Origin of the sequence: Shewanella sp. P1-14-1 (genome assembly GCF_001401775.1) — a bacterium.
Classification (GTDB): domain Bacteria; phylum Pseudomonadota; class Gammaproteobacteria; order Enterobacterales; family Shewanellaceae; genus Shewanella; species Shewanella japonica.
In genome coordinates this window covers 1-57,671 of sequence record NZ_LKTL01000026.1, presented here as the reverse complement: position 1 = coordinate 57,671, position 57,671 = coordinate 1, and the positions used below count along the sequence as shown (strand labels likewise).

The window sequence follows — 57,671 nt, the reverse complement described above, 5'->3', positions numbered from 1 at the left end:
GATTTGCGGGGCTGGTTAAATAATCATGTCTAGTATTGTAATCGCAGTTATCGTGCTCACCGTATTAGCACTCATATTCGGACTCATTTTAGGTTATGCCTCCATCAAGTTTAAAGTTGAAGGCAACCCCATTGTTGAACAAGTTGAAGCGCTGCTACCGCAAACACAATGTGGCCAATGTGGCTACCCTGGCTGTCGCCCATACGCAGAAGCAATTGCCAATGGTGATAATGTCAATAAATGCCCACCAGGCGGCACTGCGACAATGGAAAAAATTGCCAGTTTGATGGGCGTTGATCCTGAGCCGTTAAATGAAGTCGCTCAAGAAAATATTAAAAAGGTCGCCTTTATTCGCGAAGACGAATGTATTGGTTGCACTAAGTGTATTCAAGCCTGTCCAGTGGATGCCATATTAGGCGCTGGTAAGTTAATGCATACCGTTATCGCTAAAGACTGTACAGGCTGTGATTTGTGTGTCGAGCCCTGCCCGGTAGATTGCATTGACATGATACCTGTTGAACAAAACCTTAAAAATTGGGATTGGAAGTTAAGCCGTATCCCAGTAACCATTGTAGAAGGTGTTCAATCGCCTAACCGTGAAGTAAAAGAGGAATCTCAGTGCTAACTTTATTAGAACAAATTGATAAAGGGACGTTATGGCACTCTCCAGGCGGGATCCATCCACCACAATTAAAAAGTGTATCCAATCAAGTTAGTAGCGCTCGACTACCGTTATCGCGTTATTATTCGGTACCTGTCCCGCAAGTGGGTGACAGCGCTCGCTTACAAGTAAAGGTTGGCGACAAAGTATTAAAAGGCCAAATGCTGACTGAAGGTGAAGGCTTTATGTACTTACCAGTGCATGCGCCAACATCAGGCATTATTGCTGATATTGCATTAAAGCCAAGTAATCATGCATCAGGCTTACCCGTATTGACATGTGTGATACAAGCCGATGGTAAAGACGACAGCATTGATTATCAGAGCAATGAATTAGCAACCCTATCTAATCAACAAATTCTAGATAAAATCATGCAAGCTGGCATTGCGGGTATGGGGGGAGCAAGTTTTCCTAGCCATATAAAATTAAACCCAGCCAGTGAAATCGATTTAGTTATCATTAATGGTGTGGAATGCGAACCTTACATTACCTCAGATGATGTAATTATGCGTGAAAACGCTACCGAGATCCTCTCAGGCATTAACATCATTAATACTTTGCTCTCTCCTCAGCGCATTATTATTGCTATTGAAGATAATAAACCAGAAGCTGTCAGTGCCATGCGTAGTGCACTTGATAACGCTACTGAATTACAAGGGATTGTCAAAGTGACAGTCATCCCTACTAAGTATCCTTCTGGTGGTGAAAAACAACTTATACAAATCATTACTGGCCGTGAAGTGCCAACAGGCAGCATTCCTGCTCAGCAAGGCATTGTTGTTCATAACGTCGGAACGGCTTACGCTATTCAAGATGCCGTGCTACATGGGAAACCGTTAATTGAGCGCCTAGTGACTTTAACTGGTGAGCAAGTCTCAACACCAGGTAACTACTGGTTACCCATAGGTTCAAGTGTTAAAGATATACTTGAACAAGTTGGTTTTGATGAGGCGCCTTTACAAAAAGTGATTATTGGTGGCCCAATGATGGGTTACGCGCTACCAGATTTTGATGTACCAGTGCTAAAAGGCACCAACTGTATATTGACCCCAAGTCAAAATGAAATAGCGCCTGATACTGAAGAAAAAGCGTGTATACGCTGCGGAGAATGCGCCATTGCATGCCCTGCACTATTATTGCCTCAGCAATTATTTTGGCATGCAAAAGCAGAAGAGTATGACAAAGCAGCCAGCTTTAATTTAAAAGACTGTATCGAATGCGGCTGTTGCAGTTACGTTTGTCCAAGCGATATACCCTTAGTTGAATATTATCGTATTGCAAAATCTGCTCTGAAAAACGAAGCAGAAGAAAAAAGACAAGCAGAACAAGCAAAAGTCCGATTTGAGGCAAGACTGCAGCGTTTAGAAGATGAAAAACGTGCACGAGAAGAAAAGTCACGCTTAGCCGCAGAAAAACGTAAAGCTGCGATGGAAAATAGTGATAAGAAAAACGCGGTTGCTGAAGCAATGGCTAGAGTGGCTGCGAAAAAGAAAATGGCAGAACAAAACACTCAAGCTGATAGTAGACCTGCCGCTTCCACAGATAAGTCATCAGCAGTTAGCGCAGCCATTGCACGTGCTAAAGCGAAAAAGCTCGCGCAACAGGCAGAAAATCAAGCATCAGTTCAGGAACCATCAGCACAGTTAGATCAAACAACAGAACAGGCTTCACCTGTTGATGACAAGAAAGCACAAATTGCTGCGGCAGTTGCACGAGCAAAAGCCAAAAAACGTGCGCAACAGAGCGATAATAAGGTTTCTGAGCAAGTACCCGATAACACCAATGAATCTGTGGCTGTTGATGATAAAAAAGCCCAGATAGCTGCAGCAGTAGCTAGAGCTAAAGCTAAAAAACTGGCTAAACAAGCTGAAACTCAATCAGAAGATCAACAGCAAACAATAGAATCGTCTTCAGTTAACGAGCAATCGTCAGTGCAAGCGTCGTTATCTCCTGCAGATGAGAAAAAAGCAAGAATTGCCGCTGCTGTCGCTAAAGCAAAAGCGAAAAAGCTCGGTCAAAGTGCTGGTCAACCGCAACAAGATGATGAACACCTTGCTCAAACACAAGCAATTGACACTCCCGTTACCGTTAAGCCTGAAACACAATCAGATTCGGTAACTGAAACAGTCACTTTGTCTCCTGCAGATGAGAAAAAAGCAAGAATTGCCGCTGCTGTCGCTAAAGTAAAAGCGAAAAAGCTCGCACAAGGCGCAACTCAGCCACTGCAAAGTGAAGCAAAAGCTGTTGAAACCGACATTAGCGACACCCAATCTGATCAAACCTCAATTGAGCCAATAAAATCGGCTGCTGAGGTAAAAAAAGCAAGAATCGCCGCTGCTGTAGCCAAAGCTAAAGCGAAAAAATTAGCGAATCAACAGAGCAGTGAAAAGGAATAAACATGGCATTTAAAATTGCTTCTTCACCCCATGTGAGTACCAATTTGCAAACCAATAAGGTGATGCAAAGAGTCGCACTATGCCTTATTCCTGGTATTACAGCGCAAGTTTACTTTTTTGGCATGGGCACCTTGGTGCAAATATTAATTGCCGTATTGGTTTCATTATCTGCTGAAGCTGCTGTAATGAAATTGAGAAACAAGTCGATAAAAAGTGCGTTATCAGATAACAGCGCTCTAGTTACCGCACTACTTATTGCTGTTGCCATTCCTCCGTTAACGCCTTGGTGGATGACCGTGATTGGCTGTTTATTTGCCATCGTGATCGTTAAACATCTATATGGCGGATTGGGCAATAATATTTTCAACCCTGCAATGGCTGCATATGTGTTGCTGCTTGTTTCATTTCCACTGCAAATGACCAATTGGGTAGCACCTGCAGAACTGACTGCCAACCATGTTGGTATAACAGCGGCTTTAAGCCAAATTTTTGAAATCAGCCCAGCGAGTTTAGATTACTTCAAAATCACTGTTGATGGACACACGATGGCCACGCCATTAGATACGTTTAAAACAGATTTATCTATGGGAATGACCAGTACAGAAAGTCTGCAGCGTAACGTATTTGACGGTATGACAGGTATCGGCTGGTTTTGGGTAAACATGGCTTACCTTCTTGGTGGCTTGGTGATGTTGAAGCTCAAGGTCATTCGCTGGCATATCAGTAGTGCAATATTACTCAGTATTTTTATTTGTTCAGGTTTTGCGTTTTTACTTAACCCTGACACCCATGCAAGCCCGATTCTGCATTTGTTTTCTGGTGGCACAATGTTATGCGCATTTTTCATCGCTACAGATCCTGTAACAGCAGCAACGAGTCCGAAAGGCAGATTACTGTTCGGCGCAATAATTGGCGTGTTAATTTTTGTGATACGCACTTATGGTGGATACCCTGATGCCGTAGCATTTGCCGTATTATTGGCCAACATGTGCGCACCATTTATTGACTATTACATTCGTCCTCGTTCATATGGCCACCGTGCGGGTAATTAACCTGCGAGCTAACTGGATTATCAATGTTAAAAATTATTTCTAAAAATGGATTATTACTCGGACTATTTGCGCTGTGTTGTACAGGCCTTGTAGCGTCGGTTAATTTTCTAACTAAAGATACGATTATCGAACAACAGCGCAAGCAACTTGTCAGTGTGTTAGAGCAAATCATTCCTAACTCAATGCACAACAATCAACTTACTGATGATTGTATCCTAGTGGCCAATGCTGAATATTTAGGCACAGATGAGCCATTACCCGTTTATATCGCTAAAATGGATCAACAAGCAGTTGCTCTTGCCATAGAAGCAGTGGCTCCAGATGGCTACAATGGGGATATAAAAATTATTCTTGGTATCAGTAATGACAACGAATTACTGGGTGTTCGTACATTAACTCATCAAGAAACACCTGGCCTTGGCGATAAAATTGAACTTAGAAAATCTGATTGGGTTCTTGGTTTTAGCGGTATGACTTATGACTCTAATTCCAAACCAATGGCAGTTAAAAAAGACGGTGGCGACATTGACCAATTTACAGGTGCGACAATTACTCCTCGTGCTTATGTAGGCGCTATCAATAAAGCACTTGAATTTGTTGAACAACATCGTGATGAGTTGTTATCAACCGTCAATCATTGTGGACGTGAACATGACTAATTATCGTGAAATAGCTTGGCAAGGCTTATGGAAAAATAACCCAGGTTTAGTACAACTATTAGGCTTATGTCCACTGCTGGCAGTCACTGCCACTGTGACAAATGCGTTAGGACTCGGTTTAGCGACGCTATTGGTATTAGTGGGCTCTAACATCTTAGTCTCGTTAGTAAGGGACTATGTACCAAAAGAAATTCGTATACCGGTATTTGTTATGATCATTGCAGCGCTCGTCACCTGCGTGCAATTACTTATCAATGCTTACGCCTATGGTTTGTACCTTTCATTAGGTATATTCTTGCCACTGATTGTCACTAACTGCGTCATTATCGGCCGTGCTGAAGCATTTGCTTCACGTAATAATGTGACCAGTGCTGCATTTGACGGACTCATGATGGGTGTGGGTTTCACAGGTATTCTAGTGGTACTTGGTGGAATGCGGGAATTACTGGGTCAAGGCACATTATTTGATGGCGCAGAACTCTTACTTGGCGATTGGGCTAGCTCATTAACCATTCAAGTATTTAATGTCGAAAGCCCTTTTCTCTTGGCGATGTTACCACCAGGTGCATTTATCGCCATGGGATTATTGATTGCATTAAAAAATGTCATCGACGCGCAAATTGAAAATAGAAAACCACAACAAGAAACAGAGACAATTGCACGTGCTCGGATAACAAAGGTTAGCTAAGTCATGAACAAACAAAAACGCCATGAAATTTTAACTCGCTTACGGGCAAACAACCCTAAGCCGGAAACAGAACTCAACTTTTCATCACCATTTGAATTGTTAGTTGCTGTGACTTTGTCGGCACAAGCAACGGATGTCAGTGTTAACAAAGCCACTGATAAACTCTTTCCCGTTGCAAATACAGCCCAACAAATTTATGACCTTGGCGTTGAAGGATTAAAGACCTACATTAAAACCATCGGTCTTTATAATAATAAAGCAATTAATGTCATTAAAGCCTGTGAAATGTTGATAAACCTTCATGGCGGTGAAGTGCCAGAGAACCGTGAAGCATTAGAAGCACTACCTGGTGTCGGTCGTAAAACCGCTAATGTTGTACTAAATACTGCTTTTGGCTGGCCTACTATCGCGGTTGATACCCATATTTTCAGAATGGCAAACCGCACTAAGTTTGCAATGGGTAAAAATGTCGACCAAGTAGAAGAAAAAATGCTTAAGGTGACACCTGCTGAGTTTAAAGTTGATGTGCATCATTGGTTTATCTTACATGGAAGATATACCTGTATCGCCCGTAAACCTCGTTGCGGCAGTTGCATTATTGAAGATTTATGCGAATTTAAAGATAAAACAGACTAAGGTTTACCAACGTTTTTCAACTATATCGCCTTTGAACAAGCAGTATTTCAAACTTTTCAAAGGCGCCTTAGCTCATAGCCTCATCTCCACTCAACGATAATTACAAACGCCCTCGATAACGCACCTGTGACTTAATATCACTTGACCATCATAATCAGTCTGTGTGTAAATTAGTAATTGTTTAAACCATCACCGAATATGTTGGCTTAATAAACAGTTACATTTTGGGTGCATAGTGGATACTCAATCAACGTGATTAGGAGGCTTCAGTGGGACATCAGCAAAGCAATTTACAGCGGCTAGCTTCATTAACTGCATTATTTACCTTAACGTTAAGCTCAACGTCGGTGTTAAGTGATGAACAAGCAACAATGGTTAACCAGCTATGCTCGAGCTGCCATGGCATTATCAATATTGATCGCAGTGCTGGGTATTCACAAGTTCATTGGCAGTCACTTATATCATCCATGGTTAAACTAGATCCTAATTCAGCCAGTCAGATTAGTGAATATCTTGCCAATAACAACCCGCCTAATGACAAACGTGCTTCGACAGTAGTCGACGGTGACATCGAGTTACAATTTACCTACTGGCAAGTCCCCACACTGGGCCAGCGAGCAAGGGACCCAATTCAAGGAAAAGATGGCATTATTTGGTGGGTCGGACAATGGGGGAATATCCTTGGGCGACTGGATCCCAAAACGGGTGAAATGAAGGAATACCCTCTACCTGAAGGCACCTTCCCCCACAGCGTATCCTTAGATAAAAATCTAACGCCTTGGTTTCTTGGAAATAAAAATGGCACTGTGGGTTATTTAGACCTCGAAACAGAAAAGTTTACCGTGTTTAACATGCCGGACAAAAACGCTCGCGATCCTCATACTGGTGTATTCGATGATAACGGCATTTTTTGGTTTACCCTTCAACACAGTAATATGATTGGCCAATTAAATCCTATAAATGGCGACATTAAGCTTGTTTCATTGCCAAGTAAAAAATCTCGCCCCTATGGCATTAAACTCGACTCGACAGGTACACCTTGGGTCTCATGTAATGGCTCAAACTGTCTGATTAAAGTAGATAAGCAATCTATGGCTTTAGATGAAATTCGCTTGCCTGGTGATCAGACTCATACGCGACGTCTCGCAATTACTCCTGATGATATGGTGTTTTATGTCAATTCAGGCATGGGAAAGCTCGGCAGGTATAACCCTAAAACAGGGGAAATAACACAATGGGATACGCCTAGTGGTCAATATAGTCATCCTTATGCAATAGAGTATGCAAATGATGCAATTTGGTTTAATGAATCCGCTAAAAGACCAGAGACACTAGTCAGATTTGATCTTAAAAATGAAACCATGCAAAGCTGGCAAATTCCTAGTAAGGATGGGGTTTATTCAGGACTTATACGGCACATGAGGATGGGAGAAAATGGTCTAATTATTCATCAAACAGCAACTAATCAATTAGCCGAAGTGACTTGGACTCAAGCTAATATAGACTAAAGTGAATAAGGCTAAAGCGAACGAGATTAATGTTAATAGCACTAAAGTTAATAGCACTAAAGTTAATAGCACTAAAGTTAATAGCACTAAAGTTAATGGTGCTAACTAGCCTTAAATAAAAGCTTCAAACCTGAAAGCTATTCTTCTTATTATTAGCAGAAAATAGCTTTAGGTTTACGCTTATTTTATGTCGTTATAGGACCATTGAGATAAACTGAGCCTTGCCGCTCCATGCACTTAAGTGACTAATTTATTTCAGCTACAATAAATTATTTAACTTCGTGTTTTAATCGCCCACCAAACTAAAGGCACTAACATCACAAGTTCTATCGCGACATTGACCCATTGCTTAGGTACAGAGCCATCAAGCACAATGCCAATAAGCCTTGCTATTAACAAACCAATGAGTAGCGAGGTGAGTGTTGCAGAAACAGTCGCTTGCCATGGCGTTAATTGAAAATGAAACTGAAGCAAAAGCCCTGCACCAATAAATAACCCCCACCAGATCCGTCGCTCAACAGCGTTAAACGTATCGTCCGGAATGGGTTTATTACTCACTAACTCTGGGTTAGCTGACAGCACTAATCCAATCAAAAGGAGTATAAAACCCAGCCCTCTGATAAGTATTCTATCTTCCATCATGACTCCTGATTAGATACAGCAAGGCATCAAACTCATTACACTATTGCCCCTTGTGGTAGCTCTGTAGCTTGGCTCCACTGTTTAGGTGATTGTCCGTACAATCGTTTAAACTCACGACTAAATTGCGAAGAACTTTGATAGCCAACAGCCATTGCTGCAACATTTACACTCATTCCTGTAGCAATTTTCATTGCAGCGGTATTTAACCGCATTGTTTTTACAAATTGAATCGGCGACATGGCAGTTGCTTGCTTAAATTTTCGATGTAACACTGCGCGGCTCATACCTACCTGCTCAGCCATCTCTTCAATCGTGACAGATTCATGTAAACGTGAAGAAAGGTATTCGATAGAACGTGCTATCTCATTTCCGACCCCGAATGCGGCTCGCGCAGCTTCGCCTGCATCGCCCTTTAGTACCGCAAAATATAATTCTCTCAGTCGGCTTGCAGCCAGAACCGCAATATCAAGTTCACTACCTTGTAGTTGTAACAGACGCAGTAACGCATCTGTAAACGTGTCATCCCAACGCGCTAAAGATAAGCCTTGAGAGCCTGTTTTATATTTCTTTTTGTGCCCCCCACTCGCTGCCATTTCAATGCTAAGTTCAGTCATCGTTTTTGTATCTAGTGATATCATCACTCCTAATAACGGATTATCAGGTGATGCTGTTGGGGTTCCTGCTTCAACTGGCATAGATATAGGGCAACACATATAACGATTTTCATCATATATAATATGTTTACCATCTAATATGGCTTGTTTAGCACCACTAATAATCGCAATGACGCAAGGTTCGTAAACAGCAGGTGCACAGCGCATAGATTCAGTCACACGAAACAGTTGCACGCCTTTTATCCCGGTCTCAATTACACCATCTTGCGTGATTTTAGCTTCTATTAATCGTTTAATTTCTGATTTACTCATAAATGTCTTCTTAGTGGCACAAGCTACAATCGCTAAGCTGCTAATTGCCACAGCTACAATAAATGAAGCCATGTTTTGCTTGTTATCATGTAACTCAAAAGTAGCACTGAAAAACAGCCAACTCAACAAGGTGATACAAATAGGCATATTTTAGAGATTATATCGCCTAGTTAGCGTCAAAAGTGAGAGTTACAGTAGTTTCACCAGTTCATTAAATAGACACCTTAATGAACAAGAAACTCATTTTACTATTCACGATGCACACGCCATCGCCTTAGGAGAAACACATGTCACACAACAATCCATTTGGTGCTATGGGCTGGACACCAACACAGTTAGGTTCACTTTTAGGTAAAACCTATCTCATCACAGGCGCTAATGCAGGAGCAGGATTTCAAGCTTCTAGAATACTATTATCTAAAGGCGCTAAAGTGATAATGCTTAATCGTAACCCAGAAAAATCCTCTGCTGCGATAGCAAAATTAAAGCAAGAATTTGGCTCAGAAGCCGATGTTAGTTTTATCAAACTTGATCTCGCTGAACTTCAATCTGTTCGAGGTGCAGCTAAAATCATCCTTGACACAGTAACAAACATAGATGCCCTCATTTGTAATGGCGCCATAGCACAGATTGCTAGACAAGAATTCACAAAAGACGGTTTTGAGAGTCAGTTGGGTGTAAATCATTACGGTCATTTTTTACTGTGCGGCTTACTGTTTAACAAAATTGAAGCATCAAAAGGACGCATTGTGGTTGTTGCAAGTGAAGGATATAAGATGGGGCTTAAAACAATTCAGTTTAATGATATGAATTGGGATAAAAACTATCATCCAAACAAAACTTATTGTCATAGTAAATTAGCGCAGATGATGTTTGCGTATGAATTACAAAATAAAATCGCCGCCGCGAATAAGCATGTTGAGGTATATGTTTGCCACCCTGGTGCGTCAAATACTTCACTGATTAACGAAAAAGTAAACCTGTTTACTCGCGCATCATGGTCGGTGATGGTCAAACTTGGCTTAGTTCAAACCGCCGAGCAAGGTGCTTATCCTGAAGTCATGTGCGCAACTGAACAATCCATTGCGCAACGTGCATACTATGGGCCTTCAGGAAGATGGAATTGGGTTGGCCCTGTTGGTGAGTGTAAGCTTGAATCCTTTGCTACAGATGCATCTGTTTTAAGCAAGCTGTGGATAGTATCAGAACAACAAACTGCTTTTAATTGGGAATTATAGCGTTAGTAAACTCTTCACAAATATTAACACTCACTTGAAATTCAGCCACAAAAAAACCGCGTTAAGCGGTTTTTTTGGCTACTTGAATAATGCTCTTAAAACATTGAAACAAAGAAAGCACTAAAACAAATTACGATTACCACTGAGGTACCAAGAGCCATTTTTATTTCTGTTGTCATTATCTTGTCTCCAAATGAATATAAATTAATTTTAGCGTGTCTAGACAGTTTTCCTACCTTTTAGAGGTAATTATGTGAACTCAAACAGTAAAATGGCACGCTAAATCAATTTTTTAACAGGCTTAAAATTTGTTACCCTAAACAAAACAACTAACAACAAAGAGTTTATTATGTCGCAATTGCTCCACACCATGATAAGAGTCGGTAATCTTGAACGCAGTATTGAGTTTTATACCCAGGTTATGGGGATGACATTACTGAGAAAATCTGAAAATGCCCAATATGAATATACCCTCGCCTTTGTCGGTTTTGGTGAAGAGTCTACTGGTCAAGCAGTGATCGAATTAACTTATAATTGGGGCACTGATAGCTATGACTTAGGTAATGGCTTTGGCCACCTTGCTATTGGTGAAGAAGATATTTATGAACGCTGTAAAGCAATTGAAGCTGCTGGCGGAAAAATTACTCGTGCACCAGGTCCCGTTGCTGGCGGCACAACAGAGATTGCATTTGTTGAAGATCCAGATGGTTATAAAATCGAACTAATTCAAAAGAAAGCGATGAGCGAAGGCTTAGGTTAATTCGATTTACAAGAAAAAACCAATAAAAAAGCCAGCATACGCTGGCTTTTTTTGATGTTAAGTTCGATTAGAACTTCATGGTAACACCAGCAAAGTATGTACGACCAATTGTGTCGTAAACCTCTGGTACTGTACCACCGTCACTACCGTTAGACACTCTTGATGGTTCTTCATCAGTTAAGTTTTTAACACCAGCACTTAGCATCCAAGAATCATTGATAAAGTAGCTAGCTGAAATGTTGTGATAAAGCACTGAATCAACTTTAGTACCAGCACTTAAGTCATCCATTTCACCGATATAACGGTTGAAGTACATTACACTCCAATCATCTTGAGCTGCTTTAATACTAAAGTTGTTACGTACTTGAGCGTATGCGCCGAAGTTACCGTCGATAGTATTAGTGTAGTCAATGCCATCTTGTTCAAAGTTCAACAAGTAAGTTGTATCGTTGCTGATTGTCCAATCTAAGTTTAACGCGTCGAAACGGTAAGCTAAGTTGAAATCAATACCACTTGTGTCTTGGTAACCTACGTTAGTTAACGAGTTCGTTAGGTTAGACAAATCACCATTCGGACCAATGTTGAATAGCTCACAAGTTGCTTGGTCGCCTGCAAAACAGTTATTTAAACCATTTTGTGTATCTAAACGTGTGATCGCATTTTTAACTTTAAAGCGCCAGTAATCAAGAGTTAACGACATACCGTCTACATAGCTAGGTGAGTAAACTAAACCTGCTGTGTAAGACTCTGACTCTTCTGGTTCTAGATCTTCATCAGACGTATAGTTAACTAGGATTTGCTCATCCTGTTCATTTCCCCATGGATCTTCCAAGTAGTCATATGAACCTGAGTTACCACCGTATAGCTCACTAACACTCGGAGCACGGAAACCGGTCGCAGCTACGGTACGAATCATTAAGTCGTCAGTCGCTTCGTAGGTTAAACCAATTTTCCAAGTTGATGCATTACCGAAAGTAGAGTAATCATCAAAGCGTAATGCGAATTCACCGGTTAGTTTTTCAGTAAACGGTACACTCACTTCTTGGAAGATAGAGATAACATTGTAGTTACCATCTGTTGGGTCTTGCTGTGCAGCCGTACCTTCACCAGCGACGATGATTGGATCAGGATTGTAATAGCCGCTTTCGTAGCGGTATTCAGCACCAATTGCGAAAGCTACTGGACCTGCGTCTAAGTCAAATAACTCACCATTTAGGCCAGCAGAGAATACATGCTGCTCGTTACCGCCATCTGCTTTTTCAGTGTATGCAACACTGTCTAACAACGCTTGATCAGTCATTGGTTGACCTGTTAACCAAGCATCTTGGTCAGCGTAAATAGCGTCAGCCATTAATGTCGCATTGATTGAGTTTTCTACAGCAGTCTCTGCTTTGTTATTACCATAGGTATACGATACATCCCAGTTCATACCGGTGTTAATATCTAAAGAACCTTCAAGGCCAGCAGAAACTCTCCAAGTATCAGTATCTTGACTGTAAATACGTGGACCAACATCATTCATACGCTTACGGTAGTCGATTTGACCGTCAGCATTAGGAGCCATACCTGCATCAATCATGTCTTGATCAAGTTCAAAACACTTAGTTGGATCATCACCAGCTTCACACACATCTAATGCCAAAATTGCAGGCTGTGCAGCTAGTTGCTGATTAGATTTACGTTTAGTGTAAAGAATATCACCAGTTAAGATGACGTCACTGCCTAGCTCTTGCGTCATATTTGCAAATAAGCTGTAACGTTTGCTTGGTGTTTGATAGAAACTGTCTTGAGTAAAGTCGTAACCTTCTTCACGTTCAACCCAGTTACCATCAGCATCTTTAACCATGCCATCTAGAGAACCATTTGGTGTAGTAGAACTGTTACCTGGATCTGTCCAGTCACGATCTGATTGAATAACACCTTTACGCTCAGAGTAAGCAGCACCAAACGTGTAGTTACCTGTATCAGTGTTGAAACCGTATAATGCACTGATTTCGCCGTTTTCACCGTCACTCTTATCAGTCATGCCGCCTTGAACGTCTATTTGGAAACCTTCAAAGTCTTTCTTAGTAATAATGTTAACTACACCAGCAATTGCATCAGAACCATATACTGCTGAAGCGCCATCTTTAAGTATTTCAACTCGTGCAATCATTGCAACTGGAATAGCGTTCAAATCAACAGAGCTATCAGCACCAGAGCCTGAGTTAACCATACGACGGCCGTTAAGCAATACTAGTGTACGTTGTGAGCCCATACCACGAAGGTCGACTTGAGCAACACCGTCAGAACCGTTGTTGGTGCTTGAACCAACTGCAGCACCAGCCATTGACGTTTGAGCCTGAAGTAGCTCATCGACTGTTGTAAAACCTTCTGAACGAATCGCAGCAGCATCAATCACAGTGACTGGAGAAGCAGTTTCCATGTCTTGACGTTGAATACGGGAGCCAGTAACTGCAATTCTTTCTACGTTAGCTGATTCTTCTTCAGCATAAGCACTTACCGATACGGCTGAAGCAGCGGAAACTGAGGCTAATAAAGCCACGTTTATGCTGTTTGATAGTTTTGATCTTTTAATCATTTGTTGCTCCCTGGTGATATCTTTTCTTATTCTGTTTACGCAAATAAATAAATATTTAAAATTGCGTTGGCCTAGATACTGAATAACCAGAGATATTTCGTCAAACCACGAAGTTGTAACTTTTAAGCCATTTTTTGTTAATAAATATGCACTGCGATTGTAATCAAAAATAAGTGATCTACATCCCAAAACACCCTCAATTTAAATAAGCAGGATAAAAAACTATTTAATTGCAAATTATTCAGCATTAATCACTGGTGCCGTTATAACATTTTTAAAACTTACTTCTAATCAAAAATGTGACTTGGATCACACAAATATATTGAACCATGATTGGAGAATCGTTAATTAATTCAGAATTGGTTCAGCTATTGGATAGTTTTACTCAGAAAACGCTGAAAGCGCCGCCACAACTAGCATTCAAGGATTATCAAATAATGATGACTATTTCATCAGCATTATTATTAACAATGGAGGGTAATTATTTTGAGTTAGTTGTACTAATTACGAATTGATATATTGGCACAATCAATAAGATATTTTTACATTGGAGATATATACTGCCTAGGTATAACAAATCAGCAACAACATACTGAAGAAAAATATTTTTTGAATGAATTTCACATAGCAGCAATTGTTATAAAAATGATAACAATCACTTTTGAATAGTTATTCACTTTATAAAAACATAAAAAAAGGAAAGCTAATGCTTTCCCTTTTAAAAATGTTAACACTTTATTCTGCAGGTTTTATTATATCAAAGTGTTGATAAGCTCTATCTGTTGCAATACGACCTCGAGGTGTTCGTTGAATAAAGCCTTGTTGAATCAAAAATGGCTCTAATACATCTTCAATTGTTTCTCTGTCCTCACCAATAGCAGCTGCAAGGTTGTCTAAACCAACAGGCCCGCCCATAAACTTATCAATAATGGCTAACAATAGCTTTCTGTCTAAATAGTCAAAGCCCTCTAAATCGACATCGAGTAAGTCCAGCGCTTTTTTAGCCACATCTTCAGTAACAAAGCCATTATGTTTAACTTCAGCGTAATCTCTAACGCGTCTTAGTAAACGATTGGCAATTCGAGGGGTACCTCTAGAGCGTTTGGCTATTTCAAAAGCGCCTGCTTCATCAATCGGTAACTCCATCACCTTGGCAGAGCGAGTCACAATGGTGCACAAATCTTTGACGTTATAAAACTCTAGCCTTAACGGTATACCGAAACGCGCTCTCAATGGCGATGTTAATGCCCCTGCTCTAGTTGTCGCACCAATTAAAGAAAATGGCGGTAAATCCAGTTTAATTGAACGAGCAGCAGGCCCCTCTCCAATCATGATGTCCAATTGATAATCTTCCATTGCTGGGTATAAGATTTCTTCTACAACTGGACTTAATCGATGAATCTCATCAATAAATAACACATCGCCATGCTCAAGATTAGTCAATAAGGCTGCAAGATCCCCGGCTTTTTCCAGTACAGGGCCTGATGTAGATTTGATGTTTACGCCCATTTCATTAGCTACGATCATGGCCAATGTTGTTTTACCTAAACCTGGAGGGCCGAAAATCAACATATGATCCAGTGCTTCTTCACGTTTCAGTGCAGCCTCAATAAATACTTTAAGCTGTGCACGAGTGTCATCTTGCCCTGTGTAATCATCGAGCATTTTCGGCCGCATAGCACGGTCAATATGCACTTCTTGCTCAAACTCTTGTGGCTGAATTAAACGATCCGCTTCTATCATTGTTGCCTCTTTATAGCATTGACTTTAATGCAGCCTTAATCAGGACTTCGCTGCTCATACCGTCAGTGTATGCACTTAATACAGCTTTACTCGCTTGTGCAGGTTTATAGCCTAGAGAAACAAGTGCTGCAATGGCATCTTCTTCTGCATTGTTTTCAACAGCTGCTGGCTTATAATTACTCTGTAAAGCAAACTCGCGCTCAGATCCAACGGAGGCCTCTAGTAAGCTTTTAAGCTTATCTCGCATCTCAACCACTAAACGCTCTGCCGTTTTTTTACCGACTCCAGGTAACTTAACTAAAGTGACTATATCATCTCGTTCGACACAATTAACAAACTCAGCCGCCGTCATACCAGACAATATTGTTAAGGCGAGTTTAGGACCAACACCGTTAGTTTTAATTAATAACCTAAATAACGCCCGCTCTTGCTTGGTTATAAAACCATATAAAAGCTGTGCATCTTCACGCACCACAAAGTGGGTGAATAACATTGCTTGTTGATTTAACTCAGGGAGCTCATAGAAACTGGTCATAGGTACCTGTAACTCATAACCTACACCATTTACATCCAACACGATTTCCGGTGCTTGTTTCTCAACAACCAACCCACTTAATCTTCCTATCATTTATAACGTCCGTATGTTCGGCTTTGGGCTTTACCGCCCATTGCAATTAAACTTTGAAAAGTATGATGATGGCAAACGGCAACACCCAATGCATCTGCGGCATCTGCTTGCGGGGCAGATGGCAATTTGAAAATTTGTTGGATCATGTGCTGAACTTGCTCTTTTTGGGCGCGTCCAGTACCAACAACTGCACTTTTGATCTGAGTTGCACTGTATTCAGCAACGGGTAAGTTGGCATTCATAGCAGCAACAATTGCCACTCCTCTCGCCTGGCCGAGTTTGAGTGCTGAATCGGCATTTTTAGCCATAAACACACGTTCAATGGCAAATTGATCTGGCTGATACTGTTTAATGATTTCTGTTATACCATCAAAAACTTGCTTGAGTCTTGTGGGTAAATCATCGGCAGAAGTTCGAATACAGCCACTACCAAGATAGCGTTGTTGGCGACCTTGGCATTGAATAACGCCGTAACCTGTGATCCTAGAGCCTGGGTCAATGCCCAATATAATTGTCATGGTTTACCCATTGCTTGAGCGTGTTAACCCAAGGTCTCCATTACTTCATCTGAAATTTCAGCATTATGATATACCTCTTGAACATCATCATGATCTTCAAGGTTATCAATTAAGCGCATAAATTTAGCAGCTGTATCCGCATCTAATTCAGCTTTAGTTCCTGCAATCATAGTCACTTCAGCATTGATCGCTTCAAAGCCTGCTGCATCTAATGCATCTTTTACCACACCAAAAGCATCCGGCGTAGTCATGACATCAAATGCGCCATTGTCATGGGTGATAACATCTTCGGCACCCGCTTCTAATGCAGCATCCATCAATTCATCTTCGTCGATATTTGCATCATAAGAAATGACACCGGACTTAGTAAACATATAAGCAACTGAACCATCAGTACCTAAGTTACCACCCGATTTACTGAACGCATTACGCACACCTGATACGGTTCGGTTTTTATTATCAGTCATGGTTTCAACCATCACTGCAGTACCGCCAGGTCCATAACCTTCATAAATGATGGTATCGAGTTGTTGCCCATCCAGCTCACCAGCCCCACGTTTAACAGCACGTTCGACTGTATCACGGGTCATGTTATTGGATAATGCTTTATCAATCGCGGCACGCAGTCTCGGGTTTGCATCAGGATCTGAACCACCTTCACGTGCCGATACTGTTAACTCACGGATAAATTTACTGAAAAGTTTTCCTCGTTTTGCATCTTGCGCTGCTTTACGATGTTTAATGTTGTCCCATTTACTGTGACCTGCCATTACGACTCCTTCAGTTATTTTGTTCTATATAAAAACAGACCGAGGCAATTGCCTCGGTTTGTCATTTAATGCTTGATGTCGACATACAAAAAATCGACTTAATCATTAAGCTTACTCTTCAGCAGCAGGTTTCTCTTGAGGAATGACACTCACACCTAACTCAACCAGTTGTTGTGGATTGGCAAATCCTGGAGCATTGGTTAGTGGACATGCTGCCGTTGTTGTTTTAGGGAATGCCATCACATCACGAATTGAGCTTGCTCCGGTCATCAACATAATAATGCGATCTAAACCAAAGGCTAAACCAGCATGTGGTGGTGTACCGTAACGTAACGCTTCTAATAAGAAACCAAACTTCTCGTTTGCTTCTTCGTCTGAAATACCTAAGAGGCGGAATACTGCACTTTGCATTTCTGCATTGTGGATACGGACTGAACCGCCACCTAATTCGCAACCATTAAGTACCATGTCATAAGCATCAGAAACAGTACCAGCTGGATCGGCTTCTAATTGCTCAGGCGAAACACCACGTGGGGCGGTAAATGGATGGTGAACAGCATGGAAGCCACCATTTATTTTTTCGAACATAGGGAAATCGACAACCCATAATGGACGCCATTCACCTTCCAACAACTCAAAGTCTTCACCGGCTTTAAGACGTAATGCGCCCATGGCTTCAGCAACTACGTTAGCTTTATCTGCACCAAATAAAATAATGTCACCAGTTTGTGCATTAGTGCGAGCGATAATTTCATTAACGATGTCTTCGTTCAAGAATTTAAGCACAGGCGATTGGATACCTTCCATCCCAGCACTTAAATCATTGATTTTCATCCACGCTAAACCTTTAGCGCCGTAAATGCCGACATATTTAGTGTAGTTATCAATCTGTTTACGAGACAATGATGCACCTGTCGGAATACGTAATGCTGCTACACGGCCTTCTTCATCATTTGCTGGACCACTGAATACCGCAAATTCAACGTCTTTTAATACGTCAGCGACGTCCACTAATTCAAGCGGGTTACGTAAATCAGGCTTATCTGAACCATATCGTGTCATTGCTTCTGCATATGACATTCTTGGAAATTCGCCCAAATCCACATTCAGTAAATCGTTAAATAAACCGCGAACCATTTCTTCCGTTTTTGCCATCACTTGCTCAGATGACATGAATGACGTTTCGATATCAATTTGAGTAAATTCAGGCTGACGATCTGCACGTAAATCTTCATCACGGAAACATTTTACGATTTGGTAATATCTATCAAAGCCCGACATCATTAACAATTGCTTAAACAATTGTGGAGACTGAGGCAAAGCAAAGAACTGGCCTTTATAAGTACGACTTGGTACTAAATAATCACGCGCACCTTCAGGTGTGGCTTTAGTTAATATTGGTGTTTCAATATCTAAAAAGCCACTGTCATCTAAAAAGCGACGAACAGCGCTAGTCACTTTTGAGCGGAAAACCAAACGATCAGCCATTTCTGGGCGACGTAAATCAAGGTAGCGATATTTTAAGCGTTGTTCTTCACTATTGTTTTGGTGATTATCCATGCTCAGCGGTAATGGCGCTGAAGTATTGATAATGGTTAGGTCTTTACCTAATACTTCAATTTCCCCAGTTTTCATCTGCGCATTGATTTGGCTATCAGGACGCGCACGTACTAAGCCTTTAACTTGCACACAGAATTCACCGCGTAGACTGCTGGCCACCTTGAACACATCTTCTAAGTCAGGATCGTATACAACCTGAACAATCCCTTCTCTGTCACGAAGGTCTAAAAATATAACACCGCCTAAATCACGGCTACGGTTAACCCAACCGACTAAGGTGACTTCTTGACCAAGATGAGACTTATTGACGTCTCCACAATAATGACTGCGCATTTAACTCTACCCTTTATTCGGAAATAGGTGTCTAAAAGAATGTATTTTTGCATTATATTAAAATAATGCTGGCAACTATAGCACTTATAATACGCCAATTTAGCGTTTAATAAATGAGTGCGTAATTTTTGCTAGGAAGTATCAATCAGTTTACTGCAATTGGCTAGAGTTTAGGAAAAACTTAGCAGCATAAGCGTGCAAAAAAGCAGCAAACAATAATGTTTTGGCTGCTTTTGGCCATTTTTGAGCCAATGGCAACGATTAGCTGTGTTTATCACCACCCTGCTTTTTCACTGTATACATTTTTTTATCAGCGAACTGTAACAATGAAATCGGGTCATCACCATCATCTGGATAAACGGCGATGCCAATACTTGCAGATGCGATTAACGAAATCTCTCCCACCTTAATTGGCTCACTGAGCACGTTTAAAATGTTGTCGGCGACTTTAGCTGCACATTGAGCACTTTCAATTTTATTAAGTAAGATAACGAACTCATCACCGCCAAATCGCGACACGGTATCCGACTTTCTCACCACCGTCTTAAGCAAGTCAGCAATGCCTATCAATAGCGCATCGCCAATATGATGACCATATTGATCGTTCACCATTTTAAATTTATCTAAATCGATAAATAACAACGCAAATTTCACCTGCTCTCGGTGATGGCTATTGATTGCGCAAGCCAAACGATCATCTAATAATCCTCTATTAGGTAACTTGGTCACAGGATCATGTTCTGCAATAAATTTTATTTTCTTTTCGGCATTCTTGCGACGCGAAATTTCAAGTTTAAGGCGCTTATTACCTAAGAACACAACAAACGTAATCACACTGATAATCAGCAAGCCAAATAGCACAATGTTGAACCACTTTTGGTACTTGTCAGCTTCTGACCGTAAATCGACTGCGACCCAGTCTTGGTATAATTGCTGCTGTTTAGTTTCATCAATGGTTTCAATTGCTCGATTTAATATCGGTACCAGTTCTTTTAATTTTGGATAGACACCAATGTGACTTTTTTGCTCAGTTAAATCAGCAACCAAGGCCATTTTCAAATCAGGAAAGCCCCCTTCATTAAGGGCGTAAGCCAGTGTAACAACCTGTTCAATGAACAAGTCTACGTGACCGGAAGACACTGCACTCAATCCACTTTTCGTGCTTTCTACTTGCACAATTTCAAGGCCTGGAAATTGTTGCCTTAAAATATTTATCACATTGTAATCTTTAACCACAGCAATGCGCTTACCATTATATTGGCTTAGGTTAAACAATGGTTGCTGGGTTAACGTAGTGGCAATTGCCCAAGGTGACGGCCAATAGCCCTCAGTGAATTCAAGGTTTGGTTCACGATGGCTATTTTTCGCCATACTCCCGACAAGGTGAATTTTCCCCATTTTTAAATCTTGATTGAGCATGCTCCAGTTCTGATACGCAACTGGAATAATGTCGATACCAAGCTGATGGGTAATAATGTTGACGACATCTTTATTAATACCAGAAAATTCACCTAGTTCATTTTGATATTCCATTGGAGCCCATTCGGTTAAGTAACCTAACTTAATGGCACCTAGTGAAGCTAAGTATTGCTTTTCCTTATTACTGATATAGATTTTTTTATCAATAGTAGAAAACGTCCTATCGGCTTTATTGAGTAACCATTTTTGCTCTATTTTCGCCATTTCATACTGACTAATCAGCTTAAAACCATTGGCAATTCGTTCTGCAAGCTCAACATCTTCTAAATTTGTGAGGTTATAAATATTGGTATCAAAGTCTACGGCATTAAACTGATAAAACTCAGACCAAGATTTATGGTTAAGTAAATAGTGTGAGGTATACGCGCTCGAAGCAACGAATCCAACAATATCGCCGTCGCGACTGGCCTTTATTAATTGGTCGATTGAGTCGTAGTAACGAATTTGCGCATTAGGAACTAATTTTCTTAATTCGATGATGTAAGGCGATGTCGCAAATAAACCGATACGCTTTCCATCAACTTCGCTAATGTCTTTTATTTCTTTTTCATAGCTAAAAAATCGACTTTTGACAGAATAGATATGATTAGCCCTATTAAGCCCCGTATTGATTTGATCGCTTTCCGGGTAGCCAATATGCACATCAGCATGACCTTGCTTAATCAACTCTATGCTACCGTTCATATCACTAGGAATAAAATCAATAGCAATGCCTGTTTTTTCAGACCATAAACGCCAAAGATCAACAAACAAACCATGGGGTAGACCATCTAAACCAATATCAACGAAAGGTTCGACATTCATCTGCATCGCAATGACAACACCACTTGATTCACGACGATAACCAAACCAACGCTTTTCAATTTCATCAACTAACTGCGTGGGTATTTGCTCAAAACCTTGATTAATCGCAGGTAACCAAGCTGCATTTTTTATCTTTACTGCAGGAGACAAATCAATTTCTTTGATCAGTAATCTTGATGAAATATGAAAGTTATTAGCTAATTCAAAATTGATTGGAATACCATTGTAATAACCCTGTATAGCAGCAAAAGCATATAACTCACCTGCTACCACAGCATCATATAGCGCTTGTTTGGTTTTAAAATATTTAAAGGTTAATTTAGGTTCTATGGCTAATAAATCGGCTTCGTGAGAAGTGCCTTCAATGATGCCTATTTTAAAAGGCTTGATTTCAGTAATGGATTTTTTATTTGCGATATCTTTATGCAGGTATAAATAGGAATGAAGTGACGAAACGTTATCAGCGTAGGAGAATTGTCGCAGTCGCTCTTCTGTCACCGCCATACCAATATGTAAATCAACATCTTCATCAGTTAAGGCTTGTAAAGACTGATGCCATTGCATGGGTTTAAATGTCACTTTGGTACCTGTGACTATTGACCACTCGCGCCATAAATCGACCATGACCCCTGCAGCGTTACCTTTAGCGTCGACAAATTGATAAGGATAAGCATCCTCACTCATAGATAATGTCATACTACTTGGTAGCGATTCAGCAACAGAAGAAGTGCCTTCATTGGCTGAAACGAAGAAGAAAAAAGGGATAACCAGTACTATTACTAATAATGTTCTAATTAACTTCAAGCGCATTCCTTTGTAAATTGTCCCAACTCTACAATGATTTATAATGAGGTTTACCACTTTATCAGTGATTCCCTTCTGTAAAAAATTTATTAAGAACTTCTGCTAACAATGTAAAAGTTTTTACATTTATGTTCATCATACCGATTTATATCGACCATTTGACCTCTTACATTAAAAAATTATGCAAAATTAGCTAAATAAATAAAAAAATACAAAAAATACCAATAGGATACTTGCTGCTATTTGCTAGGATTAGCTAAAATGAAATTACGATTTTTTCAAGTTACTGCAGATGAATTCTCAACAAGACACAATTTATGCTTCCGCTAGCGAACAAATATCAGATTTTCAGTTTGATAATCGTGTAGCAGGTGTTTTTAACGACATGATCCGTCGCTCTGTTCCTGGTTATACCCAAATCATTAGCACCATAGGTGATTTTGCTAATCGTTACGTAACACCAAAATCTAACGTTTACGATTTAGGAAGTTCGTTAGGTTCAGCTACGCTAAGTATTCGTCGTCAAATTGAGCAGCGTCAATGCCGTATCATTGCCGTTGATAATAGCGAATCAATGGTGTCTCGTTGCCAAGAGAATCTATCAGCCTACGTTAGCGATACCGAAGTCGAATTAATTTGTGGTGATATAAGAGACATCGAAATATCAAACGCATCAATGGTGGTGCTTAACTTTACATTACAGTTTTTACCTGTAACGGATAGAGACGCAATCATCGCCAAAATTTATCAAGGACTATTGCCTGGTGGTATATTAGTCATATCAGAAAAATTACGCTTTGAAGATGCTACTATTCAGACATTACTGGATGAGCAACACTTAGACTTTAAACGTGCCAATGGATATAGCGAATTAGAAATTAGCCAAAAGCGCAGTGCATTAGAAAATGTCATGCGCCCTGATAGCTTATCTATGCATCAACAGCGTTTTGCCGATAATGGTTTTAGCCATTCGACAGTGTGGTTTCAATGTTTTAACTTTGCATCTATGGTGGCAATAAAGTGATTAGTTTTAGTTCTTTTTATCAGCAAATAGCAGACTCGAATCTTCAACATTGGTTAGAAGAACTTCCAGCAATATTAGGTAAATGGCAGCGTGAACATAAACACGGCAATTTACCTAAATGGGAAAAAGTACTCAATAAGCTACATTACCCAGCGCCAACTACAATAGACCTCTTCAATGGTGTACAAATTGGAGATGGCTCGCAATTAACTACGGGACAAGCTGAAAAGCTAAAGAATTTACTCGGATTATTTCAACCTTGGCGTAAAGGACCATTTCAAATCCATGGTATCGACATTGACACTGAATGGCGAAGTGATTGGAAATGGGACCGAGTAAAAGAACATATTTCACCACTTGAAAACCGTACGGTTTTAGATGTGGGTTGTGGCAGTGGTTACCATATGTGGCGAATGCTTGGTGCTGGTGCTAAACGTGTGGTTGGTATTGACCCTTCACCACTATTTTTATGCCAGTTTGAAGCGGTTAAACGTCTAGCAGGTAATGAACACCCTGTTCATTTATTACCACTAGGAATTGAAGAGTTACCTCCACTCGACGCCTTTGATACCGTATTTTCAATGGGAGTCCTTTACCACCGCCGTTCACCTATAGATCACTTGCTTCAATTACGCGACCAATTAAGAATGGGTGGCGAACTTGTGCTTGAAACGTTAGTCATAGATGGTGATGAAAATGCCGTTCTTGTACCAGAAGATAGATATGGCAAGATGAATAACGTGTGGTTTTTACCCTCTGTAGATGCACTCATGCTATGGTTAAAGAAATGCGACTTTACCGATATTAGATGTGTAGACGTAGATATTACATCTATGGCAGAACAACGTTCTACGCAATGGATGAAGAATGAATCTTTAGTGGATTATCTTGACCCTAATGATGTGAGCTTAACAGTAGAGGGTTACCCTGCTCCTAAAAGAGCCACAATCATAGCAATAAAAAATCAACCCAATCATGATTTAGTCTAACCTTACACTGGTTAGTAATAACAAATAGTAAAAATAATAAATTCAGATGTATTAATAACAGGAATTGTCATGTTAAAGCAGGTAATCGTTTTATCAATCACCGCTACTTTAATGGCCGGTTGTGCAAGTAAAGACAAAATCACGCCAGTTGGAAGTGATGAGTTAAATGCAAATTTAGCTTCGTCTCAAACTGCCATCATTGAAGCCATTAATGCACAATGCGCCCACTCTACCGCCGAGATGCAAAGCTTAAGCGCTGAAGTAAACGATCTAAAATTACAGATTACCGATGCACTAGCAAAACAATCTAAAAAAATGAATGATGATGCAGCTGCGCTTGCACAGCTCAGTGAAGCTCCGCAATGTCCTGAATCTGCAGTGTCTGACAAAATCATGCTTGGTGAAGTTGAACATGTTTATGTCGATGAACTTAAGGCGTCATTTGAAACACGTATTGATACCGGTGCTGAGTCTTCATCATTAGACGCCAGAAATATCGTTCTTTTTGAGCGAAACGGTGTTCAGTGGGTTCGTTTTGATGTAATGACCAATGGAAAAGATCAACCAGGTAATACGTTCGAGCATAAAGTTGAGCGATTTGTACGTATTAAACAAGATGCAGATGCGCCAGACGATAGACGCCCAGTGATCCATGCTCATCTAAAAATTGGCAAATATGCAGCTGAAACAGATTTAAACTTAACCGACCGAAGCCACCTTGAATATCCATTACTGCTCGGTCGTAAGTTTATGAAAGACATTGCAGTTGTTGATGTCGGCCAAATTTATATTCATGGTAAAAAACCACAACAAGCAGCGACTAACAGCCAATAGGACTTAAAATGCATTCTCGTAAACCGTTTTTTATCTTTGTCGCCCTACTTTTTATATTTGGCATTAGTACCAGTATTTATCGAAGTGTTGAGCATAACGTACCGTTTTTTCCGGGCAAACAAGTTCAAAGCTGGTCAGTAGAGGCCAAAGTGATGTTCAATGGCACAGACAAACCTGCTGAAGCATCTTTGTCTTTACCACAAGATCCCGCATTTGACGTGCTTGCTGAAAATGCCACATCTGCAGGTTATGGCTTAAACATCTCTGAAGGTGAAGATCGCCGTGCCGTGTGGTCAATACGTGAAGCTTCAGGCCGCCAATCTCTGTACTACCGCGTCACATTAGTGCCTACGGGTCAGTTATCAGTAGATGCAGAAGAAGAACCTGTGACTCCTGAACCATACCTTTGGCAGGTTACAGAGCGCGGTGCAGCTGAACAAATTATCAATGATGTATGGGAGCGAAGCGCCAGTAATCTGTCTTACGCGCAACAGCTTATGTCTGTGATTAATGACAGTAATCAATCTCAAAATCTCGCCCTATTGTTATCGGTAAATACGCGTACCCAACTATTTTTACATATGATGCAATCTAAAGGGGTTCCAGCTAAACAAGTTAGCGGCTTAATGCTTGAAGATCAGCGTCGTCGTCAACAATTAAATCCCTATGTTCAAGTCTACCAAGATGGTGAGTGGGTATTATTTGACGTTGAAAATAATAAACAAGGCCGTCCTGAAAACTTGGTTCTTTGGCAGCACAATGGCTTATCAGTACTCGATGTAACTGGGGGGAGTAATTCACAAGTTAACTTCTCAATGTTACAAGAGACTCGCTCAGCCTTAGCGACCTCTATCGATATGATGATGAATACCGATAGCTTAGACTTCTCTTTGTATCAATTACCACTTGAAGAGCAAAGCACCTTTAAGGGCATTCTATTAATTCCTATTGGTGTGTTAGTCGTCGTATTCTTGCGCGTCATTATCGGGATTAAAACGTCTGGTACGTTTATGCCAGTATTAATCGCCCTCGCCTTTATACAAACTACATTATTGACAGGTCTAATCGGCTTCTTGCTAATTGTGGCGTTTGGTTTGATGATTCGTTCTTACTTATCGCAGCTCAACTTACTGCTAATATCCCGAATATCGGCCGTCATCATTGTGGTCATTTTCATCATTGGCTTATTTACCCTTATCTCTTATAAGGTTGGGCTTAGTGAAGGATTAACTATTACCTTCTTCCCGATGATTATTCTTGCTTGGACGATTGAAAGAATGTCGATTTTATGGGAAGAAGAAGGCCCTAAATCAGTCATGATGGCAGGTGGCGGCAGTCTATTTGTCGCAACCTTAGCTTATTTGGCAATGAGTAACACGCTAATCCAACATTGGGTATTTAACTTCTTAGGTATTCACTTAGTGATTTTAGCCTTAGTTCTTGTGATGGGACAATACACAGGATATCGCTTAACAGAGCTTAAACGCTTTAAGCCTTTGGCTGGAGATAAGTAATGAACTTTGCTTGGCCTTGGGAGTTACGCAGAAATGGCGTGTTAAACATGAATAAGCGCAATATCGATTATATTGGCAAATATAATCCACGTAAGTTTTACAAGCGTGTTGATGATAAATTGATTACAAAGCAGCTTGCGCTAGCTAACGATATTGCGGTGCCTGACTTAATTGGTGTTGTTGAAGAACAACATAAAATTAATGAAATCCCACAAATGGTTTTAGGACGAAGTGGCTTTGTTATCAAACCCGCTAAAGGATCTGGTGGTAAAGGGATTTTAGTTATTACCCATGTAGAAAATGGACGTTACTACAAACCTAATGGTGACGAAGTTACCCCTAATGAAGTCTACCGTCATGTATCAAACATATTGAGTGGCTTATTCTCCTTAGGCGGTAAGCCAGATGTCGGTATTGTTGAAGGCTTAATTCAATTTGATCCGGTTTTTGACGGTTTCAGTTATGAAGGCGTTCCAGATATTCGGTTGATTATTTTCAAAGGCTACCCCGTCATGGGAATGCTTCGATGTTCTACTGCAGCCTCAGACGGCAAAGCTAATTTGCACCAAGGCGCAGTTGGTGTTGGTTTAGATATCGCGACAGGTAAGAGCCTGCATGCAGTTCAGTTCGATAAACCAGTGCTTAAACACCCAGACACCAACTTTGAATTATCAAAAATTCAAGTACCCAATTGGGACACACTGTTACATACCGCATCAAGCGCTTATGAGATGTGTGAACTGGGTTACTTAGGTACCGATATGGTATTAGATAAAGAACGTGGGCCTTTATTACTTGAGCTCAATGCACGTCCCGGACTTGCTATTCAAACAGCAAATGGAAAAGGGATTGTAGGAAGACTTAAACATGTCGAAGGTCTAAAAGGACCGACGTTATCAGTGGAAGAACGCGTCGCTTATGCAAAAGAACACTTTTGTAGTAATCCTAGTTTTTAGTCTTATGGCAACTGCTCCGGCAGTTGCCAGTCCTTTAAACCTCTTCATTCAGCAATGTTTGCAATTTAAGCCAACATTATCTCAGCTTGATACTCAAGCCAGTGCTTCAACTCAAGCTGTTCAATTTGAGCAGCTCACCCTTGGCTTTAATAACATCAATGATAGGTTAAATTACTATCGTGACTTAGCCCAAGATAATCAACGTGAAAGCATCTTAATGTGTCAGCTACATCTTGCTGATGAATTACAAGCCATGCTCAATTCTCCTAACTTAACGAAGTTGATCAGTAAGCTTGATAATGATGAGCCTACCTACGCCAAATTATCCTTAAGACTGGCCACATTAAAAGCCACACAGTTAGATATTAACCTCAAGTCGCAACTCCATAATGCGCAAGCAACAATTAGGCGAAACTTACAAAGCCAACATCTCTCAATGGTATTTAATCAATCTGGCTGTGAATTACCTCAACCAATTAACTCAGCGACAGCGGAAATCAAGTCAAAAGAAACGCTCGACATGAGTAACGTAGAAACTAACGAAAGAAATAAGAAAGATTTTGATATCAGTTTAGCAAAATACCTTATTTTACAACCTGATGAACAATGCAGAAAAAGTGCTTGGATTGCTTACCAAACAAGAGCGAAAGAAAAAAATAAAACGCCACTTGCTGCAATTAAAACAATTAAAATGGCATCTAATGCCGCTAAGCCATCAATTTACTCAGCGCAATATTACGACAGCAATTTAACCTCTGCACAAATCACAAGATTTTTAAACTCTCAAACAAGCAACATCAATGTAGCCCCATGGAATATTGGTCAGCACCTCGCAAAGCTGCCTCATCAAGCATATCAGGGCACAACGTCAGCGTTAACGTTAATCGAACAAAGCATGGACGTGCTGAGTGATTTTGGCGTTACATTCGACGTGATTAAGCCTTATGCTCATAAGCTCGATAATAATCTATCCTCGCAACAAACTAATAATTTAAACGTTACCGGTACAGATACTGATACTGATACTGATACTGATACAGAAAGTCTCACGTTAAATGCAAATCAAAACACGACCATACGTGTTTGGCATGACAAGCGTTTATTAGGTGAGTTATTTATCCACCCTGGCGAGAAAACAACGACCCACACCATACGTTACCCTGTGATCGGGCATCAATTTGCGCAGGTTAGCATCAGTTATCGAGAAAAAATCAAAAATAGAAGACAAGCATTAAACGTCATTGACGCGATAGCGCAAGCTATATCGGGACTTGCTAGAGGCAGCCAATTTTACTTAAACAATAAATTTGGCGCTTCAGCGGATCACCATCAACTTGGTCAGCATTGGTTAAGCCAATATATACAACTGCGTGTCCCACACTTGCAAGCCTCGGCGCGTGAGCAAGCTGCTAGCGTTTATCAGCAGCAATTAAGAGTGTTTAGAAGTCAGTTAATAATGCAGTTCTATTCAACATCTCATTTAGACACTGCAAGTTTACACAACACTTTTTATAATAGTTTTAATTCACACTGGTATGAAGCGGCAGATTTAACCTATAGTTTTAACGGCATTGCTAACGAAGGCATCGAGTATTATTTACCGCTATGGTATCAAGCACTTGTTAATGTCATTATTCACTCTCGTAAATCGTCAGTAACAGCGCGTCAAGTTTTTGAAATTTTTATTGTTAATGAAGATAATTTAATTCTCAGCGAGCAATTGGCCATTATACTAGCGCCACCCACTGATATTTCATCCATCATCAGGAGAACCATAAATGACGGCAATTCGAAAGATTAAATCATTTGCTTGTTTAGCTAGTTTTTCTTTGTTACTCACCTCTGGTGCAAGTTTCGCTAAAACTGGTGAATCCAACGATCACCAGCTCACACATGAACAAGTACGAAGTGCAATTCAAGTGAACCTAGAACAAAACATGTATTCTTTGCCGCCAAGAATTCAAGGGCATTATGGTTTAAGAATGTATCGAATGACAGGTGATGAAAAGTATTCTAATGCTGCCTTAATTGATCTTATTACCATTACTGAGCGCCAAAACTTCTTTGCTTGTAACCTAGATAAACCTAATTTTATCAATGAACAAAGCCAACAAGTGATTAGCATGTTAGGTAAAGGCCCTCGTGCTAAAGCTCGTAAAAAAGCACTAGCACCCTTCCCTGAATTCATTTTCTACAGTGATATTTTATTACGTTATGCAAGTAGAACTGATGAATTAGGCTTTATGGGACCTTGTCATCAGCAAATGGTTAAGGCAGTAAAATCATACGATTTAGCGCCAGCATTAACTGATCCTGCAATGATAAAAGCATGGGCAGCACAACTGGTAAACTATGTATATTGGGCTAAACAGCTTAATGTTGGCGATTATGTCGCAGAATATAAAAAAGCGTTTATCGAGACTTACCCAAATGAGCAGGATTCTGAATTAGATAAAAAGCAATTTAGAAACAAACTCTACGGTATGACGCACTTTATTTTTGCTGCAAGCGGCTATTATCAACAAGAAGTGAGTCAAAAAGAATTCCAATGGATTTTAGACTATTTCGATAGCAATATTGAACGAATTTTAACTGACGCCACTGACGATATTATTGCCGAAGTAGGTATTAGTTTCTTACTTACAGGCCAGCGAGATCATCCTGTGGTGAAGAAAACTCAAGATCACATAACCTCTTCGTTTAATCCTGAGTATCAGCTTATTCCATCACCAAGAGGAAATCCTGATATGGTCATGGGAGAACATCGAAATGTGCTGGCAATGATGCTATTAGATTGGCCAAAAACGCTGCATAAAGGCCCATACTTAGCAAATATCAAAGCAACTCAAAAGTATTTGCCAGTGCAAGTCACTTCAAAAGAGAAGATTAAACCAAACAAGTAAGCTTAACTTGTTATATGGCGCGTTATACAACGCGCCATTTTTATATCAAATAGTTAAATACAAATAGAGAAAAAAATGAGTAGAGCTAAATCCACCCTAGAACAATGGCGAATAATACAATCAGTTGTAGATTACGGTGGATACGCGCAAGCGGCTGAAAAAATGAATAAAAGTCAATCTTCACTAAATCATGCAGTCGCTAAATTACAATCACAACTCGGTATTCAGTTACTTGAAGTTAAAGGCAGAAAAGCCTACCTAACTGAGCAAGGCGAAGTATTACTAAGACGCTCCCGTCATTTAACTCAAACTGTGGATGATTTAGAGTTACTTGCCAGTAATCTAGGACAAGGTTGGGAGCCAAATTTAACCATTGCTCGAGAACTCATCTATCCGATGCACTATTTAGTTGGTGCATTGCAAGCCTTCTTACCACATAGTCGAGGCACTCGAGTCACTATTATCGATTCTGTCATTTCTGGTACTCATGAGTTAATTACGCAACAACAAGCAGATATCGCTATTTGTGGTGTTCCCCCCAAAGGCTTTATTGCAGAATCTATCTGTGAATCAGAAATGATATTAGTATGCTCCCCTGAACACGCATTAGCACAACAATCAGTGATTAATGACGATCAAGAATTAGCGCAACATTTGCAAATCGTTATTAAAGATACCGCGAAAGAAAAAACCATCGAGACAGGTTGGCTCAAGTCAGAACAACGCTGGACGGTAACCAATTTTCATGAGGCCATTACCATTTTAAAAAATGGGTTGGGATTTTGTTGGTTACCCGCTTATTTAGTCAGTGAAGACATTGCTAATAAGTCACTACATAGATTGTCATTAATCGGCAGCACAAGTCGGAAAATCCAACTTTCACTGGTTGTACCAAACCGCGATAGACAAGGTCCTGCTAGCCAATTATTGGAATCGCTGATTCTAAAACAGCATGGGCTTACTCGACTTTAGGCTTTTATTAAATAGACGGTAACGCTGTAGCATATTGCAGATAATTGATTAAACAGCGATATCAATGGCTGACAAACGTGTATTGGTTTCACGTTCTGATTGAGGGTTTGGTTGAAAGTTTGATTGATCAGACAATGTGGAATTAAGCTGTTCAAGCTCTAGTCCACTATTGAGGCTGTCACCATCAACATTGTTAAAAATCTGGCCTAAGTCATTAATATGTTGAGTTTCCTCTGTCGACATTACTTTTTCTTGTCGCTCGACTATAAGCTCTTTTTTGGCTTCATTTAATTTTCGAGTTGCTTCTGCAGCGACTTGTAAATCTGCTGATGAAGGCTGAACGGGTGCCATTGCTGCAGCGTAAACTTTCTGCATCTTAGTAACCGTAGCTTGAGCATCCCCTTCTATCACGCCGACATCAATGTTTACCTTACCTTCTACTGCATAACGCTTACCATCCGGACCTTTTTCGTAGGTATATTCAGGAGAGTTAGCATAATTGCCACCGACTGCAGCATGAGCTTGTTCGTGAGTTTTAACTTCAAGATCTCTTGCTGCAAGTGCCTTGATAATTGCTTCATCTTTTTGTTGTTGAACCTTTTCCTGATCAGCTTGTTCTTTTTCTGCCTGCTCTACTTGGTCTTGCTTTTCTAATTTATCTTTCTCTGCAGATTGTTCTTGTTCAGTCGGCTCTTGCTGGCTAGAACTTGTGACCGCTTGTTCTGACTTCACAGATTGAGAAGTGTCAGCATTAGGATTAATGATGGGATCCTGTTCCGTTGATTTCTCATTCTTTAGCATGACAGTAGCGGCATGATTGATATCACTCGCTCCCATTAGCCCTGCAACATTGACCGCACCGGTTTTTAAATTGTAGGTCGCACTATTTTCTGATGAAGTTTGAGAAATAGCAGACTGTAATGAGGCCCCCGTAGGAATTAACGTTTGAAATGCTAGCTTATCAGCATGGCTAGCACCATCCATCTGACGAATTTGAGAAGGTGATATTTCAGGCGCATGTAACGCTGTAGGTTCACTCTTACTTGACGTCACTAGTGCAGTCTTTGAAGGTGCGACTAGTGTTGATGGTGCAATAAACGTTGGCGTTGTTGGACTTGATGCTTGGATTGTTGATTGAGTTAATACTTGAGCAGATTGACTTGAAGCTTGAGTTGAAACCAGGCTTGATGAAGTCGTGGTCTTTTCGGAATTTGAAACTGCCGTTAACGGCGTTACAGCATTCCTAGCTATAGCTGATTGGCTATATTGAGTGACAGTTTGTTCAGTTTGAATCATTTTAGGATTCAAACTGTGGCTAACCGCATTAATCATAATCAAACAGATAAATCGATAACTGTGCCAACATTTTCATTGGCGACATTAATGACCTCTGCAGATGCTTGACCATGATTAACCGCTTGTTGAGCATCAATTAGTGCTGACACTTTATCTGACGAATTTGATTGACTACTCAAGCTAACTGTATCTTCAGCTAAATAAGCCGAAGATGAAGTTTGAACCGGTTCTGGTTTAGCCACTGTGGTGGTTGCCTGAGCAAGATCATTCTGAGCCCCTTGAAGGCCTTGAACACCTGAACTCATTGCTGAAGGTATTTGCATACTCGTTGTCCTTAATTTGTAGACAATCAAACTAACAACAATTATCAAACAAAATATGCAATTTGTACAGTGAGAGCGAGCTTCAATTTTCTTCCCTTGCACAAAGAAGATTGTGTATGAACCTTACTTCTAGCACCAAGCTTTTTCCCAATCTTTCCAAACGGGGTTTAAGCCTATAGTACGCATAGTATTTGCCATTTCACTGGCGCTACGCTCATCACTTATTTCAAACTGATCCAATTGTGTATTAGGGTTTTGATACCCGCCAGGCTCTGTTGAGCTCCCTGCACTGATATTGGTGACGCCAAGCGGCAGTAAATTGTTCCTAAAGCTAGGTTCTTCACGTGTTGACAAGCTAATCTCAAGTTGCGCATTGAATAATCTGAATGCACAAATCATTTGCACTAAGCCTTTATCAGTTAACTCAACTTTCGGGGTCACACCACCAGTACAAGGTCTTAATCTTGGTAGAGAAATACTATAACGAGAACGCCAGAAGCGACGTTCTAAATACGATAGATGATAGCCCATTAATAGTGCATCTAAACGCCAATCATCCAAACCAAGTAATACTCCAAGACCAATTTTATCAACACCAGCACTAGCTACACGCTCAGGTGTGGTTAACCGATAGACGAAGTCTTGTTTTTTACCACGCGTATGATGCTTAGCATAGGTTATAGGTTGATACGTTTCTTGATAGACCATAACAGCATCTAAGCCTAATGCTACAAGCGCTTGATACTCTTCTGTTTTTAATGGCTGCACTTCAATAGCAACATAGCTAAAATGTTGCTTAACTATTGGTAAAACATGGCTAAAATAGTCAATTCCTACTTTGGTTTCGTGCTCACCTGATACCAATAAAATTGAATCAAAACCACGTTGTTTAATGATCGAAATTTCTGCTATTAACTCATCATCAGACAATGTTTTTCTTTTCAATTTATTACTCATTGAAAAGCCGCAATAATCACATTCGTTAGCACATAAATTAGATAGATATAGAGGTAAGTACATACCAATATTGGCACCAAAGCGTTGTCTTGTTATCTGATATGCTTGCTGCGCCATTTGCTCTAAATATGCAGATGCCGCTGGTGATAACAGTGCCATTAAGTGGTCGATATCACGCTGCGGGGCGGCAAGTGCACGCTCAACATCATTAGCTGTGCAGGAATATAACTGCATGGACAACTTATCGAGGTCTAATTGTTTAAAATAATCACTAAAACTCATCGTTTCATCCTGATAAAAAATCTACCGTCCATCAAATAACCTCTAAGGTTTATATAAACTTCTCAGTTTGATCAGTTCTCTAAAAACTGTGTCAATGGACTGGTATGTTCAGCATGTTTTGTCACACTACCAAGACCTGCAAGATAAGCTATACGCCCAGTGTTAACAGCATCTTTAAAACATGTCGCCATATGTTGAGGATTGGCACTACTCGCAATTGCTGTGTTAACTAACACAGCATCAGCTCCCATTTCCATTGCCCGACACGCTTGTGAAGGCGCACCTATCCCAGCATCGATGACGACTGGAATATTAGCTTGCTCAATGATGATTTCTAAAAATGGTTCTGTCGCTAAACCCTGATTGCTGCCTATTGGGCTGCCCAGTGGCATCACAGCAGCGCAGCCAACTTCTTCAAGTCGACGACATAACACTGGATCTGCGTGAACATATGGCAACACTGTAAAGCCTTTTTCACATAACACTGAGGCTGCAGCAAGCGTTTCTATAGCATCAGGCATCAGGTATTTAGGGTCTGGGTGAATTTCAAGTTTAACCCAATTAGTACCAAGCATTTCTCTAGCTAACTCAGCAGCAAAAATGGCTTCTTTCGCTGTACGAGCGCCAGCGGTGTTAGGCAATAGCTTCACCCCCATTTCTTGTAAAGGCGTGAGTAAGTCATCAAAGTTCTTGCTGAGATCGATACGTTTCATGGCTAATGTGACCAGCTGCGATTGCGATGTCGATAATGCAGCTAACATGGTTTCAGTATCAGAAAACTTGCCAGTTCCGGTAAATAACCGAGATTCAAATTGGTGATCGGCAATAGTTAACATGTCAGCCTCCTGCTACCGCTGAAAAAATATCTATTTTATCGCTATCTTGACACTCAATTTGAGCCCAACGACTTCTTGGTACCACTTGTTCATTCAGCACTAAGGCCACTGTTTTAGGATTAATTTCCTTTGACTCAATTAACTGCAACAAACTCGGGTTATGACCTACCTGTTCTTGTAAGCCATTAAATTTTATCGTAATCATATATTCCAGCCTTACCTAGCTCAGTTAGGTTAACTTGTATAACAAACGGGACATTCAGCATCTTGACTCAGCGTAACTTGACGCCATTGCAAACTGCGAGCATCAAAAAGATGTAACAGCCCTATTAATGATTGTTTCGCGTCATCGTCACCACTAAGCCATTGCAATCCCATCAGTGTTTGCATTGATGCGACACTAAGCACTGCTGCATTTAATACACCGAGATCAGAACACTTTTGAGCCATTAAGGTATCTTCTGGGAACAGACATTGAAAACAGCCACTACGGATATTTGGCAGTGCTTTTGCTGACTTAGTTTGTGTTGAATTAGTTTGTATTGAATTAGCTTGTGTTGAACTTGCTAGTGACGTGTCATGCATAGATGCGGTTATTGATAAAGGCTCATAAGCCGGCGCAACACACAATAATTGCCCCTGGTAACCACTAATAGCAGCACTAATTAAGGGTATTTGATACTTAACCGCGACTTTATTATTCAGCAATCGAGACTCGAAATTATCAGTACAATCGAAAATAATATCGACACTTTGCAGTACATCAGCATCCTGTTCAGTGAAGCGTTTTTGACGGGCTGTTATTGTGCAGTCTTCATAAGCTAACGATAGTTTTTGCGCGGCAACGGTTACTTTAGCTTTACCAATATCCGAATCTGTAAATAACAGCTGCCGAGGTAAGTTAGAAAGTTCAACCTTGTCATCATCAAATAATATTAATTCATCGATACCTGCAGCAGCGAGTTGTTGAGCCACAGCATGACCTAAGCCACCGACTCCAATGACTACAGCCTTACTCATTTGCAGTGTTTGCTGTCCCAACTCGCCAAATTCAGGCAGCAATATTTGCGCAGAAAAACGCATAAATTGCTGGTCACTCAGTCCATAAGTCTTACTCATCGCACACCTCTTCTAACTGAGGTCTACGAGTGACTAGATCTGTAGGGCTATCACTCGCGCGATGAGGACTAAACTCTGGTGCTAACCATTGTTTGTGCAGCTTTAAATAAGCGCTAGCTGGCTCATTTGCGGTTGTAACGGCTCTCACTACAGCAGCACTGTCTACACCTGTGTGCTTAATTTGTGCGAGAACCGATTCATTGATCCCACCTATTGCTACGGTTGGACAAACATGTTTTAACAACTCAGCATAAATCGAAAGCTTTTCTAAACCTTGCGGTTTTGAAGGCATCACTTTGGTTGTGGTGGCAAAGATATGCCCCAGTGCGATATACGAAGGTTTTAATTGATTGGCCAATAAAATTTCGAACACACTGTGGCTAGAAAGACCTAATGCAATGCCTGCACTTTTAAGGGCTGGTAAATCAGCGAGAATCGCATCTTCTTGCCCTAAATGCACCCCAAACGCATCATGTTTTAGAGCTAATTGCCAATGATCATTGATAAATACTTGCGCATTGTATTGTCTACCTAATGCGATAGCTTGCTTAATATCCCGCTCAAGCTGCTCACTAGAAACAAGACTGTCGGCTTTAATTCGTAATTGTACGGTCGTGCAATTCGCTTGCAGTAATTGCGCTAGCATCGCTATGTCATCAACAACAGGATAAATGCCGATATCACGTTGCAAACGCACAAACTCATTAGCTTGTGCATCATGGTTTAACGCGCTATCGAGCAATAATGCATTATTGATATAATATGCAATCTTAGGATAATAACTAATATCACTTGGCCATCCTGTTTTTGCTACAGGTCCTGCGCCTTTCCCATAACTAACACTATAGGTTAAGCCTTTTAAAACATATGCTTTTGCCATGACAATCGCATCATGCAAAACAAAACCTTTGGCCATAAAAGCAGCTATTGCACTTGAAAGCGTGCAACCAGTACCATGATTATTTGCTGTTAATACTCTTGGTGCGGTTAGCCAATATCGCTGAAATTGGTGTTCTTCACTGACACCTAAAACTGCCTCACAGACAAATAAATCAATGGCATTATCACCTTGCCAACCATGAGTATCACCACCTTTAGCCAACACATGACAATCTAGATATTCACTTAACCAACATGACGCTTTATAAAAGCCATGCTGAGCATCAATATCAATATTCGATTGGGTTAGCTTTATAAGTTCATGGGCATTGGGGGTAATCAAATCCACTAGCCCTTTGAATGGAGTAAAATCTAACTCAGACTCACTATTGAGGCTGTCTCCAGAGCTTGCGACCATAACTGGATCTAAAATGATAGGGATAGTCTTAAAGGCCAATGAACGACATTTAAATGATTTTATCCAACGAGCTATTAATTCAAGCTGTTTTTGATTGGCAATTAAGCCAATTTTTATTGCTGATGGCGCTAAATCCTCGGCCAAAGCATTTAGCTGGCCGAGTAACATTTCTTGAGAAACAGCGTCAACCTTTGCAACAGTAACGGAATTTTGCGCCGTCAATGCTGTGATAACACTGCAGCCAAAGCATGACAAATCATTAATTGTCGCTAAATCGGTTTGTATACCAGCGCCTCCACCACTATCAGACCCAGCAATCGTCCAAACGATTGGCTTGGCACATTGTGGTTGTTGACGCTGTTGATGAAATTGGTCCATGAATCACCCCTCAACAGACTCAGATTCCAATTCCATTTCCATTTCCATTTCCAGCTTATCGCTCGTCTTATTGAGTGGTTGATAGATTTCTGAGCCTGTGGCTTTAAATTCAGCCGACTTTTGTGCCATTGCCGCTTCAATATGTTGAGGATCATTAACCTGAGAAGCACTAAATGCAGTTGCATCTACCACTGAAATGGTTTGTGAAACCCCGGTATTACCTGCTTCACGTTCTTGTTTGGCAGCATAATCACGTACTTCTTGCGTGATTTTCATCGAGCAGAATTTAGGGCCACACATTGAGCAAAAGTGCGCGACTTTAGCAGATTCTTGTGGCAATGATTCATCGTGATACGCTCTTGCAGTATCAGGGTCTAAACCTAGGTTATATTGATCTTCCCAACGAAACTCAAAACGGGCTTTAGATAAGGCGTTATCACGAATTTGTGCGCCAGGGTGCCCCTTGGCAACATCCGCTGCATGAGCCGCAATTTTATAAGCGATTAATCCCTGTTTAACGTCTTCTTTATTTGGCAGACCTAAATGCTCTTTAGGCGTGACATAACACAACATTGCAACGCCATACCAGGCCATTTGCGCAGCACCAATACCTGACGTAAAGTGATCATATCCAGGAGCTATATCTGTAGTTTGAGGGCCTAAAGTATAAAACGGCGCTTCGTCACAGTGAGCCAATTGTTTTTCCATATTCACTTTGATAAGCTGCATTGGTACATGCCCAGGACCTTCGATAATGGTTTGAACATCATACTCCCACGCCACTTTAACCAATTCGCCTAATGTTTCTAATTCTGCAAATTGCGCTTCATCATTAGCATCAGCAATACTGCCTGGGCGCATGCCATCACCTAGTGACAGTGACACGTCATATGCGGCACAAATCTCACAAATTTCTCTAAAATGCTCGTATAAAAAACTTTCTTTATGATGGCTTAAACACCACTTCGCCATGATCGAACCACCACGAGAAACAATGCCAGTAAGTCGTTTTGCAGTCATTGGCACATAGCGAAGCAATACCCCAGCATGAATCGTGAAGTAATCAACCCCTTGCTCTGCTTGCTCAATCAAAGTATCTCTAAACACTTCCCATGTTAAATCTTCAGCAACGCCATTAACTTTTTCAAGCGCTTGATAAATGGGTACAGTTCCAATCGGCACAGGCGAATTACGGATGATCCATTCACGGGTTTCATGAATATAACGACCAGTGGATAAATCCATCACCGTATCGGCGCCCCATCGAGTTGACCAGACAAGTTTTTCTACTTCTTCTTCAATAGACGAGGTCACCGCTGAGTTGCCAATATTAGCATTCACTTTAACCAAAAAATTTCGGCCAATGATCATTGGTTCAGCTTCAGGATGATTGATGTTAAGTGGGATAATTGCTCTACCACGAGCCACTTCTGAACGAACAAATTCAGCAGTTATTGGCTGACCTATACTTGCCCCAAAGGCTTCACCTTGAGCTTTTTGAGTTAAGATCTTATCGGTAACCTGCTCCCTAGCCATGTTTTCACGAATCGCGATGTATTCCATTTCAGGAGTAATAATCCCCTGTCGAGCATAATGCATCTGTGTAACACACTTGCCCGTTTTGGCGCGTTTAGGAGACACTAAAGCCTCGAAACGTAAATGATCTAACCCATCGTCAGCTAATCTTTGCTGAGTAAAATTAGAACTAACCCCTTTAAGCTGCTCAGTATCTTCACGCTCTTCAATCCATGCTTGTCTAAATTTGTTTAAACCTAGACGGACATTAATTTTGGCTTCAGGATCTGAATAAGCCCCCGCGCAATCATAAACTTTTATTGGTGGGTTTGACTCGGTAACCGGATTCTCGTCATTGCCACCAATAATGGTGTCCGTTTGATGAATTTGGCGCATGCCGACTCGCAAATCATCTCGAGAGCCTGTCAGATAAATTTTTTCAGAGTTAGGATGTTGTAGTGGTTTTAGCGTATCAATAAACGCTTGGGCTTGTTCACGGGTTTGACGACGATTTGACATTAGCAACCTCATAATTAATTAAATAGAGTTGCTTGTCTGGAGAATGATGTTGATGACGAGCGAGTTATAAAAACTCTGTAATTTGCTGATGAAGTTTACTCAAAAATGATCCTTGAGCGTAAACTTTCTATGCTTTTACATTAGAAATAATTTGCTAGAAACAAAGCATAAACGGCTTTATTTTGAAGCGAATCATTTACACGCTAAGCAAAAAAACGAGCAAATTAACTGCTTGTTTCCTTCGCAGGTTTTAACCTGATCAGGTTCAACGGATCCCGAATAAACGGTCTCAGCCATAAGGCACTCCGACAAGATGTCAGCAGTATACTCAGCTTAAATAACAAATTACAAGTGAATTTATATAAAGTTAATTAAGCTTGCGTTCGAAAATCACACTCAGTTAACTAACTGATATTATAACATGTATTATAAAACCAACTTGTTAAAGCATAAGTTGAATGAATATTAATGACAGCAAATAAGTTAAATAAATCTCCAACAAACGAATAAATCATTTAGGGAAGTCGAATTTTAGCTAACCTTTTCTCAATTGACTTTGAAATGGCTTTCTTCATTTTGGCACTATCACAGGGCTCAGCATAACCTAACCCTTCAGCATGAGGATTTATTTGCGTAGGCAGTTTAACAACACGATAGCAGGTATCACCTTGACGCATAATTCGATTCGGATCTAAACGGTGATCAAATGTTGTTGCTTGACGAGTATCTTCAATAATAATGAGTTCAATATCTTTCATCTCCGGTGTCATTTCACTCACACTTGCACCACTTTTTGATGTTGCATTGTGTGCTTGATTACCGATTAATAAATCCAGCGATTGCTGATTCAAGTTTTTTAGCATGTCATGGCTGGCTTGATTAATAATGGCGAGCTTGTCATTACTACCAATACCTATTGCCCCTGATTCGGACGAAAACAAATCACTGTCAAAAAGATGATTATCGCTATTCACTTGCTCAATATCTTGCAAGTACATACTTTCAACGTTATTCCAATTAAACGCTTGTTCTGACTCAACTTGTTGTAACAGTGAAGGTTTCGCTTTAACGGTATCACTTAATTTTACCACCGCTTTGAGTTCAGAGTCCTGTTGTGATTGAATCTGTTGCATTGTCACTTCAACAACAGGTGCTTTTTCTGGTTCAGGCGCCATTGTTTTTTCTTGACTGGCAGTTGCAGCATTCTCATCTAGCTCAGGTGCTGATTTTTGCAAATCATTTTCTTTAATCGATGCTTCTTCAGCTTTATGTTCTCGCTGCTTATCTGATGCCTCATAAATCGCTGGTAGTTCTGTGGCAACATCTTGAGTATTTTGTTTTGGCGTTTCATCTTCTTGCTGCAAAGATGCCTGTATTGCGGCTAGCTGCTCTGCCGTCATAAAGTAGGCGTTAATTCCTTTTTTACTTGGAGTTTCTGCCACATTTTCCTGTGACTCAACAACCTCGACAAATGCATCAACCGTTTTGTCTGCTACTTGCATTAATAACCAAAAGCCTACTATGTGAACGGCTGAAATTCCAATGATCATCAAAGCCATTTTCCAATAATTTATTGGATTAACAGCTTTATTATGACGTTCATGTTGAGATGAAATAACAGGGGGTAATACAGGAGTGACAATCGCGTTCTCATCTTGAGCAAGAGGCAAAGACGACTTAATAGGGTCAGCTTTATTCGAGATAACTGCCAATTCATATTGATTAAACTCAATTGGCACAACCTCTTCACTACGAGACTCTACTTTAAAAGCTTTATCAACATGTGCTTTAGATTCAACAGAGTTGTCTCGAGGTTGTTTCATTAGCGCTTCCTATCGCATTATGATGGTTAACATTTAGCAGGTCACTTACTCTATATACTGGTAGCATGAATACGGCTTAATGAAATATTAGCCCTATGAATTCAATCATAAAATAACCTATATAAATCATTTAACATACTCAGTTAACCTCAGATACTAAAGATTAAATTTAGTTCAATTCTTATCCGCATTTCCGACTATTTCTACTTATAATTATCTAAGCTACTGAAAATAAACACCATAAATAAGCTTACACGTGTAAGCTAAAATGGTGGTTTTTTCAGATTTAAGCTGTTACTCTAATTTCCTATTTGCTTATCTAGGTCGTATGCAACAATGTCAATTGAGTTAAGAGCGCAACAACAATTAAATCAAACAAGCAGTCATCAAGCTGACTATTGTGCTACTGAAGAAATGGCTAATAGTCTCACTCATGGGCTTGGTGTTGTTGCAGGTATCGCAGCATTTTCCGCAATGTTAATAAAGGGATATGGACAATTAACGACTTTTGAATTACTTGGTGTTGCTATATATGGTTTAAGTATTGTATTGCTGTTTCTTGCATCAACCCTATATCACTCTAGTACCAGCCCAATTTGGCGAAAACGATTCAAAATGGCGGACCATTGTGCAATTTATACCTTGATTGCAGGTACATACACACCTTTAATGCTCATTAGCGTCGATGGTGAACAAGCCAATATTGTTTTAGCATCCATTTGGCTATTAGCGCTAGGGGGTATCATTTTTAAAACCCTGTATATAGGAAAATTTAAAGCCTTTTCAGTCATTCTATATCTGATCATGGGCTGGTTGTGTGTCACCGTAATGAGTGATTTGATAAAAGGTATGTCAGATTTAGGTTTCAATTTGCTCCTTGCAGGTGGTGCATTTTATAGCGTTGGCGTGGTATTTTACGTAAATAAGCGTATTCCTTACAATCATGCTATTTGGCATCTCTTTGTCCTTGCTGGTGCGCTATCGCATTTCTTGTGTATTTACTTAACTGTCATTTAATTATCATTTCCTTCGCATTAAAAATATAATCATCTCAGGGTTTCCTATAACGAATTGAATGATTTATGCTGTTGTTTTTACTGCTATAGAACATAGTTATGACCACGCTATCCCCGAAACAACGAATTTGGTTTATCGTTAACATGATCCCATCTGGAAATGTGTTAGCCTATGGTAAAGTGGCCGATCTCGCAGGACTTCCAGGTCGTGCCCGATATGTATCTAAAGCATTAAAAGAAGCACCTGAGCATCTTAATCTTCCTTGGCACCGTGTCATCAATAGCCAAGGCAAAATTTCATTTAAACTCAACACCCTTCATTTCCAAAATCAACAAGAACGACTAAGATCAGAAGGAATAGAAGTGAACAAAGGCAAGATTTCATTGTCGAAATTTGAGTGGAAACCAGACATGGCAACCTTGGTTTTGTCCTTACCTTTTTAACATCATGTATAGGTCTAATTTTGATTAAGATATGTTCTGTAATACTCACAGGTATGATGACTTTTTCAAGCCCCGTCATCGCTGCAGAGCCTGCTGAAACAAGTTTACATCAAGACTTTTTGAAGCCATTGACTCCACACAATGCGGAATACAAAGTCTATTATGGCAGTATTGAGTTAGGTAAAGCACGCTATCAATTACCAGCAAGTAGTGACGGCTATTATGAATATCGTTTTGATAGTGATGTCAGTTTATTAATGCTCTCCGATGTACGCAATATTAAAAGTGAATTTCAGTTAGTAGAGGGAAAAATAAAACCCATTCGCTATATGAGTGAACGCTCGGGTACTGGCAGCGACTACAGTGAGCAAACTGCATTTGCAGCGTCACAAGGTGTCATTTATACAATATATAAAGAAGAGAGAGAAAAACTTGAATACGCAGAAAATGTGCTTGATCCATTAACCGCACAACTGCAATTTAGAATGGATATGTACTCAAACCCTAAAACATTACATTACGATATGGTCAAAGAAAAAGAGTTTGATGACTACGAATTTAAAATTGTGGGTAAAGAGCAAGTCATTATTGATAGTGGTACTTATCAAACGGTCAAAATTGAAGTGGTTCGTAACAGTAAAAAGCGACAAACGTTTTTTTGGATGGCACCTGATTTAAATTATTTACCTGTTCGATTGAGCCATTTTTCTAAAGGCAGTAAACAACTGGATATCCAATTAGACAATTACCATTTTTTTGAATCACAAAAAATGGAAGCCCCAACAGTACATTCTAAGGAATAAGGATATGCTGACTTAAGAGATAATTGCTTTTCGTCAGTAATATTCACTGAAGCAACTATCTCTTAAAAGCTATTTATTAAAACAGCCTCTTAGAAACAATCCTTGTTAAACAATCTCAGTTAAATAATCTCAGTTAAATAATTCGCCCTATGTAGAAGACTATTTTGGGTTCAGTATAAAACCATAAGTATTGTTAACAGACTTGTAGTTCACCTTGTCTAAACAACTTCCATTCGCCTGGCGATAATATATGCCATTGCTCGTTATTGGTCAGTGGTCTTGTCGCAATAACAGTAACAACATCATTCGGTGTGGTTTCTTTATCAAAATCGATTACGACGTCTGTATCAATCAAAGTAGCTTTACCAAACGGTGCTCGACGAGTGATATAACATAAGTTGTTGCTGCAATAGGTCATCAAATCAACCCCATCACTTAAAATCATGTTAAATACACCTAAAGCACGGATCTCATCCGCAAGTCCAGAAATGAAACTAAAGACCTTTTTCATGTCTTCTGGTTGCTTATGGCCAAATTCAGCTAACACCTGTTCCATAATCCAACAAAAAGCTAATTCACTGTCGGTATCCCCAACAGGTTGAAAACGTTCAACAACAAACTTATCTTGATAGTCTGAAAGCTGACCATTATGAGCATAAGTCCAATACTTTCCCCATAATTCACGTGTAAAAGGATGGGTATTTTCTAAAGAAACACATCCACGATTTGCTTGACGAATATGGCTTACAACTATTTCACTTTTAATAGGGTATGATTTAATTAACTTCGCAATATGCGACTCGCTACTTGGGCAAGCATCTTTAAAAGTTCGACTGCCCTTACCTTCATAAAAAGTAATTCCCCAGCCATCAACATGTGGGCCAGTCACCCCACCTCTTTCAGCTAAACCTGTGAAACTAAACACAATATCAGTTGGAACATTAGCGCTCATCGCTAGTAATTCACACATGAAACACGCCTTAAAAATGTTTTAAAAGTCAAAAAATTACCTAATGACTATTGTACCTAGTGAAAAACTTTTTGTGGATATTTATTGCTTAAAATATTTTAAACAATTGTTTGAAAAAACTTGTAATCGTGGTCAGTAAGGTTTAATTTTATGTGATACAGGTCTGACCACGTTCAGTTCTGTGAATAGGATCATTAATTTGTAAGTGCTCAATTTTTTGAGGGCTTTAAGGAGAAAGACTTTGACTACCCTTACCTGGATCATCGCCATGATCGCAGTTCTTGGCGCCGCAACTTATATGCGGGTGTCGTTATTAACGGCAACAATCGCTGCAGCAGCTGTCATGTTCATTGGCAGCGTATTAGATATTGTTGGTGGTGTAACATGGATAGTATTTTTAGCCCTCGCATTACCACTGAATATAAAGTCTTTTCGTCAAAACTTTATCTCTCGTCCACTACTTAAAGTTTATCAAGGCATCATGCCTGAAATGTCTTCTACTGAAAAAGAAGCCATCGAAGCGGGAACAACTTGGTGGGAAGCAGATCTGTTTGCAGGTAACCCAAACTGGAACAAGCTTCATAACTACCCTAAAGGACGATTAACCGCAGAAGAGCAAGCCTTCCTCAATGGGCCAGTTGAAACCGTTTGTAAAATGGTTAATCAACATCAAGTTTCACACGAACTTGCTGATTTACCACAAGATGTATGGCAATACCTTAAAGATGAAGGCTTCTTTGCCATGATCATTAAGAAAAAATACGGTGGTCTTGAGTTTTCTGCGTACGCACAATCACGTGTATTACAAAAATTAGCCGGTCTGAGCAGTGAACTTGCGTCAACTGTCGGCGTGCCAAATTCATTAGGACCTGGTGAGCTATTACAGCACTATGGCACCCCAGAACAACAAGATCATTATTTACCTCGTCTCGCTAAAGGACTTGAAGTACCTTGTTTTGCATTAACAAGCCCTGAAGCTGGTAGTGATGCGGGTGCAATTCCTGATTTTGGTATTGTATGTAAAGGTGAGTTTGAAGGCGAAGAAGTGTTAGGCATGAAGCTTACATGGAACAAACGCTACATTACCCTAGCCCCTGTTGCCACTGTTCTGGGTTTAGCATTTAAACTTCGAGATCCAGATGGACTATTAGGTGATACTGAAGATCTAGGTATTACCTGTGCGTTAATTCCGACAGATATTCCAGGCGTTGAAACGGGTCGTCGTCACTTCCCACTAAACTGTATGTTCCAAAATGGACCAACACGCGGTAATGAAGTATTTGTACCACTTAGTTTTATTATTGGTGGTCCAGAAATGGCCGGCCAAGGCTGGCGCATGCTAGTTGAGTGTTTATCTGTAGGTCGTGGTATTACCCTACCATCTAATTCTGCCGGTGGTGTTAAAACTGCAGCGTTAGCAACTGGTGCATATGCACGTATTCGTCGTCAGTTTAAATTACCGATTGGTAAGCTTGAAGGTATTGAAGAGCCAATGGCACGCATTGGTGGTAACGCTTATCTGATGGATGCTGTGAGTTCGTTAACGACTGTTGGTATTGGTTTAGGTGAGAAACCTTCGGTTATTTCAGCCATTGTTAAATACCATTTAACCGACAGAATGCAAAAGTGCGTTATTGACGCTATGGATATTCATGGTGGTAAAGGTGTTTGTCTCGGCCCCAATAATTATTTAGGCCGTGGTTACCAAGCTGCACCAATTGCCATTACCGTTGAAGGTGCAAACATTTTAACCCGCTCAATGATCATTTATGGTCAAGGTGCAATCCGTTGTCATCCATATGTATTAGCTGAAATGGAATCTGCTTTTGATACCACTTCAGGACAAGGATTAAGTAACTTTGATAATGCCATTTTCGGTCATATTGGGTTTGCTATGTCTAACTTTGTTAGAAGTTTTTGGATGGGGTTAACGTCAAGTCGACTATCTAAATCACCTTATAGCGATAAAACAAAACGTTATTATCAACATATGAACCGCTTTAGTGCCAACCTAGCTTTGCTATCTGATTTAGCGATGGCAACCTTAGGCGGTAACCTGAAACGTAAAGAACGTATTTCTGCTCGATTAGGTGATTTGTTAAGTGAACTATATCTCGCATCTGCAACTTTGAAACGTTATGAAGACGAAGGACGTTTAACTGAAGACTTACCTTTAGTTCAATGGGCTGTAGAAGATTCACTGTATAAACTACAAAGCTCACTTGATGATTTATTAGATAATTTCCCTATGGGTCTTGGCATTGCACTTCGTGCTGTTATCTTCCCATTCGGTCGCCCATTAAAACGTCCTAGCGATGTGCTTGATCATAAAGTTTCTAAGATCATGCAAACGCCATGTGCGAGTCGTGACCGTTTAGGTCAAGGCCAATTCTGGACTCCTTCAGAGCACAACGTTGTGGGCATTCAAGAACAAACCTTACTTGATATTCTGGCTTCTGAGCCAGTGTATGACAAGGTATGTAAAGCAGCTGGCAAACGTCTACCATTTATGTGGTTAGACAAGGTTGCCGCAGAAGGTAAAGCACTAGGCGTGTTAAGCGATGCTGAAGTAGCCTTACTCGAAAGAGCTGAAGTTGGGCGTTTGAAAACCATCAATGTGGATGATTTCGACCCAGAAGAACTTGAAGCAAAAACTGCTGCCGTAGCTAATCAAATACAAGCAGCGTAATGCTAGTTAATTTGTTTTAGTCTATTAAAGCCAAAGGGAAAGCATCTGCTTTCCCTTTTTTATACCTAAAAATGCCCCGCTAACGTACATAGAGTCATTCATTTTGCACCCGAATACAGTGTATTCAATCGAAACCATTCTATTAAGCTGTGCTTTGACAGCACCTGTTAAATTAACTCTATTACAAATAGACAAATTTCCCTTGTTGTCAGCCAATTAGCACTAGCTTAATTGTCATTTGTTATAACTGCGCCAATGAGTTAGCTTAGATTATAAACAGATCACTTAATCTCAAGGAAGAACTATGAAAATTGTATCCAAACTTGCTGCTATTGCGATATTAACCTCAACCAGCGTGAGCGCTGAACCTATCATCGTCAATCAAGATAACTTCCCTCAGGCTTACACCAACCTTAGATTTGCTGCGATAATTGAAAAAGCGGGTGGCTTAAACACGTTCTTAAAGATGCCAGTTCCAAGTAGTGATCCGACACAGCAATTCGTTGTGAGAATGAACAGAGATACAGCTTATTCAACTTCTGTTTTCGATTTATCTAGCAGGAGGGTTTATATCACCATCCCGAAAACGGATAAATATGTCACCATACAAATCGTCGATGAAAACCATGAAACACAACGAATGATATATGGGCCTGGCAGACACTTAATCACCGCTAAGACAGATCATGCATTCGTCATAGTCCGTACTCTTGATAGTGAATTACGTGACAATATTGTGGTAGAGGCGCCGAAACCAAAGCCATTCAAAACAAAAAACTGGGATAAACCATCTTTCCAAAAAACTGAAGAAGAAGGTAATGCTGATTTCAGTGATGGTTATTACCAAGCTGGTGCTTTTAGTAATGTTGAAAGCGGTCAAACTCCATATATGAACTATGTTGGAGTTGCAGGTGGCTGGGGCGGCGCAATGGTCATGGATAACATTTATCAAACCAGCCCCTATTTTGACGCTAATGGATGTTATGAAACTACATTCGTCAATCCAGAAGCAAAATACTTTTGGTCAGCGACTGTTTATAACGGTGACGGATATATGTTTAATGACGTAGCCAATATATCAAGTGAAATGAACCCAAAGCAAAATAAAGATGGAACTTACACCTTGCGTTTTGGTTGTAAAGGCCAGCCAAATAATATTCCAGTATTAGAAGGAAATACCACTGGTAAATTCAATGTCTTGATGCGCCATTATGGCCCAAGTGACATGGTGAGCAATGGTGAGTATGGCTACAACATGACTCAGTTTATTAGAAAGGCAGATTAATGTTAATTACCTAATCAAAAGGTTAATTATTGCGAACTGAATTTAAGCAAAGTAAATTACTTCAATCGCTTTGCCCAATTGCCATTATGCTGCGCCTCACAACGTGTTTCGCTATCAAACACAATTTGTTTGGTTTGCAGCTTAATGCCCTGCTGCTGTAATTGATGGATAATCAAATTCTGGATATAAACATCTTCCTTGTTTAACACTAAATCCGTCAGTTGAGCATCATTTTCAAAAATACAGACGACTTTTAATGAGGTCGGAAATGCATTGAAATTAACCGTATGAGTTAGCCATGCAAAACCTGGATATTGCTCAAGTAACCTATCGCAAACTTCTGTCAGTGTTTGAATAATTTGTTTTTCTATTTTCTTATCTGTTTTTTTCATATCATCACTTCTCCGTTGCCAACCTTTCCGACAATCATCGAGTAACTTTCCTTTTAGCTTTATGAATTAGCAAAAAAAAGCCAGTTTTAAATAACTGGCTTTTACCGAATAAACCGACAGCTAAATGGCTAATTAATTTTTTAATTCTTCATCTAACAGTTTAGCGATAGCTTCAGGTGAGCTACTGTTTCGAGCAAAAATACTATAAGCAACAGGTATCACCAATAAGGTGAAAAAAGTTGCTAATAAAATGCCTGAAAGCACAACAACACCAATCACAAAACGAGTTTCAGCTCCTGCACCACTTGATAACACCAAAGGGATTGCGCCTGCAGCAGTGGTAATACCCGTCATTAAAATAGGTCTTAGACGCTGGGCCGAGGCTTGAACTATCGCTTCATCAAAAGCAATCCCTTTATCTCGCAATTGGTTAGCAAACTCAACAATCAAAATACCATTTTTAGCAGCCAGTCCCACCAGCATAATAATACCAATCTGACTGTAGATATTGATGCTTTGACCTGTAAACCATAAACCGATTAACGCCCCTAAGGTAGCTAATGGCACAGTTAACATAATCACCATTGGATGCACATAGCTTTCAAATTGCGCCGCTAATACAAGGAACACAATACCGAGTGCTAAAACAAATACAAAGTACATAGAATTACCAGAACTTTGATAATCTAACGATTGTCCTTTGTAGCTGATGACAGCTTCAGCTGGCAAATAAGTATGGGCAATATCGTTTAAGTAATCTAGCGCTTCGCCTAAGCTGTAACCATCCGCTAAATTCGCTTCAATGGTGATTGCTCGCATTCGGTTATATCGATTTAACGAACTCGCATCAGCATATTCTTCGACCTTAACTAGGTTAGATAACGGCACTAACTCACTGGTTCTATCCGAGCGAACATAGATATTCTCAAGATCAGAGGCTGTATTTTGATTGTCGCGATTACCTTCAATAATGACATCATACTCTTCACCGTCACGCATAAAGGTTGTCACCAAACGTGATCCTAGCATTGACTCTAAAGTACGACCAATATGTGAAATAGACACGCCTAAATCTGCAGCACGATCTTTATCTATCGCCACTCTTAACTGCGGTTTGGTTTCTTTATAATCATGGTCAAGTCCAACGAGCATCTGATTTTCAGAGGCTTTTTCTAATAACATATCTCGCCAAAGTGCAAGCTCTTCGTAGCTCGGGCCACCTAATACAAATTGCACAGGTTTACCGACACCACGCCCAAACGCTTGTCTCATGATCGGGAATGCTCTCACCCCAGCTAAATCAGAAATTCGACTACGGATATCGACAATAATTTCATTCGCAGGTCGTCTAACAGACCAATCTTCTAAAACAATAATCGCCATGCCGTTAGAAAAGTCAGCCGCGGTTCCAAAGCCCCTTGGTGCACGAATTAACAGACGCTTAATATCACCAGACTCAACTAAAGGCATTAACCTACCTTCAATTTCATCCATGTATTTTTCAATATACTCAAAGCTTGCACCTTGAGGGCCGTTAACGACTAGGAACATTGAGCCCCTATCTTCACTTGGTGCAAATTCTTGTGGAATTTTATTAAGCAAATAACCACTGACAGCAAAGGCAACGACCACAATCAGACCAATTAAATACGGCTGCTTAATCGCGGAGTTAAGGTTTGACTGATAAATTGATGACAGATAATCCATTAAGGCATCAACTTTTTTGACTAACCATGAACTCTCACCAGCAGGCTTTAATAATTTAGAGCACATCATTGGGCTTAAGGTTAATGCCACTAAACTCGAGAATATGACCGCTGCGCTCATCGTCACAGCAAACTCTTTAAATAGTTTGCCTAAATCACCGTCCAAAAAGCTTATTGGCATAAATACCGCAATCAAAACAAGTGTTGTAGCGACAACAGCAAACGCAACTTCTCGACCACCAAGGTAAGCCGCCTTCAACGGTGAGTCGCCAAGTTCAATACGGCGGTGAATGTTTTCAAGCATCACGATGGCATCATCAACCACCATACCAATCGCAAGGATCATCGCTAACAGCGTTAACAGATTAATTGTGTAGCCAAGGCTATAAAGAACAATAAATGTTCCCATTAGCGATACAGGCACGGTTAGCGCTGGAATTAACATCGCCCGCACGCTACCCAAGAACAGATAGATCACGATAATGACTAAGATCATAGCAATAAAGAGTGTCTGATAAACCTCTTTAATTGAAGCTTCGATAAACACTGAGCTATCGTATGAGCGTTTAATTTCCATTCCAGCAGGTAGAGTTGGATTAATCACATCCACTAGTGCATTAGCCGCACGCGCCACTTCTAACGTGTTAGATGTTGACTGCTTAGATACACCGAGTCCAATCATTGATTCAGTGTTACCACGGAACATAATACGCTCTTCTTCAGAGCCGATCGCAACCTTGGCAACATCACCCAACTTAACTAAGTAACCATCGTCACCTTGGGTAATCACTAAATTGGCAAAGTCCTGTTCGGTTCTAAAACTTCTATCAACTCGCACTGTAAAGTGACGCTCTTTTGATTCAATAGAACCAGCAGGCAATTCAACGTTTTCTGAGCGAAGCGCGGATTCAACATCCGCTACCGTCAAGTTTCGAGATGCCAATGCTTGGCGATCAATCCAAATTCGCATGGCGTACACTTTACCGCCACCTAAACGAATATTGGCGACACCGTCTACGACTGAAAAGCGATCAACTAAATAACGACGTGCGTAATCGGTGAGCTGCAAAGTTGTCATTTGATCAGAGACAAGGTTTAGCCACATGATCACTTCATCACCACCGTTAGCTTTCTCAACCTCTGGCGGATCGGCTTCTTCAGGTAAATTGTCTAACAACCCAGAGATTCGATCACGTACATCGTTAGCTGCAGCTTCAATATCTCGACCAACATCAAACTCTAACGTCACAGAAGAGCGACCGTCACGGCTTGTTGAGCTAACATGCTTAATCCCTTCAACCCCACTAATCCTATCTTCAATAAGTTGGGTAATACGACTCTCAACTACCGTGGCACTCGCACCACGATAACGGGTATCAATAGACACAACTGGCGGGTCAATATTGGGATATTCTCGTAAGGGTAGCTTTTCAAAAGACACTAAACCCAAAATGATAATCAAAATACTAATTACAGAGGCTAATACCGGTCTTTTTACTGAAATATCAGTTAATATCATGCGGCGTTCTCCGCTCCGGCGACCTTAGCAAAGTTAAATGCTTCAGCTGCTTCTGTTTTTACCTCATCGCCAGGTCTCACCTTTAATAGGCCGCGAATAATCACAGGCTCATCAATCACAAGTCCATCAATGATTTCTACCCAGCCACGATTTCTAATACCTAAAGAAACTTGTTTACGTTCAACAATATTTTCATCATTCACTATGTATACATAGTGCTTTGATTGAATGGGAATAATGGCTGACTCAGGTAATAGCAAGGTTTCACGGTTTTGCTTGATTAGTTTCACCTTCATCAACATACCCGGTAACAAAGCAGAATCTGCGTTATCTATAATCGCACGAACAATAACAGCGCGGGTTGATGGATTAACTCGGCTATCAATCGATGTGACTTTGCCCTTAAAAATACGATCAGGAAACGCAATCGCTTTTGCTTCAACACTCTTGCCTAACTGTAACTCTTGAATAAATCGCTCTGGTACAGAAAAGTCGAGTTTAATTTTACTGACATCATCTAACGTGGTTATTTGTGTGCCGGGAGAAACTAAACTACCTACGCTCACTTGCTTTAAACCAAGGCGCCCAGAAAATGGGGCATGAATGGCTCTGTCTTCTAGTGCCGCTTTAGCCTGTTCAAGTTCCGCTCTGGTGGTGTCAATTAATGTTTGAAGTCTGTCTCTTTCAAGCTCAGCAACCGTTTTACTGGTTACTAGGCTTCTAATACGGTCAAGTTCACGTAGGTTATCAGTAACTTTGACTTCAGCAGCTCTTACTTTTGCAACTTGCTCACGATTTCTTAGTTGTACTAACAAATCACCTTTAGAAACAATATCACCATCATTAAAATTAATGCTCGCGACCTGCTCAGTGACTTTCGGGGTAATGGTTATCGACTCAAACGCTTTGTTTGTTCCAATCGCTTCAACTTCGTCACGGACAGGAAGCATGGCAACTTTAGCCACAACGACATTAGGGATAGGTTTGACACGTTGATTAGATTTTTCAGGAGCCAAGGTTGATTGATAACCAAACCAAGCCAGAGCTAATGCTACGAGTAATATAATTGTTTTTTTCATCGTTATTCCGTTCATCCCTCTATCGAAAGAGGTTTGATGTTAGCGAGTATCAGTTTTGTGGCAAACGTTAGTTTACCTAGCGGTAACTCGGTATCAAGGCGTTTTACCTTTACTTACAAATTACACATTTAATTAACATTCAACTTCAGTACGAAATAACCTGAATCTAAGTTCACTTTTGGTGAATTATCCTAACCTGTCATGTAAACCTAGCGTTTTCGCCAACTCAATTGGCATTTCTAGCATAAAAAAAAAGAGACACATAAATGTGTCTCTTTGTAAGTATGTATGTCAGTGAAGCAAAACAAACAATAATGGGTGATTATCTCACCTTACGGTCAGCTTCCATGGCATCGCTAAGTACTCGGTATACTTCAGTGATGACTTCATTTGATAATGGATCACCTACTGCATTTTTAGCAAAAATCTTCGTTTGCTGTTTATCTTCTGTAGGCTCTAGCTCAACACGGTAATTACCGCGCTCTAAAGGTAACTTTTCATCACCCCATAATGAGCTCCAGAATCCTCCGCTTTCTTCAAGCACGATATAAAATAAGCCTTCAGCATTATTCATATCGACTATATCAAAACCAAGCTCTGGTAAAACTATACGTAGACGGTCCCAAGTTTTACTGTAATCCGCTTCAGCAATCCAATAAGCACCTTTATCTTCAGTTTCTGCCACTAAATCTAAAGTAATACCTAGACTCTGCTCGATACGGTCAGCTTTAATTTGCTTATCACGAGTAATACTCATGTAAGCAATAGAGTTATTCAGCATATCTATTGTGTAGCGACGTTTATCTTCACCACTTAAGAATACTTCTTGGTCTTCACCGTCGTAAGATTCTTCATGTTCGATAAGATCAATGCTCATACTACCTGAACGGCCATGAGGACTAACATCTACATCGTAACGGTAGCGTTGGCGTAATAAGTAAACTTTATCTTCACCAAACCAACTTGAATCAATCACCTCACGGTTTTCAATCCAGCCTGTTTCTATAACGCCTTCTTCGTAATCTTCTTTTTCAATTGGCACTTCGTACTTATTTAAGAAGCCTTTTAAGTTTTCAAACACTTCTTGTTTTAAGTCTTTAGTTGTTGCGATAGATTCAACGATAACTTTAATATTATCGCTGCCCTCTTCAACACGTGTGCCTTCAGACATCGGCAATACAAGTAATGGAGGACGAATATCTAAACGCTTACCAACCAGTTCTTTATTAACTTCACTACCTGGCTCAGGAATATCATACTCTTTACCATAAGTTGGTGTTTTAAGCCCTTCAGGTATGATTAATAACGGCGCAGCTTTGGCATTAACAAAGTCATCATTGCCATTTGCAATACGTCGATCTGTCGGAGTGCTACATGCAGATAGTGCTGCTATAACGAGAATTGGGGTGACTTGCTTCAACATTTATTGGTTTACCTCTATCTGGGCTTGCTTCATCGCTTCTAACAACAGACCATGAAACTGCTTAGAAAGTTCAGTTAAAGGTAAACGAATATGTCCATGGCTAATTAAACCCATTTGATGAGCGGCCCATTTCACAGGAATTGGGTTTGCTTCACAGAACAAGTGTTCATATAAACCTTTCATTGGCTGGTTTATACTTTCTGATAACGCTAAATCGCCAGCCAGAGCTGCTTCGCACATAGCCTTAAAGGATTTTGGAACGATATTGTTGGCAACGGAAATGACCCCATCACCACCAAGTAATAAGAAATCTCTAGCCGTAGCATCATCGCCACTGTAAAGCTTAAAATCATTACCACATAATTCACGCAATTTAGCGACACGGGTTAAATCGCCAGTGGCTTCTTTAACACCGATAATATTAGGTACTGAGACTAATTCAGCGACGGTTTCAGGTAACATATCAACAGAAGTTCTGCCGGGTACATTATATAAAATCTGAGGAATATCTGTGCAAGCTGCAACGGCTTTATAATGTGCAATAAGCCCTTTTGGCGTTGGCTTATTATAATATGGGGTCACGCCTAACATGCCTACGATGCCTGAATCAGCCATAGATTGAGTCAGCTCAATAGCTTCGGCAGTGGCATTGGCGCCATTTCCGCCAATAACAGGAATGCGTCCTGCAGCAAACTTAACCGTTTGCGCTACAACTTGTGCATGTTCTTTCATCGGTAAAGTCGCAGACTCACCTGTTGTCCCAACGGCGACAATCGCATCTGTGCCTTGGTCAATATGAAACTCTACCAGCCTTTCAAGACTCGCGTAATCTACTGTGCCATCACTATTCATTGGTGTGATTAAGGCAACGATGCTTCCGTTTATCATCTAAATTCCCCAAGGTTTCAGGATTCGCTATGTTACTTATGCCTACTACTAATGACAAGCATTAACGGGGCTCTTAAATGCATTTATCTAAAACGTTTCACTATTCGCCAAAGATAGGCTAATAATTTGCGTAAATATCAACTTAGTTTACAGAAGAAATAAACTTTATTTCCTTATAAATCAACAGTTATTAAAATATATTCACTAAACTAGTCATAATTCAAACAGATTAAAGGCAAATACACACATACTTATGTGGTTTTCTTTTAGTTATGGTAGCATTACAACCCGCAAAAAAACTTTGCGTTAGCTCGCTAGTTTACGCTCTATGATATCGAAAAAGTGAGGAAAATCCATGACCAACTATCTGGTCGTTACTGCTATGGGTGCTGATCGCCCAGGTTTAGTCAGTCGTCTATCCCGTTTAGCCAGTGAATGTGAATGTGACATCGTTGATAGCCGCATGGCTTTATTCGGAAACGAATTCACCTTAATCATGATGATTTCTGGCTCGTGGGCTGCCATCACTAAGATAGAAACCCTATTACCTGGTTTAAGTGTTGAGCTTGAATTATTGATGGTAATGAAGCGTACCTCTAAGCACACCCCTAAGAATTTCATTTCACGAATTGAAGTTAGTGTAAATGGACAAGATCAGCGCGGTACCATGAAGCGTATTACCGAGTTTCTTGCCGACCGCTCACTGGATTTAGCCGCAGTTCGTTCTCACGCTGATGACGATAATCTCACTCAGACAATTTTATTCACCATCAATGTGCCTGAAAAAGTTGATCTGGTTAAGCTTGAAAACAGTATCCATGAACTGGCAGCAGAACTTTCGTTAGATTGTTCAATCAATCACATGCAAGCAAGTGAAAAATAAGTAATCAAAATAAGGACTATTAATGAATACCCTAACCGTTGGTGATTCAGCACCGCAATTTAGCTTACAAAATCAGTTTGATGAAACCGTATCGTTAAGTGATGCATTAAAAAATGGGCCAGTATTAGTTTATTTTTACCCAAAAGCATCAACACCTGGTTGCACAGTACAGGCACAAGGCTTACGTGACAGTAAAGCTGAGTTAGCTAATCACAATGTTACGGTTTTCGGTTTAAGTCCAGATCCCGTGGCCAAGTTGCTTAAATTTAATGACAAGCAAGAATTAAACTTCTCACTACTTAGCGATGAAGACCACGCTGTTGCCGATGCGTTTGGCGTATGGGGTGAAAAGAAATTTATGGGTAAAATTTACGACGGTATCCATCGTTTAAGCTTTTTGATTGGCCAAGATGGCAAAGTAGCCCATGTATTCGACAAGTTCAAAACTAAAAATCACCATGAAGTGGTTCTTTCGGTATTAGCTGAGCAATAACACTAAGATATCGAGTGAAAACCTCAATAAAAAAGCTTCGTTTCGACGAAGCTTTTTTTGTTGGTAATAATGTCCCGTCCTGAGATAAGTTGACACTTTGGAGACTTATCTATGAAACCTTCAAGCGCAATCAGCGTTAAACGAACACAGCGTGATTA

Annotated in this window: 49 protein-coding genes and 1 riboswitch (1 of these 50 running past the window's edge); of the genes, 25 read left to right on the top strand and 24 right to left on the bottom strand. The window is 40.3% G+C overall.

What is annotated here, in order from left to right; all coding sequences use genetic code 11:
- The 8 genes from rsxA to AN944_RS17375 all read left to right on the top strand — a co-directional run.
- Positions 1 to 23 carry the 3' end of an electron transport complex subunit RsxA gene (gene rsxA / locus AN944_RS17410; RefSeq protein ID WP_055025921.1) on the top strand. Its footprint begins 556 nt before the window's first position, so 23 of the gene's 579 nt are visible here — the last part of the coding sequence; the start codon falls outside the window, past its left edge; its stop codon occupies positions 21 to 23.
- A 2-nt stretch (positions 24 to 25) separates the two neighbouring features.
- Positions 26 to 625, top strand: coding sequence for an electron transport complex subunit RsxB (gene rsxB / locus AN944_RS17405; protein ID WP_055025920.1), 600 nt, complete (start codon positions 26 to 28; stop codon positions 623 to 625).
- Positions 619 to 3,057: an electron transport complex subunit RsxC gene (gene rsxC, locus AN944_RS17400; protein ID WP_055025919.1), complete on the top strand. Its 2,439-nt coding sequence runs from the start codon at positions 619 to 621 to the stop codon at positions 3,055 to 3,057. The genes rsxB and rsxC overlap by 7 nt, the downstream gene beginning before the upstream one ends.
- A 2-nt stretch (positions 3,058 to 3,059) precedes the next feature.
- Positions 3,060 to 4,109, top strand: coding sequence for an electron transport complex subunit RsxD (gene rsxD / locus AN944_RS17395; RefSeq protein ID WP_055025918.1), 1,050 nt, complete (start codon positions 3,060 to 3,062; stop codon positions 4,107 to 4,109).
- 23 nt (positions 4,110 to 4,132) lie between these two features.
- Complete coding sequence (gene rsxG / locus AN944_RS17390; RefSeq protein WP_119969704.1) at positions 4,133 to 4,768, top strand: electron transport complex subunit RsxG; 636 nt, start codon at positions 4,133 to 4,135, stop codon at positions 4,766 to 4,768.
- On the top strand, positions 4,761 to 5,456 hold the full coding sequence (locus AN944_RS17385) for an electron transport complex subunit E (RefSeq protein WP_055025917.1): 696 nt from the start codon (positions 4,761 to 4,763) through the stop codon (positions 5,454 to 5,456). The genes rsxG and AN944_RS17385 overlap by 8 nt, the downstream gene beginning before the upstream one ends.
- A gap of 3 nt (positions 5,457 to 5,459) precedes the next feature.
- Positions 5,460 to 6,092, top strand: coding sequence for an endonuclease III (nth, locus tag AN944_RS17380; RefSeq protein ID WP_055025916.1), 633 nt, complete (start codon positions 5,460 to 5,462; stop codon positions 6,090 to 6,092).
- Between the two features lie 269 nt (positions 6,093 to 6,361).
- Positions 6,362 to 7,600, top strand: a complete 1,239-nt coding sequence (locus AN944_RS17375) for a hypothetical protein (RefSeq protein ID WP_055025915.1) — start codon at positions 6,362 to 6,364, stop codon at positions 7,598 to 7,600.
- 273 nt (positions 7,601 to 7,873) lie between these two features.
- Here the strand turns inward: AN944_RS17375 and AN944_RS17370 are convergent, their stop codons facing one another.
- On the bottom strand, positions 7,874 to 8,239 hold the full coding sequence (locus AN944_RS17370) for a DUF4345 family protein (protein ID WP_055025914.1): 366 nt from the start codon (positions 8,237 to 8,239) through the stop codon (positions 7,874 to 7,876).
- 38 nt (positions 8,240 to 8,277) lie between these two features.
- Positions 8,278 to 9,168: an AraC family transcriptional regulator gene (locus AN944_RS17365; RefSeq protein WP_055025929.1), complete on the bottom strand. Its 891-nt coding sequence runs from the start codon at positions 9,166 to 9,168 to the stop codon at positions 8,278 to 8,280.
- A gap of 287 nt (positions 9,169 to 9,455) precedes the next feature.
- On the opposite strand from AN944_RS17365, the gene AN944_RS17360 reads away from it, so the two are divergent.
- Both AN944_RS17360 and gloA read left to right on the top strand, forming a co-directional pair.
- The gene (locus AN944_RS17360; RefSeq protein ID WP_055025913.1) at positions 9,456 to 10,406 is read left to right on the top strand and encodes an SDR family oxidoreductase; all 951 of its coding nucleotides are present in this window, start codon (positions 9,456 to 9,458) and stop codon (positions 10,404 to 10,406) included.
- A gap of 349 nt (positions 10,407 to 10,755) precedes the next feature.
- Entirely contained in the window at positions 10,756 to 11,166 is a 411-nt protein-coding gene (gene gloA, locus AN944_RS17355; protein ID WP_055025912.1) for a lactoylglutathione lyase, read from the top strand.
- A 67-nt stretch (positions 11,167 to 11,233) separates the two neighbouring features.
- Here the strand turns inward: gloA and AN944_RS17350 are convergent, their stop codons facing one another.
- The 7 genes from AN944_RS17350 to AN944_RS17315 form a co-directional block, all read right to left on the bottom strand.
- Positions 11,234 to 13,747 (bottom strand): TonB-dependent receptor, encoded by a 2,514-nt coding sequence (locus AN944_RS17350; protein ID WP_055025911.1) that lies wholly within the window; start codon positions 13,745 to 13,747, stop codon positions 11,234 to 11,236.
- A 735-nt stretch (positions 13,748 to 14,482) separates the two neighbouring features.
- Positions 14,483 to 15,490 (bottom strand): Holliday junction branch migration DNA helicase RuvB, encoded by a 1,008-nt coding sequence (gene ruvB / locus AN944_RS17340; RefSeq protein ID WP_055025909.1) that lies wholly within the window; start codon positions 15,488 to 15,490, stop codon positions 14,483 to 14,485.
- A 10-nt stretch (positions 15,491 to 15,500) separates the two neighbouring features.
- On the bottom strand, positions 15,501 to 16,118 hold the full coding sequence (gene ruvA, locus AN944_RS17335; protein ID WP_055025908.1) for a Holliday junction branch migration protein RuvA: 618 nt from the start codon (positions 16,116 to 16,118) through the stop codon (positions 15,501 to 15,503).
- A complete protein-coding gene (gene ruvC / locus AN944_RS17330) occupies positions 16,115 to 16,636 on the bottom strand; it encodes a crossover junction endodeoxyribonuclease RuvC (RefSeq protein WP_055025907.1) in 522 nt (173 codons plus the stop codon). Before ruvC ends, ruvA begins: the two co-directional genes overlap by 4 nt.
- A 23-nt stretch (positions 16,637 to 16,659) precedes the next feature.
- On the bottom strand, positions 16,660 to 17,406 hold the full coding sequence (locus tag AN944_RS17325; protein ID WP_055025906.1) for a YebC/PmpR family DNA-binding transcriptional regulator: 747 nt from the start codon (positions 17,404 to 17,406) through the stop codon (positions 16,660 to 16,662).
- A 111-nt stretch (positions 17,407 to 17,517) separates the two neighbouring features.
- On the bottom strand, positions 17,518 to 19,299 hold the full coding sequence (gene aspS / locus AN944_RS17320; RefSeq protein WP_055025905.1) for an aspartate--tRNA ligase: 1,782 nt from the start codon (positions 19,297 to 19,299) through the stop codon (positions 17,518 to 17,520).
- 261 nt (positions 19,300 to 19,560) lie between these two features.
- The gene (locus AN944_RS17315; RefSeq protein WP_055025904.1) at positions 19,561 to 22,386 is read right to left on the bottom strand and encodes a diguanylate cyclase domain-containing protein; all 2,826 of its coding nucleotides are present in this window, start codon (positions 22,384 to 22,386) and stop codon (positions 19,561 to 19,563) included.
- Between the two features lie 292 nt (positions 22,387 to 22,678).
- Here AN944_RS17315 and cmoA point away from each other — a divergent pair, with 292 nt between their 5' ends.
- The 8 genes from cmoA to AN944_RS17275 all read left to right on the top strand — a co-directional run bounded on the left by cmoA (position 22,679) and on the right by AN944_RS17275 (position 31,578).
- Positions 22,679 to 23,410: a carboxy-S-adenosyl-L-methionine synthase CmoA gene (gene cmoA / locus AN944_RS17310; RefSeq protein WP_055025903.1), complete on the top strand. Its 732-nt coding sequence runs from the start codon at positions 22,679 to 22,681 to the stop codon at positions 23,408 to 23,410.
- On the top strand, positions 23,407 to 24,399 hold the full coding sequence (gene cmoB, locus AN944_RS17305; protein ID WP_055025902.1) for a tRNA 5-methoxyuridine(34)/uridine 5-oxyacetic acid(34) synthase CmoB: 993 nt from the start codon (positions 23,407 to 23,409) through the stop codon (positions 24,397 to 24,399). The genes cmoA and cmoB overlap by 4 nt, the downstream gene beginning before the upstream one ends.
- A 69-nt stretch (positions 24,400 to 24,468) precedes the next feature.
- A complete protein-coding gene (locus tag AN944_RS17300; protein WP_055025901.1) occupies positions 24,469 to 25,233 on the top strand; it encodes an ATP-dependent zinc protease in 765 nt (254 codons plus the stop codon).
- An 8-nt stretch (positions 25,234 to 25,241) separates the two neighbouring features.
- Positions 25,242 to 26,747, top strand: a complete 1,506-nt coding sequence (locus tag AN944_RS17295) for an inactive transglutaminase family protein (protein ID WP_055025900.1) — start codon at positions 25,242 to 25,244, stop codon at positions 26,745 to 26,747.
- Complete coding sequence (locus tag AN944_RS17290; protein ID WP_055025899.1) at positions 26,747 to 27,703, top strand: alpha-L-glutamate ligase-like protein; 957 nt, start codon at positions 26,747 to 26,749, stop codon at positions 27,701 to 27,703. The genes AN944_RS17295 and AN944_RS17290 overlap by 1 nt, the downstream gene beginning before the upstream one ends.
- Positions 27,666 to 29,504 (top strand): hypothetical protein, encoded by a 1,839-nt coding sequence (locus AN944_RS17285; protein WP_160319091.1) that lies wholly within the window; start codon positions 27,666 to 27,668, stop codon positions 29,502 to 29,504. The genes AN944_RS17290 and AN944_RS17285 overlap by 38 nt, the downstream gene beginning before the upstream one ends.
- Positions 29,482 to 30,606, top strand: a complete 1,125-nt coding sequence (locus AN944_RS17280; RefSeq protein ID WP_055025897.1) for a DUF3541 domain-containing protein — start codon at positions 29,482 to 29,484, stop codon at positions 30,604 to 30,606. Before AN944_RS17285 ends, AN944_RS17280 begins: the two co-directional genes overlap by 23 nt.
- 75 nt (positions 30,607 to 30,681) lie before the next feature.
- A complete protein-coding gene (locus tag AN944_RS17275; RefSeq protein WP_055025896.1) occupies positions 30,682 to 31,578 on the top strand; it encodes a LysR family transcriptional regulator in 897 nt (298 codons plus the stop codon).
- Between the two features lie 48 nt (positions 31,579 to 31,626).
- Here AN944_RS17275 and AN944_RS17270 read toward each other — a convergent pair whose 3' ends face one another.
- From AN944_RS17270 to AN944_RS17230, 9 genes are all read right to left on the bottom strand, one after another.
- On the bottom strand, positions 31,627 to 32,874 hold the full coding sequence (locus AN944_RS17270) for a putative metalloprotease CJM1_0395 family protein (RefSeq protein ID WP_160319090.1): 1,248 nt from the start codon (positions 32,872 to 32,874) through the stop codon (positions 31,627 to 31,629).
- Between the two features lie 38 nt (positions 32,875 to 32,912).
- On the bottom strand, positions 32,913 to 33,197 hold the full coding sequence (locus tag AN944_RS17265; RefSeq protein ID WP_055025894.1) for a hypothetical protein: 285 nt from the start codon (positions 33,195 to 33,197) through the stop codon (positions 32,913 to 32,915).
- 129 nt (positions 33,198 to 33,326) lie between these two features.
- Positions 33,327 to 34,436: a 2-iminoacetate synthase ThiH gene (gene thiH, locus AN944_RS17260; RefSeq protein WP_055025893.1), complete on the bottom strand. Its 1,110-nt coding sequence runs from the start codon at positions 34,434 to 34,436 to the stop codon at positions 33,327 to 33,329.
- Between the two features lie 71 nt (positions 34,437 to 34,507).
- Positions 34,508 to 35,272 (bottom strand): thiazole synthase, encoded by a 765-nt coding sequence (locus AN944_RS17255; RefSeq protein WP_055025892.1) that lies wholly within the window; start codon positions 35,270 to 35,272, stop codon positions 34,508 to 34,510.
- A gap of 1 nt (position 35,273) precedes the next feature.
- The gene (thiS, locus tag AN944_RS17250) at positions 35,274 to 35,477 is read right to left on the bottom strand and encodes a sulfur carrier protein ThiS (RefSeq protein WP_055025891.1); all 204 of its coding nucleotides are present in this window, start codon (positions 35,475 to 35,477) and stop codon (positions 35,274 to 35,276) included.
- Positions 35,478 to 35,506: 29 nt separating this feature from the next.
- Entirely contained in the window at positions 35,507 to 36,391 is an 885-nt protein-coding gene (locus tag AN944_RS17245) for a HesA/MoeB/ThiF family protein (RefSeq protein ID WP_055025890.1), read from the bottom strand.
- Complete coding sequence (gene thiD / locus AN944_RS17240) at positions 36,384 to 38,066, bottom strand: bifunctional hydroxymethylpyrimidine kinase/phosphomethylpyrimidine kinase (protein WP_082420047.1); 1,683 nt, start codon at positions 38,064 to 38,066, stop codon at positions 36,384 to 36,386. The genes AN944_RS17245 and thiD overlap by 8 nt, the downstream gene beginning before the upstream one ends.
- 3 nt (positions 38,067 to 38,069) lie before the next feature.
- Positions 38,070 to 40,100 carry a phosphomethylpyrimidine synthase ThiC gene (thiC, locus tag AN944_RS17235; protein ID WP_055025889.1) on the bottom strand — a complete coding sequence of 677 codons (2,031 nt, stop codon included), beginning with the start codon at positions 40,098 to 40,100 and terminating at the stop codon, positions 38,070 to 38,072.
- Positions 40,101 to 40,319: 219 nt separating this feature from the next.
- Positions 40,320 to 40,418: riboswitch (TPP riboswitch) on the bottom strand.
- A gap of 197 nt (positions 40,419 to 40,615) precedes the next feature.
- Positions 40,616 to 41,923, bottom strand: coding sequence for a hypothetical protein (locus tag AN944_RS17230; protein ID WP_055025888.1), 1,308 nt, complete (start codon positions 41,921 to 41,923; stop codon positions 40,616 to 40,618).
- 336 nt (positions 41,924 to 42,259) lie between these two features.
- On the opposite strand from AN944_RS17230, the gene AN944_RS17225 reads away from it, so the two are divergent.
- The 3 genes from AN944_RS17225 to AN944_RS17215 all read left to right on the top strand — a co-directional run bounded on the left by AN944_RS17225 (position 42,260) and on the right by AN944_RS17215 (position 44,186).
- Positions 42,260 to 42,940 carry a hemolysin III family protein gene (locus AN944_RS17225; protein WP_055025887.1) on the top strand — a complete coding sequence of 227 codons (681 nt, stop codon included), beginning with the start codon at positions 42,260 to 42,262 and terminating at the stop codon, positions 42,938 to 42,940.
- A 98-nt stretch (positions 42,941 to 43,038) separates the two neighbouring features.
- The gene (locus tag AN944_RS17220; protein WP_055025886.1) at positions 43,039 to 43,383 is read left to right on the top strand and encodes an MGMT family protein; all 345 of its coding nucleotides are present in this window, start codon (positions 43,039 to 43,041) and stop codon (positions 43,381 to 43,383) included.
- 20 nt (positions 43,384 to 43,403) lie between these two features.
- On the top strand, positions 43,404 to 44,186 hold the full coding sequence (locus tag AN944_RS17215) for a DUF3108 domain-containing protein (RefSeq protein WP_235530989.1): 783 nt from the start codon (positions 43,404 to 43,406) through the stop codon (positions 44,184 to 44,186).
- A gap of 193 nt (positions 44,187 to 44,379) precedes the next feature.
- Here the strand turns inward: AN944_RS17215 and AN944_RS17210 are convergent, their stop codons facing one another.
- Entirely contained in the window at positions 44,380 to 45,156 is a 777-nt protein-coding gene (locus AN944_RS17210) for a class II glutamine amidotransferase (RefSeq protein ID WP_055025884.1), read from the bottom strand.
- 241 nt (positions 45,157 to 45,397) lie between these two features.
- Here AN944_RS17210 and fadE point away from each other — a divergent pair, with 241 nt between their 5' ends.
- Entirely contained in the window at positions 45,398 to 47,845 is a 2,448-nt protein-coding gene (gene fadE / locus AN944_RS17205) for an acyl-CoA dehydrogenase FadE (RefSeq protein WP_055025883.1), read from the top strand.
- 304 nt (positions 47,846 to 48,149) lie between these two features.
- Positions 48,150 to 49,130, top strand: a complete 981-nt coding sequence (locus tag AN944_RS17200) for a DUF1254 domain-containing protein (RefSeq protein ID WP_055025882.1) — start codon at positions 48,150 to 48,152, stop codon at positions 49,128 to 49,130.
- 56 nt (positions 49,131 to 49,186) lie between these two features.
- Here AN944_RS17200 and AN944_RS17195 read toward each other — a convergent pair whose 3' ends face one another.
- From AN944_RS17195 to dapA, 5 genes are all read right to left on the bottom strand, one after another.
- Entirely contained in the window at positions 49,187 to 49,522 is a 336-nt protein-coding gene (locus tag AN944_RS17195) for a hypothetical protein (RefSeq protein WP_055025881.1), read from the bottom strand.
- Positions 49,523 to 49,654: 132 nt separating this feature from the next.
- Positions 49,655 to 52,747, bottom strand: a complete 3,093-nt coding sequence (locus AN944_RS17190; protein WP_055025880.1) for an efflux RND transporter permease subunit — start codon at positions 52,745 to 52,747, stop codon at positions 49,655 to 49,657.
- Positions 52,744 to 53,826: an efflux RND transporter periplasmic adaptor subunit gene (locus tag AN944_RS17185; RefSeq protein WP_055025879.1), complete on the bottom strand. Its 1,083-nt coding sequence runs from the start codon at positions 53,824 to 53,826 to the stop codon at positions 52,744 to 52,746. Before AN944_RS17185 ends, AN944_RS17190 begins: the two co-directional genes overlap by 4 nt.
- Before the next feature lie 322 nt (positions 53,827 to 54,148).
- Entirely contained in the window at positions 54,149 to 55,249 is a 1,101-nt protein-coding gene (gene bamC / locus AN944_RS17180) for an outer membrane protein assembly factor BamC (protein ID WP_055025878.1), read from the bottom strand.
- Complete coding sequence (gene dapA, locus AN944_RS17175) at positions 55,250 to 56,137, bottom strand: 4-hydroxy-tetrahydrodipicolinate synthase (protein ID WP_055025877.1); 888 nt, start codon at positions 56,135 to 56,137, stop codon at positions 55,250 to 55,252.
- Between the two features lie 355 nt (positions 56,138 to 56,492).
- Between dapA and AN944_RS17170 the strand changes: the two genes are divergently transcribed.
- On the top strand, positions 56,493 to 57,020 hold the full coding sequence (locus tag AN944_RS17170; RefSeq protein ID WP_055025876.1) for a glycine cleavage system protein R: 528 nt from the start codon (positions 56,493 to 56,495) through the stop codon (positions 57,018 to 57,020).
- A 22-nt stretch (positions 57,021 to 57,042) separates the two neighbouring features.
- Entirely contained in the window at positions 57,043 to 57,513 is a 471-nt protein-coding gene (gene bcp / locus AN944_RS17165) for a thioredoxin-dependent thiol peroxidase (protein WP_055025875.1), read from the top strand.
- Positions 57,514 to 57,671: the final 158 nt, after the last annotated feature.

Bases quoted from the DNA above. Each gene is read 5' to 3' on its own strand.
- AN944_RS17350 (WP_055025911.1), bottom strand. From the start codon at position 13,747: ATGATTAAAAGATCAAAACTATCAAACAGCATAAACGTGGCTTTATTA.
- ruvB (WP_055025909.1), bottom strand. From the start codon at position 15,490: ATGATAGAAGCGGATCGTTTAATTCAGCCACAAGAGTTTGAGCAAGAA.
- AN944_RS17275 (WP_055025896.1), top strand. From the start codon at position 30,682: ATGAGTAGAGCTAAATCCACCCTAGAACAATGGCGAATAATACAATCA.
- AN944_RS17300 (WP_055025901.1), top strand. From the start codon at position 24,469: ATGTTAAAGCAGGTAATCGTTTTATCAATCACCGCTACTTTAATGGCC.
- AN944_RS17195 (WP_055025881.1), bottom strand. From the start codon at position 49,522: ATGAAAAAAACAGATAAGAAAATAGAAAAACAAATTATTCAAACACTG.
- dapA (WP_055025877.1), bottom strand. From the start codon at position 56,137: ATGATAAACGGAAGCATCGTTGCCTTAATCACACCAATGAATAGTGAT.
- AN944_RS17290 (WP_055025899.1), top strand. From the start codon at position 26,747: ATGAACTTTGCTTGGCCTTGGGAGTTACGCAGAAATGGCGTGTTAAAC.
- rsxB (WP_055025920.1), top strand. From the start codon at position 26: ATGTCTAGTATTGTAATCGCAGTTATCGTGCTCACCGTATTAGCACTC.
- bamC (WP_055025878.1), bottom strand. From the start codon at position 55,249: ATGTTGAAGCAAGTCACCCCAATTCTCGTTATAGCAGCACTATCTGCA.
- thiC (WP_055025889.1), bottom strand. From the start codon at position 40,100: ATGTCAAATCGTCGTCAAACCCGTGAACAAGCCCAAGCGTTTATTGAT.
- ruvA (WP_055025908.1), bottom strand. From the start codon at position 16,118: ATGATAGGAAGATTAAGTGGGTTGGTTGTTGAGAAACAAGCACCGGAA.
- AN944_RS17255 (WP_055025892.1), bottom strand. From the start codon at position 35,272: ATGTTAACTATTGCCGATCACCAATTTGAATCTCGGTTATTTACCGGA.
- aspS (WP_055025905.1), bottom strand. From the start codon at position 19,299: ATGCGCAGTCATTATTGTGGAGACGTCAATAAGTCTCATCTTGGTCAA.
- ruvC (WP_055025907.1), bottom strand. From the start codon at position 16,636: ATGACAATTATATTGGGCATTGACCCAGGCTCTAGGATCACAGGTTAC.
- AN944_RS17360 (WP_055025913.1), top strand. From the start codon at position 9,456: ATGTCACACAACAATCCATTTGGTGCTATGGGCTGGACACCAACACAG.
- thiH (WP_055025893.1), bottom strand. From the start codon at position 34,436: ATGAGTTTTAGTGATTATTTTAAACAATTAGACCTCGATAAGTTGTCC.
- AN944_RS17285 (WP_160319091.1), top strand. From the start codon at position 27,666: ATGCAAAAGAACACTTTTGTAGTAATCCTAGTTTTTAGTCTTATGGCA.
- AN944_RS17185 (WP_055025879.1), bottom strand. From the start codon at position 53,826: ATGAAAAAAACAATTATATTACTCGTAGCATTAGCTCTGGCTTGGTTT.
- AN944_RS17385 (WP_055025917.1), top strand. From the start codon at position 4,761: ATGACTAATTATCGTGAAATAGCTTGGCAAGGCTTATGGAAAAATAAC.
- rsxD (WP_055025918.1), top strand. From the start codon at position 3,060: ATGGCATTTAAAATTGCTTCTTCACCCCATGTGAGTACCAATTTGCAA.
- AN944_RS17295 (WP_055025900.1), top strand. From the start codon at position 25,242: ATGCATTCTCGTAAACCGTTTTTTATCTTTGTCGCCCTACTTTTTATA.
- AN944_RS17325 (WP_055025906.1), bottom strand. From the start codon at position 17,406: ATGGCAGGTCACAGTAAATGGGACAACATTAAACATCGTAAAGCAGCG.
- AN944_RS17170 (WP_055025876.1), top strand. From the start codon at position 56,493: ATGACCAACTATCTGGTCGTTACTGCTATGGGTGCTGATCGCCCAGGT.
- cmoA (WP_055025903.1), top strand. From the start codon at position 22,679: ATGAATTCTCAACAAGACACAATTTATGCTTCCGCTAGCGAACAAATA.
- AN944_RS17220 (WP_055025886.1), top strand. From the start codon at position 43,039: ATGACCACGCTATCCCCGAAACAACGAATTTGGTTTATCGTTAACATG.
- AN944_RS17265 (WP_055025894.1), bottom strand. From the start codon at position 33,197: ATGCAAATACCTTCAGCAATGAGTTCAGGTGTTCAAGGCCTTCAAGGG.
- AN944_RS17370 (WP_055025914.1), bottom strand. From the start codon at position 8,239: ATGGAAGATAGAATACTTATCAGAGGGCTGGGTTTTATACTCCTTTTG.
- AN944_RS17270 (WP_160319090.1), bottom strand. From the start codon at position 32,874: ATGATTCAAACTGAACAAACTGTCACTCAATATAGCCAATCAGCTATA.
- AN944_RS17225 (WP_055025887.1), top strand. From the start codon at position 42,260: ATGTCAATTGAGTTAAGAGCGCAACAACAATTAAATCAAACAAGCAGT.
- rsxG (WP_119969704.1), top strand. From the start codon at position 4,133: ATGTTAAAAATTATTTCTAAAAATGGATTATTACTCGGACTATTTGCG.
- AN944_RS17200 (WP_055025882.1), top strand. From the start codon at position 48,150: ATGAAAATTGTATCCAAACTTGCTGCTATTGCGATATTAACCTCAACC.
- AN944_RS17230 (WP_055025888.1), bottom strand. From the start codon at position 41,923: ATGAAACAACCTCGAGACAACTCTGTTGAATCTAAAGCACATGTTGAT.
- AN944_RS17365 (WP_055025929.1), bottom strand. From the start codon at position 9,168: ATGAGTAAATCAGAAATTAAACGATTAATAGAAGCTAAAATCACGCAA.
- AN944_RS17210 (WP_055025884.1), bottom strand. From the start codon at position 45,156: ATGTGTGAATTACTAGCGATGAGCGCTAATGTTCCAACTGATATTGTG.
- nth (WP_055025916.1), top strand. From the start codon at position 5,460: ATGAACAAACAAAAACGCCATGAAATTTTAACTCGCTTACGGGCAAAC.
- gloA (WP_055025912.1), top strand. From the start codon at position 10,756: ATGTCGCAATTGCTCCACACCATGATAAGAGTCGGTAATCTTGAACGC.
- AN944_RS17190 (WP_055025880.1), bottom strand. From the start codon at position 52,747: ATGATATTAACTGATATTTCAGTAAAAAGACCGGTATTAGCCTCTGTA.
- bcp (WP_055025875.1), top strand. From the start codon at position 57,043: ATGAATACCCTAACCGTTGGTGATTCAGCACCGCAATTTAGCTTACAA.
- AN944_RS17245 (WP_055025890.1), bottom strand. From the start codon at position 36,391: ATGAGTAAGACTTATGGACTGAGTGACCAGCAATTTATGCGTTTTTCT.
- AN944_RS17280 (WP_055025897.1), top strand. From the start codon at position 29,482: ATGACGGCAATTCGAAAGATTAAATCATTTGCTTGTTTAGCTAGTTTT.
- thiD (WP_082420047.1), bottom strand. From the start codon at position 38,066: ATGGACCAATTTCATCAACAGCGTCAACAACCACAATGTGCCAAGCCA.
- thiS (WP_055025891.1), bottom strand. From the start codon at position 35,477: ATGATTACGATAAAATTTAATGGCTTACAAGAACAGGTAGGTCATAAC.